This window comes from Methanothrix sp., assembly GCF_030055635.1.
Classification (GTDB): domain Archaea; phylum Halobacteriota; class Methanosarcinia; order Methanotrichales; family Methanotrichaceae; genus Methanothrix_B.
Window position 1 is genome coordinate 1 of record NZ_JASFYM010000018.1, and the last position, 44,584, is coordinate 44,584.

43 protein-coding genes are annotated in these 44,584 nt (G+C 54.7%); 24 read left to right on the forward strand and 19 right to left on the reverse strand.

The features are described 5' to 3' along the window. Positions 1–926: 926 nt before the first annotated feature. The 7 genes from QFX31_RS07675 (at position 927) to QFX31_RS07705 (ending at position 7,621) form a co-directional block, all read left to right on the forward strand. Positions 927–2,054, forward strand: coding sequence for an ABC transporter permease (locus tag QFX31_RS07675; RefSeq protein WP_348531559.1), 1,128 nt, complete (start codon positions 927–929; stop codon positions 2,052–2,054). After that, complete coding sequence (locus QFX31_RS07680; protein WP_348531522.1) at positions 2,051–3,220, forward strand: ABC transporter permease; 1,170 nt, start codon at positions 2,051–2,053, stop codon at positions 3,218–3,220. The genes QFX31_RS07675 and QFX31_RS07680 overlap by 4 nt, the downstream gene beginning before the upstream one ends. Positions 3,221–3,376: 156 nt before the next feature. Then, entirely contained in the window at positions 3,377–4,270 is an 894-nt protein-coding gene (gene pdxS / locus QFX31_RS07685) for a pyridoxal 5'-phosphate synthase lyase subunit PdxS (protein WP_348531523.1), read from the forward strand. A 43-nt stretch (positions 4,271–4,313) separates the two neighbouring features. Further along, positions 4,314–4,877 carry a pyridoxal 5'-phosphate synthase glutaminase subunit PdxT gene (gene pdxT / locus QFX31_RS07690; RefSeq protein WP_348531560.1) on the forward strand — a complete coding sequence of 188 codons (564 nt, stop codon included), beginning with the start codon at positions 4,314–4,316 and terminating at the stop codon, positions 4,875–4,877. A gap of 30 nt (positions 4,878–4,907) precedes the next feature. Beyond that, the gene (locus QFX31_RS07695) at positions 4,908–5,234 is read left to right on the forward strand and encodes a hypothetical protein (protein WP_348531524.1); all 327 of its coding nucleotides are present in this window, start codon (positions 4,908–4,910) and stop codon (positions 5,232–5,234) included. 307 nt (positions 5,235–5,541) lie between these two features. Then, the gene (gene amrS / locus QFX31_RS07700; RefSeq protein WP_348531561.1) at positions 5,542–6,543 is read left to right on the forward strand and encodes an AmmeMemoRadiSam system radical SAM enzyme; all 1,002 of its coding nucleotides are present in this window, start codon (positions 5,542–5,544) and stop codon (positions 6,541–6,543) included. A 217-nt stretch (positions 6,544–6,760) separates the two neighbouring features. Then, a complete protein-coding gene (locus QFX31_RS07705) occupies positions 6,761–7,621 on the forward strand; it encodes a universal stress protein (RefSeq protein ID WP_348531525.1) in 861 nt (286 codons plus the stop codon). Between the two features lie 25 nt (positions 7,622–7,646). Here the strand turns inward: QFX31_RS07705 and QFX31_RS07710 are convergent, their stop codons facing one another. Together QFX31_RS07710 and QFX31_RS07715 are read right to left on the reverse strand one after the other, a co-directional pair. After that, positions 7,647–8,768 carry a DUF2117 domain-containing protein gene (locus QFX31_RS07710; protein WP_348531526.1) on the reverse strand — a complete coding sequence of 374 codons (1,122 nt, stop codon included), beginning with the start codon at positions 8,766–8,768 and terminating at the stop codon, positions 7,647–7,649. Then, positions 8,743–9,018 carry a DUF2098 domain-containing protein gene (locus tag QFX31_RS07715; RefSeq protein ID WP_297759675.1) on the reverse strand — a complete coding sequence of 92 codons (276 nt, stop codon included), beginning with the start codon at positions 9,016–9,018 and terminating at the stop codon, positions 8,743–8,745. Before QFX31_RS07715 ends, QFX31_RS07710 begins: the two co-directional genes overlap by 26 nt. Before the next feature lie 287 nt (positions 9,019–9,305). Between QFX31_RS07715 and QFX31_RS07720 the strand changes: the two genes are divergently transcribed. From QFX31_RS07720 to glmU, 3 genes are all read left to right on the forward strand, one after another. Next, entirely contained in the window at positions 9,306–9,764 is a 459-nt protein-coding gene (locus QFX31_RS07720; protein WP_348531527.1) for a 4Fe-4S dicluster domain-containing protein, read from the forward strand. A gap of 1 nt (position 9,765) precedes the next feature. After that, a complete protein-coding gene (locus tag QFX31_RS07725) occupies positions 9,766–11,502 on the forward strand; it encodes an aldehyde ferredoxin oxidoreductase family protein (protein WP_348531528.1) in 1,737 nt (578 codons plus the stop codon). A 106-nt stretch (positions 11,503–11,608) separates the two neighbouring features. After that, complete coding sequence (gene glmU, locus QFX31_RS07730) at positions 11,609–12,838, forward strand: bifunctional sugar-1-phosphate nucleotidylyltransferase/acetyltransferase (protein ID WP_348531529.1); 1,230 nt, start codon at positions 11,609–11,611, stop codon at positions 12,836–12,838. A gap of 29 nt (positions 12,839–12,867) precedes the next feature. Here glmU and QFX31_RS07735 read toward each other — a convergent pair whose 3' ends face one another. Beyond that, positions 12,868–13,047, reverse strand: coding sequence for a hypothetical protein (locus tag QFX31_RS07735; protein WP_348531530.1), 180 nt, complete (start codon positions 13,045–13,047; stop codon positions 12,868–12,870). Positions 13,048–13,222: 175 nt separating this feature from the next. Between QFX31_RS07735 and QFX31_RS07740 the strand changes: the two genes are divergently transcribed. Next, positions 13,223–13,918, forward strand: a complete 696-nt coding sequence (locus tag QFX31_RS07740; RefSeq protein ID WP_348531531.1) for a hypothetical protein — start codon at positions 13,223–13,225, stop codon at positions 13,916–13,918. Positions 13,919–13,922: 4 nt separating this feature from the next. Here QFX31_RS07740 and QFX31_RS07745 read toward each other — a convergent pair whose 3' ends face one another. Beyond that, positions 13,923–14,345, reverse strand: a complete 423-nt coding sequence (locus QFX31_RS07745) for a hypothetical protein (protein ID WP_348531532.1) — start codon at positions 14,343–14,345, stop codon at positions 13,923–13,925. Positions 14,346–14,474: 129 nt separating this feature from the next. Here QFX31_RS07745 and QFX31_RS07750 point away from each other — a divergent pair, with 129 nt between their 5' ends. Next, positions 14,475–14,903, forward strand: coding sequence for a peptidylprolyl isomerase (locus QFX31_RS07750; protein ID WP_348531533.1), 429 nt, complete (start codon positions 14,475–14,477; stop codon positions 14,901–14,903). Positions 14,904–14,949: 46 nt separating this feature from the next. Next, complete coding sequence (locus QFX31_RS07755) at positions 14,950–17,061, forward strand: oligosaccharyl transferase, archaeosortase A system-associated (RefSeq protein ID WP_348531534.1); 2,112 nt, start codon at positions 14,950–14,952, stop codon at positions 17,059–17,061. 174 nt (positions 17,062–17,235) lie between these two features. On the opposite strand, the gene QFX31_RS07760 is transcribed toward QFX31_RS07755, so the two are convergent. From QFX31_RS07760 to csa3, 6 genes are all read right to left on the reverse strand, one after another. Beyond that, complete coding sequence (locus QFX31_RS07760; RefSeq protein ID WP_348531535.1) at positions 17,236–18,399, reverse strand: glycosyltransferase family 4 protein; 1,164 nt, start codon at positions 18,397–18,399, stop codon at positions 17,236–17,238. A 265-nt stretch (positions 18,400–18,664) separates the two neighbouring features. Further along, a complete protein-coding gene (locus tag QFX31_RS07765) occupies positions 18,665–19,531 on the reverse strand; it encodes a DUF4921 family protein (protein WP_348531536.1) in 867 nt (288 codons plus the stop codon). 83 nt (positions 19,532–19,614) lie between these two features. Then, positions 19,615–20,832: a glycosyltransferase family 4 protein gene (locus QFX31_RS07770; RefSeq protein ID WP_348531537.1), complete on the reverse strand. Its 1,218-nt coding sequence runs from the start codon at positions 20,830–20,832 to the stop codon at positions 19,615–19,617. After that, a complete protein-coding gene (locus QFX31_RS07775) occupies positions 20,832–22,616 on the reverse strand; it encodes a glycogen synthase (RefSeq protein ID WP_348531538.1) in 1,785 nt (594 codons plus the stop codon). The genes QFX31_RS07770 and QFX31_RS07775 overlap by 1 nt, the downstream gene beginning before the upstream one ends. A 7-nt stretch (positions 22,617–22,623) precedes the next feature. Continuing rightward, positions 22,624–23,370, reverse strand: coding sequence for an ATPase domain-containing protein (locus QFX31_RS07780; protein WP_348531539.1), 747 nt, complete (start codon positions 23,368–23,370; stop codon positions 22,624–22,626). A 544-nt stretch (positions 23,371–23,914) separates the two neighbouring features. Continuing rightward, a complete protein-coding gene (gene csa3 / locus QFX31_RS07785; RefSeq protein WP_348531540.1) occupies positions 23,915–24,544 on the reverse strand; it encodes a CRISPR-associated CARF protein Csa3 in 630 nt (209 codons plus the stop codon). A 135-nt stretch (positions 24,545–24,679) separates the two neighbouring features. On the opposite strand from csa3, the gene cas6 reads away from it, so the two are divergent. Continuing rightward, positions 24,680–25,540, forward strand: coding sequence for a CRISPR system precrRNA processing endoribonuclease RAMP protein Cas6 (gene cas6, locus QFX31_RS07790; RefSeq protein WP_348531541.1), 861 nt, complete (start codon positions 24,680–24,682; stop codon positions 25,538–25,540). Between the two features lie 178 nt (positions 25,541–25,718). Further along, positions 25,719–26,078, forward strand: a complete 360-nt coding sequence (locus tag QFX31_RS07795; RefSeq protein WP_348531542.1) for a DUF4064 domain-containing protein — start codon at positions 25,719–25,721, stop codon at positions 26,076–26,078. A gap of 266 nt (positions 26,079–26,344) precedes the next feature. Here QFX31_RS07795 and QFX31_RS07800 read toward each other — a convergent pair whose 3' ends face one another. Together QFX31_RS07800 and QFX31_RS07805 are read right to left on the reverse strand one after the other, a co-directional pair. Beyond that, a complete protein-coding gene (locus QFX31_RS07800; RefSeq protein WP_348531543.1) occupies positions 26,345–26,908 on the reverse strand; it encodes an imidazoleglycerol-phosphate dehydratase in 564 nt (187 codons plus the stop codon). An 84-nt stretch (positions 26,909–26,992) separates the two neighbouring features. After that, entirely contained in the window at positions 26,993–27,655 is a 663-nt protein-coding gene (locus QFX31_RS07805) for a flavodoxin family protein (RefSeq protein WP_348531544.1), read from the reverse strand. Positions 27,656–27,877: 222 nt separating this feature from the next. Here QFX31_RS07805 and QFX31_RS07810 point away from each other — a divergent pair, with 222 nt between their 5' ends. Then, positions 27,878–28,573, forward strand: coding sequence for a queuosine precursor transporter (locus tag QFX31_RS07810; RefSeq protein ID WP_348531545.1), 696 nt, complete (start codon positions 27,878–27,880; stop codon positions 28,571–28,573). Between the two features lie 28 nt (positions 28,574–28,601). Here the strand turns inward: QFX31_RS07810 and QFX31_RS07815 are convergent, their stop codons facing one another. Further along, positions 28,602–29,609 carry a class I SAM-dependent methyltransferase family protein gene (locus QFX31_RS07815; RefSeq protein WP_348531546.1) on the reverse strand — a complete coding sequence of 336 codons (1,008 nt, stop codon included), beginning with the start codon at positions 29,607–29,609 and terminating at the stop codon, positions 28,602–28,604. 331 nt (positions 29,610–29,940) lie between these two features. Between QFX31_RS07815 and nadC the strand changes: the two genes are divergently transcribed. The 3 genes from nadC to QFX31_RS07830 all read left to right on the forward strand — a co-directional run bounded on the left by nadC (position 29,941) and on the right by QFX31_RS07830 (position 33,088). Beyond that, positions 29,941–30,741 carry a carboxylating nicotinate-nucleotide diphosphorylase gene (gene nadC, locus QFX31_RS07820; protein WP_348531547.1) on the forward strand — a complete coding sequence of 267 codons (801 nt, stop codon included), beginning with the start codon at positions 29,941–29,943 and terminating at the stop codon, positions 30,739–30,741. 16 nt (positions 30,742–30,757) lie between these two features. Next, positions 30,758–31,906 (forward strand): CARDB domain-containing protein, encoded by a 1,149-nt coding sequence (locus tag QFX31_RS07825; protein WP_348531548.1) that lies wholly within the window; start codon positions 30,758–30,760, stop codon positions 31,904–31,906. Between the two features lie 78 nt (positions 31,907–31,984). After that, the gene (locus QFX31_RS07830) at positions 31,985–33,088 is read left to right on the forward strand and encodes a cell division protein FtsZ (protein ID WP_348531549.1); all 1,104 of its coding nucleotides are present in this window, start codon (positions 31,985–31,987) and stop codon (positions 33,086–33,088) included. Here the strand turns inward: QFX31_RS07830 and phrB are convergent. Next, a complete protein-coding gene (phrB, locus tag QFX31_RS07835) occupies positions 33,082–34,413 on the reverse strand; it encodes a deoxyribodipyrimidine photo-lyase (protein ID WP_348531550.1) in 1,332 nt (443 codons plus the stop codon). The genes QFX31_RS07830 and phrB overlap by 7 nt on opposite strands. 200 nt (positions 34,414–34,613) lie before the next feature. Between phrB and QFX31_RS07840 the strand changes: the two genes are divergently transcribed. Continuing rightward, the gene (locus QFX31_RS07840; protein WP_348531551.1) at positions 34,614–35,549 is read left to right on the forward strand and encodes a manganese-dependent inorganic pyrophosphatase; all 936 of its coding nucleotides are present in this window, start codon (positions 34,614–34,616) and stop codon (positions 35,547–35,549) included. Positions 35,550–35,807: 258 nt separating this feature from the next. On the opposite strand, the gene QFX31_RS07845 is transcribed toward QFX31_RS07840, so the two are convergent. From QFX31_RS07845 to QFX31_RS07855, 3 genes are all read right to left on the reverse strand, one after another. Continuing rightward, on the reverse strand, positions 35,808–36,194 hold the full coding sequence (locus tag QFX31_RS07845; RefSeq protein ID WP_348531552.1) for a hypothetical protein: 387 nt from the start codon (positions 36,192–36,194) through the stop codon (positions 35,808–35,810). Between the two features lie 120 nt (positions 36,195–36,314). Then, positions 36,315–36,566, reverse strand: a complete 252-nt coding sequence (locus QFX31_RS07850) for a hypothetical protein (RefSeq protein ID WP_348531553.1) — start codon at positions 36,564–36,566, stop codon at positions 36,315–36,317. Positions 36,567–36,934: 368 nt separating this feature from the next. Further along, positions 36,935–37,414 (reverse strand): RNA-binding protein, encoded by a 480-nt coding sequence (locus QFX31_RS07855; RefSeq protein WP_348531554.1) that lies wholly within the window; start codon positions 37,412–37,414, stop codon positions 36,935–36,937. Positions 37,415–37,507: 93 nt separating this feature from the next. On the opposite strand from QFX31_RS07855, the gene QFX31_RS07860 reads away from it, so the two are divergent. Genes QFX31_RS07860 through purF form a run of 3 tightly spaced genes read left to right on the forward strand, consistent with a single transcriptional unit; the run spans position 37,508 to position 39,380 of the window. Then, positions 37,508–37,723, forward strand: coding sequence for an LSm family protein (locus tag QFX31_RS07860; protein ID WP_297757207.1), 216 nt, complete (start codon positions 37,508–37,510; stop codon positions 37,721–37,723). A gap of 10 nt (positions 37,724–37,733) precedes the next feature. Beyond that, complete coding sequence (locus tag QFX31_RS07865) at positions 37,734–37,904, forward strand: 50S ribosomal protein L37e (protein ID WP_297757209.1); 171 nt, start codon at positions 37,734–37,736, stop codon at positions 37,902–37,904. Positions 37,905–37,907: 3 nt separating this feature from the next. Continuing rightward, on the forward strand, positions 37,908–39,380 hold the full coding sequence (purF, locus tag QFX31_RS07870; protein ID WP_348531555.1) for an amidophosphoribosyltransferase: 1,473 nt from the start codon (positions 37,908–37,910) through the stop codon (positions 39,378–39,380). Positions 39,381–39,680: 300 nt separating this feature from the next. Here purF and QFX31_RS07875 read toward each other — a convergent pair whose 3' ends face one another. Beyond that, positions 39,681–41,921, reverse strand: a complete 2,241-nt coding sequence (locus tag QFX31_RS07875; protein WP_348531556.1) for a DEAD/DEAH box helicase — start codon at positions 41,919–41,921, stop codon at positions 39,681–39,683. A 192-nt stretch (positions 41,922–42,113) separates the two neighbouring features. Between QFX31_RS07875 and QFX31_RS07880 the strand changes: the two genes are divergently transcribed. Beyond that, the gene (locus QFX31_RS07880) at positions 42,114–42,791 is read left to right on the forward strand and encodes a tetratricopeptide repeat protein (RefSeq protein ID WP_348531557.1); all 678 of its coding nucleotides are present in this window, start codon (positions 42,114–42,116) and stop codon (positions 42,789–42,791) included. 314 nt (positions 42,792–43,105) lie between these two features. On the opposite strand, the gene QFX31_RS07885 is transcribed toward QFX31_RS07880, so the two are convergent. Then, entirely contained in the window at positions 43,106–44,431 is a 1,326-nt protein-coding gene (locus tag QFX31_RS07885; protein WP_348531558.1) for an EVE domain-containing protein, read from the reverse strand. Between the last annotated feature and the right edge of the window lie 153 nt (positions 44,432–44,584).

Genomic DNA, 44,584 nt, shown 5'->3' on the forward strand with positions numbered 1-44,584 from the left:
ATTGATCGCGTGTCTGTCTCCATCTAAGCTGCTCCTCTCTCCAAACCTGTGAGCCGGCTAAAAATGTTTGTCGCAGGCCATGCAGAGAAAATTGTTCGGAAAATGAATGTTAATGCGAAATGCAGGCGATATCCTCAGACGAGATCTTTTTATGGGTCATGTACTCGTATCTTGTGCCTAAGACACTGAAGGATCGAGTCCACGAGTGCCCGAGATGCGGGCTTAGGATGGATCGAGATCATAATGCAGAGTGGCTACTGAAGGTAGCCACTGCTTCTACGTTAGTAGAAGCACGTTGAACATTCTCACCCTCGTACTGAGGGGCAGAGCCTGTGGAGAAGCGGCTACTGAAGTAGCCGCTGCTTCTACGTTAGTAGAAGCATACCGGATGACTGGATCTAGGAAACCTTCGACTTCGTCGAATGGCTTCGACGGCTCTCGATGCAATCGAGAGGCTTCGACAAAGTCGAAGCGAGTCGAAGCGCAGGAAGCTCCGGCCTTCGGGCCGGAGAGGAAGTCACTTAGCAACATGGAGGTCATGCAGACCGTTTGCCGGGTGGATTCATTTGCCCGACAGGGTCGCAGGACCAGCACATTCAGGGACAATTTATCAGATGAATTGGAGCGATCATGTAAACTCCCTCTCCCCAAGTTTAAAATACTTTGAGGTTACAGGGAGAAGCGTGCGGTCCTACTCTGTTCCCACCCTGGCTCGAGAGGCCCAGAAGTTCCATTCATCACATGGCGGCTTTTCCGGATATCTGAAGTGTTTCATCACATTGATTTTATTTATGAATAATGTGTGTTCTTGATAGCAATGATACAGGAGGAGGGAGGGACAGCCTCTGGAGCCAGCTGCTCCAGAGGCTGAAAAAGTTCATCAAGGGCGTGGTTATCTGCTGGAGACATTCATATCGTTCCGGTATATCAGAAGCCGGAGGCGTCAGACTGCTCTTTCTGTCCTTGCAATCGGGCTGGCGGTGGCTGTTAGCGTGACCTCTGTATCGCTCCAGGCTGGCTTTCAGGAGTATCTCCTCGACATAATCGTAAAGGACCTCGCGCATGTCAGCGTGAGCCCGAAGGAGGGGGAGGAGTACATCTACCTCTACAGAACGCTAATGGACAGGATATGGCAGCTCGAGGGTGTTACAGCAGTCTCTCCGCGCCTGAGCGCACCCGCATCACTCTCGCACAAGAACAACGTCGAGAACGTTATTCTGATCGGAGTGATACCATCGGAGATGGAAAGGATCTACCCGAGCATCTCAGAGCGGATGGTTTACGGAGATCTTGAGTCAATCCACCAGGAGAACAGGATGGTGATCTCGAAGAAGCTCGCCGAGAAGCTGGATGTTGAGCTGGATGACACTGTGGATGCGAGGTTTCCTGATGCGAACCCTCTGAACCTCATGATCACCGGCATATTCGATCCACCGCAGGGCTTTCCTGAGGAGATGACATTCGTCTCGCTCCGCACGGCCAGGAACTTCCTGGGTGAAGGGGATGTCGTAAACGGCATAGATATCAAGCTCCGGGACATCTACATGGCAGATCGGATCAGCAGGGAGCTGTCTGCAACAGGATACAAGGCAGAGAGCTGGCAGCAGCTTTACCCGGAGATCCTGAGGACCATTGCGATAGAGAACCTTGAGAACAACATCACCATGCTTCTCATAATGATCATCGCAGCCTTCGGGATAGCGAGTGTGATGTACATGCTTGTTCTCGAGAAGACATCTGAGATAGGGATGCTCATGGCAGAGGGGGCGACTGGCGCGATGATACGCAACATATTCCTCATCCAGAGCACTGTTCTTGGACTCATCGGCGGCGTCGCCGGCGCTGCTGGCGGCGTGGCTCTTTCTCTGTACCTCAAAGGCATGGAGTTCGAGGTCGAGGCTCCTGGCTGGGAGGAGTTCGTGCTTCCTGTGGTGATAGACCCCCGGAAGATCCTGATCATAGTGGTGGCAGCGGTCCTCCTGAGCCTGGCCGCTGGCGTGTATCCCGCGCACAAGGCATCGAAGCTCGATCCTGTGATCGCCCTGCGTGGATGAGCGAGATGTTTGAGCATATCATTGCATCACATCACATCGTCAGAAACCCCAGGATGGCTTTCTTCACTGTGCTCTCTGTAGCCCTGGCTGTGGCGATTATCGTCGTCATGATGGGCCTGATGGGCGGCTTCAGGGAGGAGATCATGAGCACGACCATCGAGAACAATCCCCATGTCGTGATCGAACCAAAGGAGGGGGAGACCGAGATACACCTCTACAGGACGCTCTCCGCCACAGTGTGGGCGTATCCAGGGGTGGAGGCTGTCTCCCCCAGGCTGAGGGGGAAGGCGGTCGTCGAGCACAGGGACAGGGCACGGGGCGTGGAGGTTGTGGGTGTCATCCCATCAGATGAGGATCCTCTCATGAGGGTTGAGAGGGACCTTATCGAGGGGAGCTTCAGGGATCTCGAGCTGAGCAGATACTCAGCTGTTATCGGAAGCAAGCTTGCCGAGGATATCAGGGCCTCGACCGGCGACAGGATAGAGCTGATCAGGCAGAACAGATCAATCCGACTCAAGGTCGCAGGCATCATAGAAACAGGCACAGCAAGCGACAAGACTCTTGTGTACATCCCGCTGAAGACCGCACAGGATATCCTCAGCGAGGGCGATGTCGTGTCAGAGGTCTCTGTGAGGCTCTCTGACCTCTACGATGCCCCGCATCTTTCGGAGGAGATCAACAGGAAAACCAGCTACAACGCCAGGAGCTGGGTTGATATCAACCGTGATATACTCAACCTCCTCGAGACGCAGTCGCGCTTTGTGGTAGTATTCTACATTCTAATATTCGCGATAGCGGGATTCGGCATAGCCAATACCATGATAATGATAATAACCCGCAGGACGAAGGAGATAGGCATTTTGATGGCGATGGGCGCGACCAGGTTCTCGATAATGAAGATATTCGTTCTTGAGAGCCTTATCCTCGCTCCACCATCCGCCCTCATCGGGTGTGTCCTGGCTTACATCGCAGCAAGACTCATCATGATGTATCCGGTGGAACTTCCGAGCGAGATATACATGGTATCAAGGATGACCGTGGTGATGAAGCCTGAGTTCTTCTTATGGGCTGTGATCTACTCCATGGTTGTCAACCTTGTGGCGGGACTCTATCCTGCCTACAGGGCATCCAGGCTCGATCCTGTCGAGGCCATAGCGGTCGAGTGATCGCGTCATGTGCTCCGCCCCGTATAGGGAGCAGGTCTCATCAGGCGTGTTCGGGATAGAGCATAACAGACACAATGAAGATGCGCGTTCGGTGCGCGGGGCAAAGTTTATTTACCGTAAATGCAGCTAGTTCACCGTTCGAGGTAAGAATTTATCATGGAGCTGGAGAATCTTCGATTCGGTACGGAGCTGCTGAAGCGCGGCTTCGCCAAGATGCAGAAGGGTGGAGTCATCATGGACGTCACCACCCCTGAGCAGGCCATGATCGCTGAGGAGGCCGGAGCTGTCGCTGTCATGGCACTCCACGCGGTTCCTGCTGACATCAGAAAGATGGGCGGCGTGGCCAGGATGGCTGATCCGAAGGTGATCGAGGAGATCATCGATGCGGTGACCATACCCGTCATGGCCAAGGTCAGGATCGGCCACTTCGTCGAGGCTCAGATCCTGGAGGCGATAGGGGTGGACATGATCGACGAGTCGGAGGTTCTCACCCCCGCGGACGAGTTCCATATCGACAAGACAAAATTCAAGGTTCCGTTCGTATGCGGCGCCAGGAACCTCGGCGAGGCCCTCAGGCGTATCAGGGAAGGTGCGGCCATGATACGGACCAAGGGGGAGGCGGGCACCGGTGACGTGAGTCAGGCCGTGAGACACATGAAGATGATCATGGGCGATATCCGGAAGCTCAAGGGCATGAACAGCGAGGAGCTGATGAGGTTCGCGCGCGAGATCGAGGCCGACCCGGAGCTTGTAGCTGAATGCGCCCGTCTCCAGCGGCTGCCTGTGGTCAACTTCGCTGCCGGTGGCATAGCAACACCAGCAGACGCGGCTCTTATGATGCAGCTCGGTGCCGATGGCGTCTTCGTCGGCTCCGGCATATTCAAGTCCGAGAACCCGGAGGCTATGGCTGCAGCGATAGTCGAGGCCGTCCATCACTACGACGAGCCGGAGGTTCTGGCCAGGGTCTCCAGAGGTCTTGGAAGGCCGATGAAAGGCATAGATGTCGGCACCCTTCAGGAAGGAGAGGCGCTCCAGGCGAGAGGATGGTGAGCCGGCTCTTCTCAGAGGTCTGAGCTTCCGCTTTGGAGGTAACGTGAGAAGGATTGGGGTCATAGCCCTCCAGGGAGACGTCTCGGAGCATATCAGCGCCGTAGAGGCGGCAGGCGGCCAGGCTGTTCCCGTACGGCGGGCGGGCGTCATACCCACATGCTCCGGCATAGTTATACCTGGAGGCGAGAGCACAACGATCAGCAGGCAGCTCGAGAGGACAGGTATAGCTGCTGAGATCAAGCAGGCTGCTGCGAATGATGTGCCTGTGCTCGCGACATGTGCTGGACTGGTGCTTGTTGCAAAGGAGATCGATGCAGGCGACGTCAGACCCCTCGGGCTGATCGATATCTCGGTGGGAAGAAACGCCTTCGGCCCGCAGCGCGAGTCGTTCGAGGCTGATATAGATGTCGCAGGATTTGACAGGCCCTACAGGGCGGTCTTCATCCGCGCGCCCGTTGTTCTGAGATGCGGAGATGGCGTGCAGGAGCTTGCACGCTTCGGCGGCCGCACCGTGGCGGTGAGGCAGAGGAAGATCATAGGTCTTGCGTTCCATCCTGAGCTCACCGGTGATCTCCGGTTCCACAGGATGTTCTTGGAGATGACCTGAGGTGGTTCTATCTTCGATGGCAGGTTCGCAGTGAAAAGCTACGATGAGATGCGCAGGGAGATGGAGGATCTCCTGAAGCGTTCCGAGCAGCTGAGAGCAGAGTCAGCATCTGCCATCGAGGAGTCGGACTCGCTCCGGAAGAGGTCTGTGGATATGCGGCAGCTCGACCCTGAGCAGGCGGAGGCCCTGTGGATAGAGTCCGAGGAGCTCAGGACAAAGGCCAGGGAGCTCATGCGCGAGTCGGTGGAGCTGCGCATAAAGGCAGCTGACATAAAGCACCGCTTAGATATACACGAGCAGATAGAGTCGATCCCGGATAGGGCGGAGAAGCTCTGGAGGAAGGCTGTGAGGGGTTAGCGTGTGAGACGCAGGGCAGCAGGTGGAGGTCTTTCGGTCAGGATTGCTCTTATCAGTCTGATTTTGCGCAGAGATACCGACCTCCCCACTATGCGCTCCTGAGGAACGAATGCGCGCTTCCAACGAACCAGATGCCTGTCCTACAAGTTGGCGAACAGGTAAGAGCGAGTCTGATTTCACCCGATTTTCGTGCTCTCTGATCGGCTTGGATCGAGAACTCATCACGCTGCAGAGCTAAGAGATCCAGGTCTTCAGCCCATCAGGAGAGTATATAATTTAAGAGGACGTCTCTGTTATCATGGCTGAACTGAAAGAGGCCATGTTTTACGATAGGCTTGAGGGTGGCGATGTAAGATGCAACCTCTGCAACCACAGCTGCAGGATTCATCCTGGTCGCAGGGGCATCTGCGGTGTCAGGGAGAACATCGACGGGACCCTCTACTCGCTAGTTTACGGCAAAATCGTCGCTGAGCATGTCGATCCTGTGGAGAAGAAGCCTCTGTTTCACTTCCAGCCGGGCAGCAGGAGCTACTCGATCGCCACGGTCGGCTGCAATTTCAGGTGCAGGCACTGCCAGAACGCTGATATCTCCCAGATGCCCGTGGACCGGGGCATGATCATCGGCAGTGAGAGGGCTCCTGAGGATATCGTCGCGGAGGCCCTGGAGTCTGGAGTTCAATCTATATCCTACACGTACACAGAGCCGACGATATTCTTCGAGTTCGCGCTCGATACAGCTGTCGAGGCGAAGAAGTTCGGCCTCAAGAACAACTTCGTCAGCAACGGCTACATGTCAGAGGAGGCTGCAAGGGCGATCGCGCCGTATCTGGACGCGATCAACATCGATCTGAAGGGCGACGACGAGTTCTACAGAAAGATATGCAGCGCGAGGGTTGATCCGGTGAAGAGAAACATAGAGCTCTTCCCGAAGCTCGGGGTGTGGACAGAGGTCACGACTCTTGTGATTCCCGGCTATAACGACTCCGATGAGCAGCTCAGGGAGATAGCGGAGTTCCTCGCAGGCGTGAGCGTAGATATTCCATGGCATGTCTCCGCCTTCCATCCAACATACAGGCTCAGAGATGCTCCGCCAACGAGCGCTGCAACAATCCGCAGAGCCATGGGCATAGGCAGAGAGGCAGGCATCCGGTACATCTACGCGGGGAACATCCCTGGCGAGGGGGAGAACACGCACTGCCACAGCTGCGGCGAGCTTCTTGTCGAGCGATTCGCATACCGCGTGACTCTCAACAGCATTGTTGATGGCAGATGCCCGAGGTGCAGGACGCAGATCCCGGGAGTCTGGTGAGCTGATGCAGGGCTCCGCGCCCGGCTACTCTCTATCAGTTCACACTGTGCCACGAGCTCACAGTCCTGCAGGTACTGGATGCGATCAGCTGTGATTCAGGCCGACTGATGATAATGAACAATCAATATCGATCTTCAGTGCCGGCAAAACTATTAAAGGTAAAGACGTGCATTAATTATTGTGCAGCTTTGCAGAAAGATGTGAAAGCCTGGTGAAAATGATGTTTGAGAAGATATTGATCCCCACGGACTTTTCTAAGCACGCGAGAAAGGTCGTAGAGTGCGCTGGTCAGATCCCGGGTGTGAAGGATGTTGTTCTCCTTCATGTCATCAGCAGGGACCCGCTTGCCAGGGTCTGGGACCCTGTTGCAGAGATCAGGGAGGCGGAGAAGAGGCTGGAGGGCGAGGCAGCCCCTCTTCAGGGAATGAACGTCAAGGTGAGGGCGGTCTCCGTCCTGGAGGGAGAGGTTGCGAGCGCGATACAGAAGGTGGCAGATGAGGAGAACGTCTCTCTGGTGGCGATGGGCGCGAGGGGCAAGAGCCTGATCGAGAGCGTGCTTCTGGGCAGCGTCTCCAGAAACGTTCTGCGCTACGGCAACACGCACCTCCTTCTGATGAGATACAGGATGATGGAGGGAAAGCCGGTCGGCATATACTGCGCGAGGCTGCTGCACAAGGTGCTTTATCCGACAGACTTCTCCCAGCCGGCCGAGGCGGCGCTATCGTTCCTGAAGAACATAAGCGGGATCGGCGAGCTGATGCTGATGCATGTGGTCTCCAGGGGCGAGACGCAGGAGGAGATCGATTCCGCTGTGAAATACGGAACGGATCGGCTGAATGAGATCGCGACGGAGCTCAGAAAGGGCGGTCTGAACGTGAGCACAAAGGTCGTGGTCGGCGAGGCCTGCGAGCAGATAAGATCTGTCGCCAATCAGGAGGATGTCTCACTGATCGCGATGAGCTCGCAGGGTGCAACCGCGATCAAGAAGGGCAGGATCGGGAGCACAGCGTACGGAGTGGCAAACACGGCAAGCAGGCCTGTTCTCATCCTGAGAAGCTCGAAGATCGCGATATACTGAGCTCTCAGATTTTAATCTTACATTTTTATCGTCTGCCATCGCAGCGGATGACGGAGACAATGCGATCTCCCGCAGCCTCTCTTACCATATTCAGAGCCTCCTCCAGGCTAGACGGCCTGCGCTTCTCAGATATCGCTTTTATGGCCTTCCCGACGATATCATCGTTCCCCTCCCTCACCCTGACGATCACGCTCCTCTCAGGCATGACAAGTCCATTGCATATGCCGTCGGGATCGCCGTCGACTATACCCAGAACTGGTATCCCGAGCCTTGAGAGGACATCTCCGGCGATGGCCGTTGTATCGTCGCCTATCGTTATCACAAATGATGCATCAGATGCGAGCTCAAATGCGTCCTCTGCGGTATGATCTATGATCGCGAACCTGCCGTTCCTGCCCGTTCTGAGAGAGCAAAGCCGTGGTTTCAGCATACCTGCGGTTCTACGCACAGACCCGCTTCGGAGTATCGCGGATCTCAGATCGACATATGGGAGCTTCTCCAGGCCATGCATTTTGAGCTTGATCCCCCTTGCGCCAACGATCCTCCCGTCCTGCGCCATGATCTCGACATGTGTATCCGTGGCAGTGCCGATGACCGTGCCGTTGACCGAGATCCTCTCCCCTGGCAGGACCCCCCACACCCTTCTCACCATCACATCGCCCTCCTGGCGCAGATCATCATATTGCATGAGGGCATCCAGGATCTCGAAACCGAAGTGTGATGCAAGACCTTCCGCAATGGCGTTGCTTCTCTCAGATGAATTCGCAAGAGCTGCGACGAAGCGGCCTCCGGAATCAACCTGAATGAGGGGATTCGTGGGCCTAGCTCGGGAGGCCACGATTGATCCAAAAACAAGCCCCGTCTCCCTGCTCTTCGCGTGATTCATTAGAACTGTGAGGTCGGAGTGCTGGAGGTCCTGCACGGACTGGCTTGGAGATCTTCGCCTGCTGATATCCACCCTTCCCTCAAGACCTGCGTCGATTATCGCAACCCTGCCCATGGTCCCGCCGAGGACCGCCACCACATCGCCATGCCCTTCAAGCCATTCCAGGGCCTGAAGAGCAAATCCAGTATCCACTACCTCTGGGCCGTGGATTACAACGCCTATCGAGAGCCTGCGCTCATCCGCCGCACTCGAGGTTCTCATCGTGGAGCCTGGCACGTTCCATCAGCTCTTTCTGCTCCTTCATCCTCTCCGCGAGATCCTCAAGAGACATGCCACTGAGCTCCTTGCGCTCAGGGACCTTCTCTATGGGCTCCAGGTAGGATGTCAGGTAGTAGAGCTCTGTGGAATCCAGAAGCGCCCAGGTCTCCCCGTCCTCCTCTTTTATGAGCTTGACGACCCCAACAGTCCCGGTACCGTTGTACCTGACCAGGGATCCTTCCTTTATCTCCATCACAATCACCATACGAGCCGTGAGGTGCACTGACACAGGTATTTTCGCGTCTCTCCGGTTTAAGCCTTGCGATTTTGCTGAAGCGCCCTCTGCGAGTCAGAACTTATGATGGCATCTGAAGATCTTTGAGATGTGTGCCATGCAGACAGCATGGCGCTCTGTATCTCGAGCTCAATGCGCAATTTGCAGCCTGGTCCTCTGTCTTTAAGAGATTGGTTGGTTATATATCTATTGAGGATCTTCTTAATATCTGCACAGCAGTGTGTAGCTTTGGAGAGGTATGAGAGATGGCAGGAGCTGTTGCTGGTAAACCCAACGTGGAGGTCGCGAAGAAGCCCAGGAAGCGGAGGAGGTTGAAGGTCGCCCATCCGGAGAGGTGCATCGGATGTCTGAGCTGCATGTTCGCATGCAGCAGGATAAACACGGGACACGCATCGCTTGAGCGCTCGGCGATAAGGATCAAGACGCAGGGAGGGATCGAGGGAGATCCCATAATAGTGGTCTGCCACGCGTGCGAGGACCCTGCATGTGTCAGAGCCTGCCCAAAAGGAGCTCTCTCGAGGAGAGAGGACGGGAGTGTTGTCTTTGATAAAGATCTATGCGACGGCTGCGGTAAATGCGTGGATGCATGCCTCATAGGAGCGATATCCCTTGACAGCGAGGGCAAGGCCGTGAAGTGCAAGCACTGCGGGGCATGTGTTGCATTCTGCCCGCATGATGTGCTTAAGCTGATCGAGGTGGATTAGCATGCTGAGAAGGGTTCTTTACATAGATCTCACCAGCGGCGAGAGCTGGGTCGAGGAGATGCACGACCTCTTCGAGGAGTGGCTCGGCGGTACGGGGGTCGCAACACAGCTTCTGCTCAGGGAGGCTCCTCCAGGCGTTGATCCCCTCTCGCCGGATGCGCCGATAATCTTCAGCATAGGGCCCCTCTCGACGATGTTTCCGGCGATGACAAAGACAGTGGCACAGTTCAAGTCCCCGCTGACAGGGGAGCTCGGGGAGTGCTACGCGGGCGGAAGGCTCGCGATGGCGATGAGGTTCGCGGGCCACGAGTCGATCGTGATAAAGGGCAGAGCTGAGCGCCCCTGCTACATATCCATCGAGAACGACAAGGTGAAGATGCGCGATGCCACATCGATATGGGGGATCGGCGCTGCCCGCGTTGGAATCATCCTGAGGGATGTCGAGAAGGGTGTGGGGAGGAGGAGCATCATCAGGATCGGGCCTGCCGGCGAGAGGATGGTCAGGTACGCCTCTGTGATCGTCGACACCTACAGGCACTTCGGCAGGCTCGGCCTGGGCGCGGTCTTCGGATCCAAGAACCTGAAGGCCATTGTTATATCCGGAACAGAGGACGTCTCGATTCCAGACTCGAAGCGGTATCGAGAGGTCTACAACCGGATTTACAGAATGGTTGTCCAGACAGATGCGATGGAGAAGTACCACGACCTCGGGACCCCCATAAACGTGAACGTGCTGAACCAGCTCAAGGGGCTGCCGACGCGCAACTTCCAGTCGACCTCGTTTGCAGAGGCAGAGAACATAAGCGGCGAGAGGCTCGCGGAGGAGTACCTCTTCAGAAGGGTCTCGTGTGCGCACTGCCCAATAGGATGCATACACATAGCGATGCTAAAGACCGCGTTCACCCAGCATCACGAGTTTGAAGTGAGAAGGATCAGCTACGATTACGAGCCCATATACTCTTTAGGCAGCAATCTGGGGGTGACGACCGCTGAGGGTGTGCTGGAGCTGATAGACACATGCGAGCGTCTGGGGCTGGATGCGATGAGCACGGGCGTGGTGCTCTCGTGGGCGACAGAGGCCTACGAGAAGGATCTGATCACACCCCAGGAGACGCTCGGCGTGCCGCTCCAGTGGAACAACGTGAAGGGCTACATAAAGGCGATGGAGAACATCGTGGCTGCGCCGAACGAGTTCTACGCTGCGCTTGCGAGGGGTGTTGAGTTCGCCGCTTCCAGATACGGCGGAATGGATTTCGCGATGGCCCTCGGGGGCAATGAGGTCTCCGGATACCACACAGGCCCTGCATCGATAGTCGGCCAGCTCGTGGGCGTGAGGCACTCGCATCTGGATAACGCCGGATACAGTATAGACCAGACAGCTGCCAAGAAGCAGCTCGATCCGAGCTCCATGGTCGATCAGATAATCAGAGAGGACGACTCCAGAAGCGTGTTCAACTCGCTCGTCGGATGCCTCTTCGCAAGAGGGGTTTACACAGATGAGAACATTATCGATGCACTGGGATCGATTGGAATAACAAAGAGCAGGGAGGAGCTGACAGAGCTCGGGAGAAGGATCTTCCTGGAAAAGTACAGGTTCAAGACCAGGGAGGGCTTCGATCTCTCGAAGGCGAGGATACCCAGGAGGTTCTTCGAGACCGTGAGCACGCTCGGGCGCATCGATCCAGAGACTGTGGAGAGGATGATAGCTCTCTACAAGGAGAGACGCGGATGGGCATAAAGGGATTACCCTGCCATCTGATGACCCCATCTAGGCGCAACAAAATGCATACGTCAGGAGAGGTAATGGATCCGTCAGGGGTACATCAATGCGCGGGAGAGGTGTCATGAACAGCATGCAGGCAATAGTACTGGCTGCAGGCGAGGGCTCCAGGATGAGGCCCCTCACCGCGAGCAGGCCGAAGGTCATGCTTCCAGTGGGTGGAGCCCCGCTGCTCGAGGAGCTCATACTGAGATGCAGAGATGCAGGGATAAACAGGTTTGTGTTCGTGGTGGGCTATCGCAGAGATGTGATAACATCTTACTTCAAGAACGGCAGCGATTTCGATGTTGAGATCAGCTATGCGGTGCAGGAGAAACAGCTGGGCACAGGCCATGCGCTTATGGCTGCTAGTGACCTCTCGGATGAGAGGTTCTTCGTCATAAACGGAGATGTGCTTCCAGACGTCGAGGCGCTCAGGCACATGATGTCGCTGGAGGATCTCAGCGTCGCCACACACAGGGTCGTGGAGGCGAGCCGGTATGGCGTGTTTCTGCTAAGAGATGGGCTGGTGCAGGGGGTCGTAGAGAAGAGCCCGTCGCCGCCATCTGACATGGCGAACGCCGGTATATACCTCCTCGACAGGGAGATCTTCGAGCTCATGGAGGAGGTCCCCGTCTCGATCAGGGGCGAGTACGAGCTCACAGATGGAATAAACGCTCTTGCAGCCGCGGGTAGAAAAATCTGGGCAGTCGAGCTGAGCGAGTGGGTTGAGGTCGGCGTTCCCTGGGACATACTCACAGCCTCGAACGCTGTGCTCTCGAGAAAGAGCCCGGTCATTGAGGGGGATGTGGAGAGCGGCGCCACGCTCAAGGGAAATGTCTCGATCGGCAGCGGCACCCTGGTGAGAAATGGCGCATACATCGAGGGCCCTGTGTGGATCGGCAGGAACTGCGATATAGGGCCGAACTGCTACATCCGCGCAGGATCTTGCATAGGGAACAGCGTGAGGGTGGGAAATGCGGTTGAGATCAAGAACTCTACCATCATGGACGGCACCAAGATAGGCCATCTGTCCTACGTGGGGGACAGCGTCATCGGGTACGGCTGCAACCTCGGCGCCGGCACCATCGTATCGAACCTCAGGCATGACAACAGAAACATCCGCTCCTATGTCAAGGGCGTGCTTGTGGATACAGGAAGGAGAAAGCTTGGCGTGATAATGGGGGATAACGTCAAGACTGGAGTGCATACATGCATCTACCCCGGAACCGTGATAGAGCCCGGCTACCTCTCGAGGCCAGGCGAGGCCCTCAGGGGATACGTGAAAGCCATGCAGAGCGTGTCCATGGGCTGAATCCCGTTGCGGTCGTGTACTAGGATCAATCAGACCGGCAGCCTCCAGCGCTGCGGTACCTGGGAGGGGTTCTGCTTGTCCGCATGGAGACAGAGGTCCTCCCTCGCCGCTTTCACCAGCTCCATTAGCATCCCGACGGCCATCAAATAATAGTCGATCGCTCCGTTCTCCCCGCTCCCGCAAGAGATGCGGGATGCGCTCACGGACAATCGCGCAACTCCATGGTCTTCTGGTACGGAAATGGTCATTGAATGCAGACCATTTCCGCACCAGGCAGAATACCCCCTTCCATTCAGGGGAAGGAAGTCACGGGCATATCCAGAAATGCTTTTAAATCCTCCCGCCATTCTCACTAAACCTGGGGAACCATGGGGTGAATCCTGAATGAGAATTGGTTTTGGTTTTGCGATCGCGCTGCTGGCGTTTGTAGCTGCAGCCAGCGGTGCTGAGGAGAACAAGTCATGGCTTGCGGATGATATGCTCGAGACGTACCATGAGGGTACCCTGAACTTCCTCGAGGATCCAACAGGTGCAGGCCTCTCAGTCTACGATAACTACGTATTCTACGTCAAGGGCTCCACGTACTTCAGATCGAAGTGGAAGACCCCACCGAACCTTCCGCCAGACAAGAGCTGGGCATGGGGCTCGGGAAATGTCGGTGGTTGGGCGTACACTCCGGAGGGGACGTTCATAAGGTTCGAGATGGTCTCGCCGCCCTCCTACGTATACATAGGCGGGACGCCGGTGCCATACACGACATATGTATCAGCGCCCCTCTACACTGAGAGCAACCATCTCTACATCCACGGCGCGGACAGCCTGACCAGATACGTGAAGGCTCCTGCCGGCTCGAGCGTGTGGCTTCTTGCATACACAAAGACAGCGGGCATGGCTGATGTGTACAAGATATCTCCTGATTCGACTGTCTCTGTGAACAGAGTCGTCATGCCAGCCGGATACAGCCATATGTCACTGAACATAACCGATCCCGGAAGGTATCTGATCAGCTTTGTGAAGGACAGCATACCCAGCGAGACGGTCGTCATAGACGCGATCCCCGCCGGGGTGACCCTGAGCTGATCGCCTATCTTTCCCTTTTTCTGTCCATTCTGTACATTATGTCCCTGGCATCCTCGTCCCTGCTCACCCACGCCTTCAGAGCTGCGGCGTCTCCCTTCTTGCTCTCCTTCGCGTAGCCCAGGAACTTCATCACAGAGTTGATGCCCTCTGTGCCGGCGCTTATTATGAACGCTGTGATCAGGGCATCGAGCAGATCAAAGTAAGATCCCTCCTGGATATCGCTGTAGATGCATAGCGGCGCCAGCACGCGGAGGCCTGTGCCGAAGGCTATCAGAAGACCCGCGATCAGCGATATTATCCCGAGGATCAGCTTCTTGTCCCTCTCCCCTATCAGCCTCACAACTATCGGATCCAGTATCTCAAGAAACTGCTGTATCGCGAAACCGGCCGCAAATATCGGCACAATCGTGGCAACCAGCTGATCCATTCCGAACCTCCAGCGTAGAGTTGTTTATAACTGAATAAGTATTTTACGGTCAATTATGTTTGAATCTGGAAGCAGCAGCAAGATATTATACATGCTGCGCATACAGGCGTGATGCCTGGAGATGAGTTTATGGGCGGAGCTAAGCTCGGGGACAGGGTCCGTGTGCATTACACTGCAAGGCTTGAGAGAGGTGTCGTTGTGGATACCTCCGAGGGCGAGGAGCCATTCGAGTTTGTGCTGGGAGATGGCAGGGTGCTGCCAGGGTTCGAGGAGGCGGTCATCGGAATGAGACCGGGGGAGGTGAAGACCGTCAGGATACCGCCGGAGAAGGGATACGGCCCGTACAGGCAGGATCTCGAGGTCGAGGTCGATAGGTCCAAACTTCCAATGGATCTCGAGCTTAATATAGGCGACACGCTGGAGATTGTCGAGGATGATGGAAGGGTGATCAAGGTGGAGATAATGGATATCATAGGAGAGAAGGTGGTGCTGAACGCCAACCATCCGCTTGCAGGCGTGGATCTGATATACGAGATCAGGCTGGTGGAGATACTGTGATATCGAACCTCGCAAAATAGATAGTTCAGCGTCGGGCGGTTCTGTCATGAGATCTCAGCGCAGGCTCTGGGCTGTTGTAATCATCATCTCAGCATTTCTTTTGAGGCTGTATGCCGGGAGGCTCGCTCTGTCAGATGGATCTGTGCTCTTCTACGGTCCGGATTCCTACTACCACATGCGCAGGATTATTTATACAGTGAACCACTTTCCTGCCACGCTCTGGTTCGATTCATACGTGGATTATCCAAAAGGGCTTGAGATAACCTGGCCGCCGCTCTTCGATATACTCGGGGCTGCTTTGGCATCGCTCGGTGGGGGCACACACAGCGCAGAGATTATAACGTCGCTGCTCCCGCCTCTTCTCGGCGCACTCACGGTCGGGGTCATCTACCTCGCTGCGAAGGAGATGTTTGATGCGCGGACCGGCCTGGCATCCGCCTTCTTTCTCGCAATATCCTCATACGCGGTGGCAGTGAACTCCTTTGGATACGTTGATCACCATGCTCTCGAGATGCTGCTGCTCTCACTCATCGTGCTAGCGCTTCTGAGATCCACCAGCGACATTAGGTGGTCTGCAGCTTCCGGAATCTTAATGGCGCTTCTGGCCTACACATGGATGGGCTCAGCCGCTTATATTCTCATAGTTCTGCTCTACACCATCGCCAGGATGTCCCTGGATCTCAGGGATGGCAGAGAGCCGCCGAAAGATCTCGTGATCGCGCCTGCGATAGCCTCGCTTCTCGTGCTCCCGCTCTGGAGCAGTCACTGGATGCTCCCATCGGCCATCGCCATATCCGCCCTTCTCGGCGCATCTCTTTTTGGATATGCGATCTACATTCTCTCGCAGAAACGCCTGCCGTGGTACTCGCTTCCGGGTATCATGATATCCGCTGGCTTGATCGTTCTACTTTTAGTATACACACTCAGAGACGGCATAACATCTGTGGTTTACACAACACTGGTGAGCAGGCTCCCCTACATCATGGGGGGAGAGATGGCTGGGCTCATAGAGGAGGCAAGCCCGCTCCTGACCATGGATCTCATGTCGGTCCTCGGGCTCAACATAATCGTAACAGTGGCAGTTCTGGCGCTGGTCGCGAGACGTCACATCTACGATCGGAAGAAGGTTCTACTGATCGTATGGACCTTAATCGCCCTGCTTCTCACATTCGGGCAGAAGAGGTTTCTCTACATCCTCGCGATGAACATGTCCATCCTCTTCGCTGTTCTCTTCTCAGAGCTCTGCACCCTCGCTGAGAAGAGGTCTCTGGAGAGGAGACAGATGATGGCCTTCACGCTTATCATTCTCGTTGTGATGTCAATTCCATCCTTCTGGAGGCTCAGCAGGATCTCCGATGATACGCCTGATATAGAGGGCGACTGGGTGGATGCGCTGAAGTGGCTTAAGGAGAACACTCCAGCGACCAGCTTCTTCGATGATCCCTCCGGAAGGCCGGAGTACGGCATAATGAGCAGCTGGAGCTATGGCAACTGGATACTCTACCTCGCAGAACGACCGGTGGTTGCGAACAACTTCCAGGCAGGAGTGGATGATTCCACGAGGTTCTTTCTGTCTGAGAGCGAGAGCGATGGGGAGAGAATACTGGAGAGAAGGAACGCGAGGTATGTAATAACATCATGGGAGATGCTGTATCTCACCCTTCCATCGACAGCACGATGGATCGGGGAGGACCCGGCGAGCTACATGAGATATACCGCCTCAGGAAAGTATCTCAGCATAGAGCTGACGGACCGTCTCAGGAGGACGATGCTCGCCCGCCTCCAGCTGTACGATGGACTGAACATGAGCCATCTGAGACTTGTGTACGAATCCAGAACATTCAAAGGAAACAACCCGAGCAGCGCGAGCGTGAAGATCTTCGAGCATGTCCCCGGAGCGGTTGTGACCGGCAGAAGCAGCGGGCCTGTTGTTGCGCTCCTCAACCTGACAACCAACCAGGGCCGGAGGTTCACGTACGCGATTGAAACCGCGCCTGTGAGCGGCGTTTACACGCTCCGCCTGCCGTACTCGACCGGAGACAACGGAGCCGTGAGAGCAGAAGGCGCCTATATCATCATGAACCCGGAGATCGCAAAAGAGCTGAGCATCGAGGAGAAGGACGTGCTCGGTGGCAGCACGATCCAGCTGGATCTCTGATCGAAACTTAGAGGCCCATGTGATCGAACCGTCGGAGTGGCGAACGTGGTAACTCCAATCAGGTACAGCTTACTCTACCTCTTTCTGCGGGGTTACCGATTCGCCAGATCACCATGATGAGCAAATGTAGAAATCTGCAAAACAGACCGGCCTGAAGATACCGCACCATGAACCTCAGCCCTGACCCAGCACATCCTCATAGACCCTCACGGTCATCTCTGCGATCTTGTCCCAGCTGAAGTCATGCTCGAGCCTCGCCCGGCCCATTGCAGACAGCCTCTTCATCTCCTCAGGGTTGCTGAGCAGACGCCTGATGCACCACGCAAGGGACTCAGGCTGTATGTAGGCGAGCAGCCCGTCCTCGAAGTTTTTTATTATCGTGACAGCCTCCGTGGCGACCACAGGCTTTCCGGCATCCCACGCCTCCAGGACCACCACGCCGAACGGCTCGTTCCTGCTAGGCAGGCATATTATGTCGCATGCGTTCATCAGATCCTCTTTTGTTGAGCTCGGAACGTATCCGAGAAACCTGCACGCGTGCTCGACGCCGAGCTCTCTCGCCAGACGCTCGCACTCCCACTTCATATCACCCTCGCCGACGAAAACAAACTTCGCGTCCCACCTCTCCCTGAGCACATCGGGTATCGCTCTGACCAGAAGATCCGGACCCTTCTGGTAGCACATCCTTCCGCAGAAGAGGATCACAGGTGCAAGCGGATGTATGCCGTACCTCTCCTTGACCCTGCCGGCATCTAGAACCCTTCTGAGCTTTCCGATCACTATCCCGTTGGGGATCACCTCGATCTTCTGCTCCGGTATGGAGTAGAGCATCATCAGCTCGTTCTTCATGCACTCTGTCGTCACTATCACCCTTGCAGACTCGTAGCCTCCGAGCCATTCGCGATGGGATATCTCTCGCGATACAGGATTCTGGGGATGGCTGTTCCCGTTCCTGCCCCACTCGGTGCTGTGGACTGTGAATATCAGCGGTATTGAATGGCTCTTTTTTATCCGCACGATCGCATTCACAGGATGCCAGTCGTGGCCGTGAATCAGATCGAACCTCCCGAAGATATTCTGCACGGACTCGAACCGATCGACCATCGCATCGCACATAGTGTCCATCTGATGAACTATATCCCCTGTGGGGTCGTGGTCCACACGCTGATAATGCACTTCATTGATCTTATCGTAGTAATCGAAATCGCCACGCCTTGTGAAGACATGCACCTCGTGGCCCATCCTGGCGAGAGCCTCGGACAGCTCAGAGACATGCGGGGCCACGCCGCCGACCTTCACCGAGTAAAGGCTCTCCCAGGAGAACATACCTATACGCATCAGCTCACCTTTAACATCCTAATTGGTTGGTGTGATTTAACTCTTTCACATCTCTCGAAATTCTGTTCTGATTCCGCCTGTCTTGCCAGATCTGTTTTGAGATCCTTCGACATGCATCGCCTGGTAATGCGAAATGATACTCGCACGACCAGCAATTCGCTCTTTGGAGCATGCCGCACTTCAGGCAGTCTTCAATTCATCAATTTTTTACAACTATCGAGGTCATGGATGGTGTTTGTGATATGCAGCACTCCGGAGATTCAAATCATGAGACCGACCTGAGCTCTGAGGCTGCCTGCTCAGGCGGAACCGGGTTTATGTAGATTCCCGTGTTCTTCTCGAAGCCCGCGATCCTGGTTATGGCAGGCTGAATCCTGATGTTCAAATGGTAGTTTGAGCCCATCTGAAAGAGCATGTAGTTGTACGGCGGATCGTTCAGAAGCGCAGAAAGCCGGCGGAGAGCCTCCTTCAGAGCTCTGCCAAGGCCTACAAGCATCGAATCGTTGAGCTCAAGAAGGTTGCTGATGTGCTTGAACGGCAGTATCCACATCTCATAGGGTGTCTGTGAGTAAAAGGGCGCTATGCAAACCCATTCTCCCTCTCTGAATATGAGCCTCTCAGAGCTCGACTCCCTCTCAGCGATCGTGCAGTAGGGACATGCAGGCATGGACGATATCGAGGATATCTCACGCATCACAAGCGGCGGGACCAGAGGAAGCGCTATCAGCTGTGTGTGCGTGTGGCTCAGGGACGCACCGGCCTCACGTCCCCAGTTCTTGAATATGGATACATATGATGATCCATGCTCGACGTGATACCGGTATCTGTCAGCGTAGACGCTGATCATTCTGATCGCTGTCTCATAATCAAAGGTGGCCGGGCTGCTCTCATGATCCGGCGATTCGATTATGACCTCGTGCCCTCCCCTCGCAGGCACAGCCACCCACTCCGGAGTTGGCGCAGCCGGGCTCTGAACAACAGCAGGGTACATGTTCGGAATGCATCTGGCCCACCATCCCCTGATCCGCGTCTCGCCGTCTGCAAACACGCCATCCTCCCTGTACACAGCCAGGGCTCTGGGCGTCATCTCCTCGTTCCCTGGGCAGAACGGGCACTCCTTCGATGCGCGCATCTCCCTCGCCCGGATGAAATCTGTGGGCCTCCTGGCCCGCTCCCTCGCTATGACGCAGTACTCCTCCAGAAAGTAGTGACGCCTCAGCTCCGGTATGCGATAACCTCCTCGTAGATACTCAATGTCCTCTCAGCTGCTTTACGCCAGGTGAACATCTCCAGGACCCTCTCCCTGGCGTTCCTCCCCCACTCCCTGAGTCGATCCGGATCTTCGAGAGCTAGATTGACGCCCCACGCGATATCATTCGGGTCGCGGGCGTTCACATGCACGCCTGTAGGCTTCTCAGTCTCCGGCTTCATGACTATCTCCCTGAGACCGCTGACGCCGCTGGCCCCGACGACACAGGCGCGTTCCATCGATGCGGCCTCGAGCGCAACTATCCCGAACGGCTCGTAGATGCTGGGGAATATGCAGAGGTCAGCGAGCGCGTAATGGTATGCCTTCTCCTGAGGGGAGAGGTAGCGATCAATTAGCAGAACACCGCCAAGCCGCTCAGCCTCAGATCTGAGATGATCCACAAGGGAGCCGCTTCCCACCAGGAGGAGCCTGACATCCGGATGGCTCCTGCGGATGAGAGGGAGAGCGCTGAGAAGCTGGGAAACGCCCTTTACAGGCTCGAGCCTCCCCAGGAATAACAGGACTTTATCGGATTCCTTCAGGCCGTAGCTTTCTCTCAGCATCTCAAGACGCTCTGGCTTCACCGCAGATGGATCGAAGAGCTTCGTATCCACGCCGTGATAGCACACTCTTATCTTATCCGCCGGCACCCCGAGCCCCTCGAGCTCCACCTTCATCGCCTCTGAGACTGTGAGCACCAGATCAGCCAGCCTGGCGCCTTTCTTCTCCAGCGATACAAGCTGCTGGTTGGGGTGCTCGGAGCGCCCGATCTCGGTGCAGTGGACGTGGTATATAAATGGAGTGCTCTGACGCAGCGCCATCCCTGCGGGCAGCGCGAGCCAGTCGTGTGCAACACAGAGATCAAAAGGACCCGAGTCCCTCAAACGGGCTGCAGCCAGCTGGTTGTAGCTCAGGAGATCGTTCAGGAAATCCAGGCCAGAGCCCCAGGAGAGGGTCTCCCTCGAATAGAATATCTCAAGCGCATCGCCCATCGGAAGCGGGATCTCCCTGAACGCCGTAACACCCTTCTTCGTCTCCTTTCTCTTCAGATCTGGCCTGCCCATGGTGAACACAGAGACCCTATGCCCCATCGAGGCGATCTCTCTGGATATCGAATCCACATAAACACCAAGACCGCCGTAGACCATTGGAGGGTACTCTGTGCTCAGGTATGCTATATTCATCACACCACCAGGTTTCTGTAATACTCCATGACAGGCTCCTTCCAGTCCATGTACTTCGCAAGCGCAAACGACTCCTCGCACAGGAGCCTGTACTCGATCTGATCTGCCACATGGCTCCAGGTGAAGTAATCGAGGGCTAGGGCGTAGTCGAGCACGGTCTCATTGTACGTCTGCTCTATGTTGTCGACCACAACAACCCCGCCCATGCCTGTTGTGAGTCTCTTTATCTTCTTCAGAGCATCGCTGAAGCCACAGGCTCTGCTGACTATGCTCGGCGTCCCCTCCCTTCCGGCCTCAAGTCCCGTGAGAAGGAAGGGCTCGTACTGTGATGGGAAGATGCCTGCAACGCAGCCTGCCATGATCTCGTCCGCCCTCATGTTCAGCCCGCCGTCCTCTGGCCCGACCCATTGCGGATACAGGATCGCGGATACTATGCGGTTTCCCGATACGAGCCTCCAAGGCTCCAGCCCCTTCTCCTGTATCATCTTGTAGAGCCTGTTCTCCTCCCATACGAGAATCTCAGGCGTCAGGTTTATCGGGAAGCCCTGCGGGAGCCTGTCCTTCTGCTTCGGGCCATGCGCCGCTATGAGGAAGCATGCCACCCTGATCTTCTCGGCAAACCTCTGCTTCATAGCTCTGTGTTTGAGCAGGTGATCCTGAAGGACCAGTGCATCCAGGAGCTGTGGATAGCCCTTGTTCTCTATCTCTATCCTAGATATTGTGAATACAGGAATTATGTTCTCAGGATCGATCTTCTCCCCGCCGTAGAGGTTGTAGAGTGTATCCGAGAGGAACTTCTGTATCCTGGCTCTGCAGCGGTTCTTCTTCTCCCAGTCTATGTGATCCTGCTCCACCTCTATCCCGTTTCTTATGACGATTCCCTTGAGATCGTGGAAGAGCATGGCCTCCTTCATCGTGGAGTCGCCGACGAAGGTCACGATATCCGCGTATCTCGCCAGGCCTTCCAGTGCAGCCATCGATACAGGGGTGTTCGGAGGCCAAATCTTCTCATTCCTGGCTATCATCTCCAAAGATCTGTGTCCCGCTGCCCTTCCCGGAACCGTGGCGTGGAGCGTCGCCATCGTGCGAACGGGCTGGCCGAGAGCCTTCAGACGCGCAAGCGCGTAGAAGACACCGAACTCATGGCAGTGGAGCGATATTCTTATCTTCGGAAGCACAGAGCGTGCGAACTCCGACACAGCCCTGTCAGCGTATTTCTCTGCAGGCTCCTCAGCCATCGACTTCAGCACACGCACAAGCTCTGATATCGCATAGGAGAGGCAGAGGTAGTGGTTGTACTCGGGAGCGTTGCTGAGACGCTCGTACTTCAGCGAGTCCAGCCCCACAAGCTTCCATGCCTCCTCCTTTATCGCGTTCGTGAGCGTCATCTCCCTGGCGTCCCTGCGAACTATGCAGCTGTCATAGTAATGCGTATCGAACAGTATGTAGCCGACCGGAACATCATGATACACCGCCTGTCCTGTTACTGATTTGATCCCGAGGGATTCGAGCCGCTCCAGGGCTGTTGTGATCTCGCCGCCCATGCTGAGCGGCTCGAGGCCGGATATGTCTGTAACACGCATCTTCCCCCTGTTCCAGTCTGCTCCCGCTGTGGGGAAGTAGGGGCCGGCGACCAGGATTCGTATGTCGTTCTCGATCTCGCCGCTGCTGATCAGCTTTGCGAGAGTCCTGGCCTCTGCATCTATCACATTCCATATGCCGCCCATCTTGTTCGAGACCGGTCCGGCCTCCTCTCCCGCGATCACTATCCATCTCTGTATCATGATCCCCTCACGGATAGGGTGACAGGCCCGAGACCGCCATCCCATCGTCCGAGATGTCCAGGACCCGTATGCTGTTGGATATCTTCGAGCCCCGCATCTTCATAACATAAATGGAGCGCACGAGGGCGTTTCCGATTCTGTCCCTCCTGAGCATTGTGCACGAATCAGCGCCGTACTCCAGTATCTGGTTCATGCCGAATGCGGTGCCTATCGTTATGACTGACGTGGCCTTTGTTGCTCTCAGGCTCGAGAAGAGATCATCTGCCAGCGACCTTATCTTGAACGGCGCCTGAACCGCGTAGAAGAAGGCCATCAGATCATCTATGAACACCCTCTGAGGGTTCTCCTCCCTCACCTTCCGCTCGACCAGCTTTCTGAAGTTGACGAGAAAATCCACTGGGTCGAGATCTATGCTCTTCTGAAGCCTGAGCACGGGATCTGTGACGTCGACTATGACAAGCTTTTTCTCCTCCTCCAGCTTCCACAGATCCCAGTTGAATGAGGAGTACATCTCCCTCTTGAGGGACTCAGCGCTCTCAGAGGGCGTTATTATCATCCCCTTGTCGCCCATCCTGATGCCCTCATATATGAACTGGGTGGCGAATACCGTCTTTCCCGTACCGGAGCCACCGGTGACCGTATTGACTGTCCCCCTGTTGAATCCGCCATTGACAAGCTCGTCGAAGCCTGGTATGCCGGACCTGACTTTTGTATATTTCTTGGCGCCAATCGCCTCAACATCACGCGTATCCACAGACACTCCTCCTGTACATCTTCAGAGTCTAGAGTACTTAGTTTTTCCGGTATGCGATAAAAATGATAGCAGTCTTTAGAGCTGTGAAGCTGGGGCATCACTGCGCCACTTTTCGGGTTAGATGTCGACGTATTCCTGGTTGAGAAGGTACGTGTTCGCATACCATACCCCATTCGGTCGTGCACTCACATCATTGAAAATCCACCGCACTCAGTCCAGCCGGATTCATGGGATATCTTGCCCATGGCTCTCGAATACAGCAGAATCATTCAGCTATTCGAGTACACAACCCCATTCTCTCCGTTTAGCATTTCCCCTTCCGGATCAGCAGCCTGCTGCGACATTCTCAGTTTGGTTCCTGCAGGGCAGTGCAGCTTAGGCATACTCCCTTGTAGAGAAGACCGATGATGAAGCACGATGATGAAGCTCATCGCATTGCACTCAAAATGAGAGACCCTGTAGTGAGCGATAGACCCAAGAGGGCTGCAGTAGATGAGCTGGAGCATCTCCTTCCGTAGCACCACGATACCATCGCATCGACCCATCACAGAAAGAGCCTGCCGGTGATTGTTATCCGGACCTCCTTCATCTTGCCCTTCTGTATCACATCCACCGCTTTGAGATCTGCAAGGGCTGCGACCTGTCTCGATACAGAGCTTTCAGATATGTTGAGTCGTTTTGCTATATCCATTATGCTCGTTGGCTGGTGTTCCTCCACATCCCTCAGAATCCTGAGAAACCTCTCATCAAGAGATGCCTTGATATTTGGAAGCTCGATCTCCTTGAGCGATCTGTCGATGTCGCTGAAGTTCGTCGCCTTGTAGATCCTGTCGCAGACGCAGAGGCAGGCGATTGTGAATGCCAGAAAGATCTCCCTCGGCCCGCCTGAGAGGTTCACTATGATCCTGCCCTCCGAGTTACGGAGAAGATCTCTGAGGGAGAGCACCATGCCCTCAAAATCACGGTGATCTACCCTGTGAATCTGAAGATCGATGGAGCTGTCGATCTGCAGAGATAGATCCCTGATCGCCTGAACCGCAAGCTCGCCGCGCTTGTCCCTTTCGTCCTCAGGACGCAACAGGACGATTTTGTCGCCTCCCTCTATGCCATACTTCACTATCAGGGAGATCAACTGGGAGGAATCGAAGCCTATGGGGGAGATGTATGTCTTCATCGAATCCAGCTGGAATTTTATGCATAAATGCTTTTTTGTTGCAATTTTTGGATTTTGATGAGTTACGTTTTCAAATTAAAGATACCAATGCAAATATCGACAAGTTTAAATCCTTGAACAGCTAATCCTCCATCAATGCCTCATAAGATAACACTGATAGCAAGACCTGTGGACTCATTTGAGGTGCCATCAAGCGAGGGATATCAGCTCTATTCAGCGCTACTCAACATAATAAGAGAATCAGAGGAAGATCTCGCAGCGTACGCGCACGACTTCCCTCCGAGCAGCCTATCGCTCAGCCCACTGCGAGGCGTCTTCATGCCTGGAGATCGCCCGAGGCACAAGAAGCTCGATCCAGCGCACAGCTACTGGATGAAGATCGGCATAGCTGATTCCAGGGAGGGCGAGCTATTCTCCTCCATAGCGAGACAGCTGGTTCTCCGTGAGAGGAGCATCATGCTGGAGAGGGGCGAGCTGCAGGTCGAGAGTGTCAGCACATCTGCTTCAAGCTTCGAGGAGCTTCTGTGCTCTTCTGATCATGAGGATCTGTGCATAGATATCAGGTTCATCTCGCCCACATGCATAAAGTACAGGAACAGCAGCATCTACGAGATGTTCCCGCACCGTGAGGCCGTCTTCTCATCCCTTCTGTCCAAATGGAACGCATCGTGTCCGGATGGCTTCAGGATGGATATTGAGAGGGATGAGATGGCCAGGTTCATCATCGAGCGGCCGGTATCATATGAGACGCACAGCGCATTGGTTAACACGGTATTCGATCAGAGGAAGGGCCATCACAGGCCGATCCTTAGGCCGGGGTTCACGGGCAGATGCGTCTACACATTCACCGATGATGCGCCCAGAGATGTGAGAAATGGAATAGTTGCTCTCTCGAGATTCGCTGAGTTCAGCGGCATTGGAAGCGCTGTTGCAAGGGGATGCGGAGCCGTCGAGGTGCGCATCTGCAGATCTGATGAAATCCACAGAGGCGGATAGATAGCTCTTTTGGAAAACCCGAACGGGATCGCATCACTCGACCGCCTGCAGGATATCGCTCTCTTTCGCCGAGCTGTGATCTGCGTTGGCGGTTTTTGAAGCACCTGCTGTTCAGGTTCTGCACCTTTTTAGAAAGCCCTGACCGGATAGATCAGGGCCTAAATGAGGTGGTGGATACATGAGCAGAAATGCTGAGCTTGCTTTGGGTATTGTGGGAGGGCTGTTCGGAATACTGACCGGAATAATCGTCATGTTCATAGGAGGTATCGGCGGCGCGGTCGGCGCAGAGGGCGCTGAGACCGTGACCGTGCTGGGATTCGGCGCCATACTCTTCGGCATAACGGGCATCGTGGGTGGCGCGCTAGTGACGCACAACCACAGAGCAGGAGGGGCGCTGATGCTTCTCAGCGGCATACTCGGCTTCGTGACAACATCCGCTTTCTGGATAATAGCGGGCCTCATACTGATCGCCGGTGGAATACTGGCGCTGAGATCTCATCCCACCTCGGACCAGAGCAGCATGAGGGCGGCCGGCTGAGTGCCGCCGCAGATCTTCTACTGTTCTCTGGAAGATTGCGGATCGATTCATCCGGGTGAATTGGAGGGTTGCCAGAGGATGGTGGGAAAGAGACTTCACCGATCCCGAGGACTCGGGCTCGATCCAGATCTCCGCCAGCACGGAGATGAGCCAAGTGCATTTGTTTCAGAGGACATCTCCAGCTGTACCGGCGATCAACTGCAATAGTTCATCCGCCGGCACTCTCATGCGACTCATCTGTGGGCGGTGGCTACTGACACGTTCTTTCAAATCACTCCCTTCGTGCTCAGAACCCCGGGCGATCCCGGCTCCACGGCGTTGCGGATCGCGAGCCCGAGCGCCTTGAATATGCTCTCCGCGATGTGGTGGTCGTTCTCCCCCTCGAACCTGAGGTGCAGCGTCAGCCTTCCGCGGTCGGTGATGCCCTTCAGCACCGCATTTATATCGAATGTGTTCAGGTCCCCGATCCTCTCCCCGTGAAATGATCCTTTCACCACCAGGTACGCCCTCCCGCCTAGATCCACGAACACCTCTGCAAGCGCATCATCCATCGGGATGGCTGCGAACCCGTATCTTCTTATCCCGCTCCTCTCGCCCAGAGCCTGGTCAAGAGATGCTCCAACAGCCGCTCCCAGGAGCGAATACCTGTAAAGGGTGTTTCCGCCAGCGGATGCTCTGATGTCGATCGACCCCAGCTTGGCCATCGAATGAAGCATGTGGTCCATGAATCCCGAGCATGTGGATGCGTTCGCGGCTCCGCTGCCATCCAGGTTCACCTCGGCGGTCGCAAACGCACCCATCTCGCTGATCTCAGATCTGCCTGTGCGCATGATAGCTCCTTTGGGTCTGGTATCTGTGCAATGTGACTTCCTCTCCGGCCTGAAGACCGGAATCTGCGCCCTGTTAAATCTCTATCACAGCCAGCCCTTGCTCTTCCAGTACTCGTACTCGTGCGTCCAGACGTCCCTGTTCATGCTCACGAGAGCTTTAAACCTGGATTTCATCTCATCGTGAACCCTATCCTGCTCAGGGTAGCGTCTCCCCTCTCTGATAGCACGCACCAGGTCCACTCCGAGATCGCGCGCCCTCTTCTCAGCATCCTCCATCGATCCCGGGATGGCCGGTGCCCCTCCTGCACCACCAACATAGGACGCCCCGAATCCCACGATTATCCTGCTCAGGTAATCCAGGACCTCATCGTATGCCTGGCCGCCGGCAGTGGCCACAGCGCATCCGTACTTGCCCAGGAGAAGCTGGCAGTGGACCGCGTCTGCCATCCTGTCTATGAGCGTCTTGAGCTGGGCTGTCACGCTCCTGAAGTAATTCGGGGAGCCTATGACAAAGCCATCGCATTCGAGGAGTTTCTTGTACACCTGATTGAAGTCATCCCTGTGCGTGCACTCGCCCTTTGCATAGCAGACTCCGCACGCGTTGCAGTACTCTATTCTCAGCCTGCACACATCCACCAGCTCGACCTCAGCTCCTTCTGATCTGGCGCCATCAAGCGCCGACCTGACGAGCCTCAGGGTCTGGCTCCTCTCCCCTCTGGGGCTGGAGTTTATGCCGAGTACCTTCATTCACATCACCCGGAGATACAGGCAGAACTCTGTATCGCAGACGAATGTAACCGACAGGCATATCAACTTTTGGCACGATCTGCAATAGCTGAGAGAACTGCGCACGCATTTCTGGCGCAGCTTACCGCATGGTGCAGAGGCCGTCTAGGAAATTCGCATCTCAGCTGATGCGGCTCAGAATTACCAAAACACGCTGCACACTCCAGCTCCGGATGGTGGGACATGTTCGCACTGCTGCTGCTCTGGATCGCGCTTGTGAGCTCATTCACGATCATGGGGTCGTGGTATGCCCGCAGGTTCGGTCGCTCTGACATGCTCATGGGCATCTATGTGGCGTTCGGCATCTTCTCGAACATAGCTGCAGCCAAGACCGCTGCTTTCGATCTCGTTGTGGGAACGTTCTACGCACCTGCTGTTGTGATAGTATTCAGCGTGACGTTTCTCCTCACGGATGTGGTGAACGAGAGGTTCGGTCTCCAGGAGACCAGAAGGATGATCGGCATAGCGTTTCTATCCCAGATAATGATCTCCCTCTTCTCATGGCTGGTGGTGGAGCTTCCACCAGCGCCGTTCTTTCACCAGCAGGATGCGATCGAGATGCTTCTGGGGCAGGTGCCCAGGATTGTCCTGGCCTCCTGGGTCGCCTTCATGGTGAGCGAGAACCTCGACGCAGTGGTTTTTGCATGGTTCAAGTCCAAGACGAGGGGTCGTCATCTCTGGGCGAGGAATGCGTTTAGCTCCATCCCGGCAATGCTGATCGACTCAACGCTCTTCATAACAATCGCATTCTACGGGGTAATGCCTGTGGTTCCCCTCATAATAGGAATCACGATAACCAAATGGCTAGTGGCCCTGATCGATGTACCATTCATGTACCTGAACAGATGGATTCTCTACAGAGGCCAGCCCACAAAATAATTCCTTACGTCCTCATGAAAAATCATTGTTACTGAACACTACCAGTTTTTTTCTTCACCACGAAATCGATGACGACGTTGTAGATCCTGGGTGCATAGCTTCTTACGATGCCTCTGTAAAGGTGAGCTGCCTCGCACCCGAGCTCCCTTGCTTTATCCTCTATGATCCTGACATCCCTGTACAGGTCATCCTCCGGGGCGAATGTGTAGTAGTGCACCACGCCCCCACTCTTCGCGGTGCGTATTGCCTCTTTGAGGAAGATCGACGCAGAGTGCGGCAGGTTCATCACGACATGATCTGCCTGACCCGCGAGGTCCTCCGTGAGAGCGGCAGCGTCACCCTCGCGTATCTCAACATCCAGACGGTTCATCCTCGCGTTCTCCCTGAGAAGCTTTACTGCGTAGGGATTCTTGTCGATCGCGATCACCCTGGCACCCCGCTTTGCAATGAGAAGCGAGAAGGGGCCCACTCCTGCGAACATATCCACCACAAGATCGCCGGGGCGGACCTGCTCTGCAACCCTGAGCCGCTCGGTGCTGAGCCTCGGCGAGAAGTATGCGCGCTCTAGATCGATCTTGTATCGGATGCCGTGCTCTCTGTGGACTGTGATGGTCTTCATCTCTCCTGCAACGTATCTGTACCTGCGGAGCCTGAACTCGCCCTCAACATCTGATATGGGAGTGAGAACAGTCCGGATTCCCCTGTGCACAGCCATGATCGCATCCGCGACCCTCTCAGGCTCATCGTCCTCGACCACTGCTATATCTCCGATGGTCTCGAAGCTCGCTTTTCTGCCCAGTATCTCCTGGACGGTGATCCTTCTCCGGTCCTCCTCGAACTCCATGCGGACGATCTCAGCATCTGCGATATCCCTCAGCGCATCAGGGTCGATGCTCTCAAGAACTGGAATGTATATGTGAGACCCGTCTGATCGGATGCGCTTTCTCCTGTCTAGGACGCCCCTCTCTATGAGAATCCTCCGTATCCGCTCCCCCATCGAGCGCGGCGCCTTCAGTCCAGGTGTGAGCTCAGACATCTTAACACGCTGCCCTTGGAGTTTCGTGACTTACCACTGGCTGAACTTGCAGTACTCAGATATTCGAGTTGCTTCAAAGACCTGTGTTAATGGGATCTCCTGAACATCTGAGCGTGAAGCCCTCGACGTCATTCGACATGGTCGAAGCCTCTCTACGTGGCCGGGAGTATTTGAAGCGCAGAAAGCTCCGGTATTCAGGCCGAAGAGTAAGTCACAGCTTTGCCAAAAGGCTAATATCTTCTCGAATAATAGACTTTTCCGCCCAGAAGATGAAGTGGAGATTCGGAGACCGGTAAAATTGAGAATCGGCAGGCTTGTTGCTATCGATTTATTGAGATTTCTTGAGGAAGACCTAGGCGAGTGGGACGACTCAACCGGCATGGTTCCAGATCTGGATGTGGATGCTGCGATAATCTCAAAGGAAGATTGCATACTCGCCGGCCTCGAGGAGGTTTCAGTGCTCTTCGAGTACCTTGATGTGAATGCGGATCCTCTCTTCGATGACGGGGAGTACGCGACCGCTGGAGCTGAGGTCATGGCTCTCCACGGCAGCGCCCGGAACATCCTGAGGGGGGAGAGGGTGGCTCTGAACATCCTGGGCAGGATGAGCGGCATAGCGACTCTGACAAGAGAGTGCGTGCTCCGGGCGCAGAAGGTGAGGGTGGCCTGCACGCGAAAGACCACGCCAGGATTCAGGTACTTCGAGAAGAAGGCTGTCCTGATTGGAGGAGGTGATACGCACAGGTTCAACCTCTCAGGAGCTCTCATGATAAAGGACAACCACATAGCGGTAATGGGCCTCGAGAATGCGATAAAGGAGGCGAGGAGGCACGCCAGCTTCACCAAGAAGATCGAGGTTGAGGTGGAGGATCTGGATACGATGGTGAGAGCTGCAGAGCTCGGAGCTGACATCATAATGTTTGACAACATGGATCCTGAGGATATAAAGAGGGGCGTTGCGATGCTCAATGAGATGGGTGTGAGATCGAGAGTAGTGCTCGAGGCATCAGGAGGAATTAACCCGGGCAACCTCGAGGCATATGCGTCAACAGGCGTGGATGTGATATCGATGGGGGCCCTCACACGCAGTGCAAGGTGGATAGACTTCAGCATGGAGGTCCGTAAGGGATGAAGAGCGGTGAGCGCATATGCGATACATCTTTCTGCTTCTCCTTCTCATAGCGCATACGTCTCTGGCGGCAGGGGCTAACGAGGACCAGAGCGTGAGCTTCCAGGAGTTCACCCTGAGCATCGGAGACCGCGTGGAGATCGGCGATTACAGGGCCGAGCTTGTCGATATACAGTCACTTAAGGATGGGCTTGTTGTTCTGCGTGTCACCCAGGGCAGCAAGTTCGAAGAGCAGAGGGTCGTGATAGAGGGCAGCCGGAACAGCTTCAACGGCGGCGCGGAGGAAGGGGGACTGACTCTCACAATAACAGACATATTCGATGAGGAATCGGCCAAGCTCAGGGTCGAGTACAGGGAGAGCCTGGGTACGCCGAGGAAGAGAGCTGCTGAAAAGCGGGAGCCGAGGGCAGCTCCGAATCTGGTCATAGAGAAGAGCTTCGATAAGAGCACCGTGAACTACGGGGAGGAGGTCAAGGTAACGGTAACGGTGAGAAACGTCGGGACCGAGGCTGCCAGGAGTGTGGAGGTTTACGATATACCGCCGCTGGCGGAGTTCGCATACATAGCAGGGTATCCGCCGAAGATAAAGAGCGAGCTCGGGCCGGGGGAGACCGATTCCGCGGTATATGTCATGCGCGCAGTGAAGGAGGGTCTCGTCAAGGTTCCCCAGATAGAGGTCAGGTACAAGGACGCAAAGGACAGGATCAAGACGAACACCACGGAGCCTTTTGAGCTAATAGTGGCGCCCCCAAAGAGGCCAAATCTAGTTGCGAGGATAAACGTCACGAATGTCACATCCGGAGAGACAGCTCCGATCGAGATAAGCATAGAGAACGCCGGCCAGGCGACCGCAACGATGGTGGAGGTCAGGTCTGAGGTGAAGCCGCCGGAGGGGCTTACATGCACCGGTCTGGATCAGCTGATCCCGGAGATACCCCCTGGAAGCGCGAAGAGCTACAGAGCGGAGATGAGGGGGGAGAGAAGCGGCAACTACACCATCGCCCTGACCGTGAGCTACCGCAGCGGTGAGACCATGTCGCTCACCAGGACCTCTGCAAGCGTGAGTGTCCTCGAACGAGAGTATAAATATCTGTATTACCTACTCGTTCTACCATTGATGATAGTGGGGTTATGGGTGTACAAAAGATACAAGGAATATAAATACTAACAGTTATAGTAATCATATGAATGGTGCTGCTGGAATGAAAATAAGTGCATTTAAAAGCCCAGGAACGGGTTCGAGATCATGTTGAACGTACTCATGTTGGGTGTCGGCCAGTGCGGCAACCGGATACTGGATGCTGTGAACAGGCAGGCCTTCGGTGGCTCCAGGCTGGCGAAGTACTACTCCAAGCAGAGGTTTCCGAGCCGGGTTGAGACGATAGCCATCAACACCGCCATAAACGATCTCAAGGAGCTCAAGTTCACCGCCGCAAAGGACAGGCTCCATGTGCCAAACCTGCATGGTGTTGGCGCGAACAGGAACAAGGGCAAGCAGGGCTTCTGGGAGAACCAGGAGATGATCCTGGAGGAGATCGAGAAGCGGGGCGATTTTGATCTGATATTCGTGATGACCTCGGTCTCCGGTGGCACAGGATCGTCATTCTCCCCCCTCATGATTCACGAGCTCAAGAAGAGGTACAAGAACGCCACGATAGTGCCGATCGCTGTTCTTCCCTTCCGGGAGGAGGGCACTATTTACCTGCAGAACGCAGCCTTCTGCCTTAGAGAGATGATAGAGGTCGAGGCAGACGGCATGATACTCGTGGACAACCAGTACCTCAAGAGGTTCAGCGGCGATATCGCATCCGCTTACGATAAGATCAACACAATGGTGGCCCAGAGGCTTCTCTTCCTGATAGAAGCTCTGGACAGCGAGATGCTGTCAGTCACAGACCTCGGCGACTTCAAGACCGTGATGAGCGGTGGCCTGCGGATGGGCACACTCGGATACTACCAGGCGGACAAGAAGAGCCCATCGGTGAGGGCGGCGATAAAGAACAGCCTGCGCGAGGTCGGTCTTCTCTATCCTGCCAACGTCGACGCTGGAGAGGCTGGCAGGGCCATGATAGTGATACAGGGCTCCAGAGAGTATCTGGATGTTGATGAGATAACAAAAGAGATCGAGTCGCTGACAGAGACCATAGGCCATGTCTTCAAGGGCATAGTGATAAAGAAGGGCGAGCCGAGGGTGCTCTCTGTTCTCTCACTTGAGAGGGCGCCCGGCCTGGTGGAGCTGTACGAAAAGGCGAAGTGGGCCATTCAGGAGGAGCGCGAGCGGAAGGACAGGGCGAGAAGCGAGCTGTACGAGGCGTTCGAGCAGATAAACGATCTCGAGGAGATCTACTGATCTGCCATCCGGGAGATGCGATTTATATACTCCCGGGCATCAAACTTTCTTCTCATCCCCTCATAGCTCATGTATCTTATCTTCCCGAATACAGGCCTCTCCTTGAACGGCCTGTCATGGAGACCCCCAATGCTCCATCCGCAGCCGGCATAGCCGTTCGGGTCGCGGCCGTCGAGCTCGTATCTGTCGTTGAGGCGTATCGCAGTAATGAGCGCATCCTCTGGAGACTCCGACCACTCCAGAATCTTCTTCGCCCAGTACATTCTGAGGTACCCGTGCATCTTCCCTTTTATAAGCATCTCAAGCTGGGCTGCGTTCCAGAGATCATCATGCGTCTTCGCGCCCTCCAGCTCATCATAAGAGTATATGTAATCTCGCCTGTCGTTTCTGTGGTCCTCTAGAGTCCTGCGCGCCCATTCAGGCATTCCCTCCATGGAGTCGTAATGCTCGTTGTGGTAACAGAAGTTGTCCGAGAGCTCCCTGCGCACGATCAGCTCATCGAGAAACTCCGTGTAATCCCCCAGGGCCATGATGTTCAGGGCAACCCTCTGAGCTGACAGCTGGCCGAGGTGGAGATACGGGGAGAGGCCGGACTGGGCATCTCTTGCCGGATCGTTGCGATGCGATGCGTACCACTCCAGGCCCTCTGTGATGAAGCGCTCAAGCTGCTCGGCTGCGGCCCGCTCGCCGGAGCGGATCCTGCAGCCCGAAGCCTTCTGGGTGCCCGGATCGGGCCATCTGTTCTCCACGCTCTCCCTCCAGGGCCTCAGTGGTGGACTGGGACCCGGGAACTCCTCCATGAACTCTGAGAGATGCTTTTTTAGCTTCAACCTGAACGTGTGTGCGGACCACTCCTGCTTCTGCGACGCAATCCAGCACGGGACTATGTTGTGCGCGTCCACCTCGTGGAACGGTATTTCTACGCGATCTGCAACCATCGACTTCCAGGTTCGCGAGATCCTGAGCGGGCTGAAGTCAGCAACCAGCATCCCTGCTCCGGAATCGTCGATGAGATCCGGCATCACATCTCCAGGATCTCCGTATGCGAGCATGAACGCGATACCAAGGCTCGAAAGACGCTGCTCAAGCTCTCTCAATCCATCAAGCATGAATCTGTAGGAGCGATCTCCTGTTCCTGCCTCCAGAAACCTCGGCGTCAGGCAGAAGACGACAGCCAGGGACTCGTTCAGCTTTCTGGCGATCTCAAGAGCGTACAGCAGAGCCCAGTTGTCGTTGACGCGCTGGTCGCGGCTCATCCAGTAGATCACAGGCCCGCGAGCCTCGCCGCTGCGAATCGCTCTGATCCTCCCAGGATTTACGTGCATGGCCGATAACTGTTAAATATTATGATTCGTTACTGATTATTTTGTCTTACGGTTGCTTGTAAGACGACTGCTGGGAGGGAAGAGATCGCGCACTCATTGAGCTGATGCATCTCCGTTTACGATGCGTCTCGGGCGGTGATATGTCATGTGAATCTCTCCGCCATGGCAGTCCAGCTATCAAAAGCCCCGAGGTGTTGGGTTTGGCAGATAATATCTATGTGGTCGGGCATAAGAGTCCGGATACAGATTCCGTGACCTCCGCGATAACATACGCGAATCTGAAGAACCAGCTTGGAATGAAGGATGTCGTCCCCGCAGCCGCAGGGGAGATCAACAACGAGACAAAGTATGTGCTTGAGCACTTCAAGATAGCTCCGCCTGTTGTGCTGAAGGACGCGACCGATAAGAAGGTGATCCTGGTCGATCACAACGAGGTGGGCCAGGCTGTGGACAACATCATGAAGGCTGACATACAGGAGATCATCGATCACCACAAGATAGGGGACATACAGACCGGCAAGCCGATATTCTTCCACAACGAGCCTGTGGGCGCGACCGGAACGATCATCGCCAGCATGTACGAGCTGAACGGGGTCAAGATATCAAAGGAGATGGCAGGCCTCATGATGGCCGCGATTCTGAGCGATACGGTTCTCTTCAAGTCACCGACATGCACCGACAAGGACAAGGCGACAGTGGAGAAGCTCTCTAAGATCTGTGGAGAGGATCCGCAGAAGTTCGGCATGGAGATGCTCAAGGCGAAGAGCGATATAAAGTCGAAGACAGCGAAGGACATAGTCTTCGGCGACTTCAAGAAGTTCGACTTCAGCGGTGTCAAGGCTGGCGTCGGCCAGATCGAGGTCATGGATCTCGCGGATCTCGCCCCGAAGCGGGAGGAGATCCTTGCGGAGATGAGAAAGACCCTGGAGTCTGAGAAGCTCGATATGGTTGTTCTGATGCTCACAGACGTCATCAAGGAGGCATCAGATCTCCTCTTCGTCGGCACAGATGCCGCAAAAGCGGGATTCGAGAAGGCGTTCGGCGGAAAGGTCGTCAACAACTCCATCTACAAGGAGAAGGTGCTCTCGAGAAAGAAGCAGGTCATCCCGCCGCTCGAGTCAGCATTCAAGAAGTGAGAGCCCCTTTTATCTTTTTACTTTCAGGATGTGTGCCTGTCTCATCGGGCGTCGCATCATCGGGCTTTGTGAGATCACCATTGAGGCATGTTCCAGTTGTTCCATCCAGCTGGGCGTCTTTCAGCGCTACGGCCTAGCCCTGTGATCCAGGACACGAAGACCCGCATCCCAATGAAGGCCAGACCTGATCGAGATCTCCAACGAGTCAGGCCCTCAGCGATCTGAGCCTGCGGACGCTGCTGAGATCTGCAAAATCCCTCACAGATCCCCTCTGGTCCTGCTGAGCTTCTCCATGAGCTTTCTTATCGATCCCGGGACCCTGGAGTCTGTCTTGCCGATCTCAGCAGCGGTGTTTATGGTCGCCTTCACAGCTCTGCCCATGCCCCTCATCATGGTCAGCGCGATCTCAGGATCTATGCCATACTGCTCTATGTACTGCCCTCTGGTCAGCCGCATACCTCCACCGGTGATGTATATCGGGTCTCCTATGACAGGGGTGATCTTTCCTGCAGGCAGCCTCCACTGAAAATCATCCGGCTCCGAGCACTCGAGCCAGTCCTCATTATCATTGACGCCCTGCTCAAGCTGCTGTGTATCGAGAAGGTTTACAGAACCGCAGTGATGACATATGAGCTTCTTTATCATTATCAAATCACCTACACTATATTATTTCTGTATTGAAAGCATGTATATATAACTTATGTTTTATATCTATAGTATTTCTCTCCACTATCCTGTATCCAATATATACTTTTTTTCCTCACATCACTTATTCCCATCACTCCTCCGGCTGCTCAGGATTATGTGCTCGCGCATGTACTTTATCGCCTTCTCAGGATCCACTCCGAACAGCTCTATGAACTCCTCCCTCTTATGGAGGTTGTTCAGCATATCGATATAATACACATTTCCATCTGAAAGCTCCTTCTTCGCTGTAGGTGCTCTCCACTCCCTTCCGGCAGGCGGGAGGCACTCCACCCAGCCCTTCCCGAGATCGACCTTCTTCGTCCTCTTCACATCGATCTCAGCACCACAGCAACCGCAGATATATCTTTTCCCGAACATATCTAACACCTATTTTTTATATTGCTGATACTGGCTTATAGACTTTTTGGATGAAGTTTATCTATTATAATTATGTTATTTTGTTTCTGAGGTGCAGAGCTGAACAGCCGCTCTGGCTGTTTGATGCAAGGTGGTGTGGCAATCAGGCACTGACAGCGCGACCTGGAAGGCGATCATATGATAACCTGCCTGTAGCGACACTGGTCATGCTACACGCGCCTGAAAAATGAACATGTGCTTCCAGCAGCCTGCCTCAATGACATCCAAGCTGCTGAACACATAAGAGCGATTGCAGCTTTTGGTACTACAGCCCCTGCATCTCAGCAGATGCTCTTCCATATTTTGTCGCCGACGTGATGGATCGACTCAACAGCCTTCCCCTCACCCTTCATATCCGGACCGGCCCGGAGCGCCCTCCCCACAGCAAGCGGCTTCCTGTGCCGCTCTTCCACGACAACGACGAGATCTCCGGCTTCGATCTCGGGATCTGCATGCACTATCCCAGGGCCCATCACATCAGCGCCGTTTGCTATGAATCTCACAGCACCCGAATCCACCACCACTGTTCTTCCCTTTGGGGACAGCTCGATTGCTCCCAGGACTGTGAAGAACGGCTCTCCGTTTATTATCATCAAAAGAGGTTTACCGTTAACGATTATGATCTCGAAACCCTCGTCGGTCTCGGCGAGCTCCATCGAGGCTCTTCTCAGAAGATCGGGATCCTCGATCTGATCCCCGATTGCGCTCAGTATTCTTTTGACCTCGCTGCCCTTCAGGTGGTGCCTGGATTTGATCCTCATGGTCACCACTTTTTCCCGACAAATTTAAATATGCAACGAGACAGTCACGTGCAGATAAGCATTTTGCTGGTACATCAGCGTGGAGAGGAGTTGATGGCTCAGAGGCCGCTTGATATTTTGAATGAATCGCTAAATTCGCCCGTGATAGTGAAGCTCAAGGATGGAAGGGCGTTTCGCGGAGAGCTCCAGGGCTATGACATACACATGAACCTTGTCCTGGAGAACACAGAGGAGATCGCGGAGGGCACAGCACGCAAGATCGGCGCTGTGATAGTTCGTGGGGACAATGTCGTCTACATATCGCCATGAGGTGGACTAGATGAGCAAAGGCACGCCCTCTATGGGCAAATGTCACAAAAGGACGCATGTAAGGTGCAGGAGATGCGGCAAGCTCTCATACAACTTCAACAGAAAGACATGCGTCGCGTGCGGTTTCGGCAGATCGAAGAGGCTCAGAAGTTACAAGTGGATGCGTAAGGCTGGATACTGAGATATGCGAGATGCATGCGGGGTCGTCGGGATCTCGTTGGGGGACACGAACAAAAGCGTGGCTAAGAGGATCTACTATGCCCTGCATGCATTGCAGCACCGCGGCCAGGAGGCTGCCGGCATCTGCGTGCATGATGGAAAATCCATCCACTCCTACCGTGGGCTGGGGCTGGTCACAGAAGTCTTCACCACTGCCCAGATCGAACTTCTTCGGGGGCCCGTTGGGATCGGTCATGTCCGCTATCCCACATCAGGCGCGCACACGCTGGAGAACAGCCAGCCGATACTTGTTAAATACAGGGACACGACCATCGCAATAGCACACAACGGCAACCTTGTGAACTCAGGGGAGCTGAGATCTGAGCTCGAGGGCGCTGGTGATATCTTTTCCACAACATCAGACACAGAGGTAATAGCCCATCTTCTTGTGAAGGAGATTCAGCGATACGATCTCGCGGATGCAATGAGAGCTGTCATGCGCAGGCTCGTCGGCTCCTATTCTCTGGCGATCATGTGCAACGACACCGTTATCGGACTCAGGGATCCGCTCGGGATAAAGCCGCTCTGCATCGGGGCGCTTGATGATGGATTCATGGTGGCATCTGAGAGCGTTGCCATAGACGCGCTGAACGGCAGGCTCATTAGAGACGTCGCGCCCGGAGAGATGGTCGTTCTGAAAGATGGCGGGATGAAGTGCATAAGGCTCGTGAACTCTCCAAAACCTGCGCACTGCATATTCGAGTACATCTACTTCGCGAGGCCCGACAGCATCATGGATACGAAGCTCATCTACGATGTCAGGGTGAACATAGGCTGTATTCTCGCGGATGAGCATCCGGCAGATGCGGATATCGTCTCCCCGATTCCCGACTCCGGGATCACCATGGCTGTGGGATACCACCAGCGCTCCGGTATACGGTACAAGGAGTGCCTCATGAAGAACCGCTACGTGGGGAGGACGTTCATCATGCCGGATCAATCCATGAGGGAGGCAGCGGTGCGCATGAAGATGAACACCATCAGGCCGAACATCGAGGGGCAGCGCATCGTTCTTGTGGACGACAGCATAGTCAGAGGCACCACGAGCCGCAGGATCGTGAAGATGGTGAAGGATGCTGGAGCGCGGAAGGTCCACGTGAGAATAGGAAGCCCGCCGATAATAGCGCCCTGCTATCTCGGAATCGATATGGCGACAAGGGATGAGCTCATAGCAGCGCACAAGACCGTGGCAGGAGTCGAGACCGTCATAGATGCTGACTCTCTGGGATATGTGAGCCTGGAAGGGCTGATAAAGGCTATCGGCCTCCCGGAGGACCACTTCTGCACCGGCTGCCTAACGGGGATATACCCTTTAGAAATACCCGGTGAGAAGTGTGTGATCTCACAGAGGCGGCTGACCGACTTTCCACCCAGAGATGAAGAACAGGATGATGCGGAGGAGGGGGATGACGAAGCTGAGGCGAATGAGGAGGCATGATCCGGGTATTCGCCTGCGTGCTTTTGGAGCGCCCTCGCAGAAAAACGCTCATGACACAACGCCACCCATGTGGGTGAAAATGGTCCAAGGGCTATTTTAATACCAATAATCAGACGTGAGTGTTTTCCAGCCCTGAAGCGGTCTCAGAGCTGCAATCCATTAAGTGGTCCCATACCGCCTCTGCGAGCACAAATGCGATCTACGAGCCTGTGGCCGTTTTGAGAATGTTACATGATTCTGGACCGAGTATGGCAGCTCCAGATAGGACAGCATGCCGCATAATTGAGTCTCACTGCATCTCTAACCCCTGTACTCGCCTCCCACGATCTCCCTGATCCTGGCAGCCGTCTTCGGGCCGACTTTCTCCACGGCCATCAGCTCCTCCTCGGTGGCTGTCATGATCCTCTCCACAGATCCGAAGTGGCGCAGGAGACTGCGCGCCACCGACGGCCCGACGCCGGGAAGCGCTGATACGAGATACTCCTGCTGCTCCTTCAGCGTTCTGGATGTCTTCCTGCCGTGCGGCTTCACATCCCTGTAGCCGGCCTCATGCTCCCTTCTCGCCATCAGCGAGATCAGAGCTGCGCTCTCCTCAATGCTCGCAGTCGGCACGATCGGTACTCCGAAATCCACCGCTATTGTGGCAAGAATTCCCCTGACAGCATTCGGATGAACCTGCCTTGCATAGAGATTCTGGCCCTCTATGATCAGCAGCGGTCGGTCGTATGTCCTTGCAAGATCTCCTATCTGCCGGAAGAGATCACGCTCAGGATCCACGATCGAATCGATGAGATCGTCCGCTGTTTTGCGCTCTATTCCGAGCCGCTCGGATAGTACGTAATCTCCGACCTCAAGAGACCTCAGAACTGTTCTCAGCCCGGACCTCTCGAGCAGCCTGGCCATATCCCGCTCGCGTGGATCGACGATCACGAGGGGCACATCCTCATCAGGCTCGCAGATCTCGGTGATGCAGATCTGCCTCGATGATTTCGCTACTGAGGATGCAGCGGAGTCAACAGGCAGGGGCTCTGCCATGCCCTGCAGCTGCCTCCTCATGGTCTTCTCCTTCCGGTCGCTTATCCAGTAGTATGCCTCGTCCCTTGTCCCCTTCGCGATCAGCACAACGACCCTGCCGGCCCTCGCGCGCCCTGTCCTGCCCTTCCGCTGTATGCTTCTTATCTCAGATGGCACCGGCTCGTAGAACATGACCATATCCGTGGACGGTATGTCTATGCCCTCCTCTCCGACAGAGGTCGCTATGAGAACATTGTACTCTCCTGCTCTGAACTTCTCCAGTATCTCAGACTGCCTTTTCTGGCTCAGGCCCTCATCGTTCTCCCTGCTCGTCTGGCCGACGAAACGAACGGGTCTCACAGCATCCGAGGCGTTTGACTGAAGGAACCTGAGAAGCGCTGTCGCTGTGTCGCGGTAGTTTGTGAACACGATTATCCTCGACTCCGGAGCTTCCTCGAGCTGATCCTCTATGATCTCGAGTGCCCTGCTGAGCTTCGGGTGCTCCAGATCCATATCCTCCAGCATTGAGAGGACATGCTGTATCCTGGGATCCTCCATGAGCCTGCGCGAAGCCTTCGATCCGCCCCTCGATCTCGCCTCCTGCCCAAGCCGCTCCAGGTACTGCCTCAGAGCGCTCACGCCCTGGGTCTCAGCGAGCTCGACCGCGTGCTTGAGCTTGAGGATCTCAGCGAGCAGGGAGATTCCCCTGAAGATGTTCTGGTTCGGACCACGTGCGAGCTCGCTGCTGAACCGCTTCTGCAGGTCGAGCAGCTCGCCCTTCGATGTCCTGGGATCTATCCTGCACATCCCCAGGCTGTTGATCTCCTCCATCCTCTCGCTCACCAGGCCGTCTATAACACCCCGTATCTTCTGGAGCTGCTCCGGCACCTCCACCTTTATCCACTCTATCTCCCTGTGATGGACGAATGGGGCGACATCGGGATCGCTCTCGCTCTTCGTCTCGATGCTCTCTATTCCCAGGTTGGAGCAGATCTCGGCTACCCTCTCCGCCTCGCTCCCAGGGCTAGCTGTCATTCCCAGGACAAGCGGATCCCTGGCCTCTCTCCTGTAGCGGTCTGCTATGTAGACGTAGGCGTAGTTTCCCGTAGCCCTGTGTGCCTCATCGAATATAACAAGCGACACATCCCTGAGGTCCATCCTGCCTGATAGGAGATCGTTCTCCACAACCTGAGGGGTCGAGACCACGATCCTGGTGCTCCTCCATATCTCAGCCCTGCTCTCAGGATCAGTCTCTCCTGTCACAGATGCGACGTAATCCGGAGCGGTGAGAACCCTCCGGAGAAACGCTGCATGCTGCTCCACAAGTGGACGCGTTGGCGCCAGGAAGAGCACCCTGCCCCTCTCGAGGCGGGCGAGCAGGACCATCAGCGCAACGATCGTCTTCCCCAGACCGGTCGGCATAACAACCAGAGTCGATCTGCGCAGCGCCCTGGCGGCCAGATCTATCTGAAAGAGCCGCTTCTCCACGGTCTCTGGCTTGAGGAGCGGATGGACCAGGTAGGACATAAGCCCTCAGTGGGCATGTGACGATATCTTTTTTTTGGAGCATTCCCTGAGGATCTCCTGAATGGATAGAAAAGCAGCAGGGCGCAAAACCCGGTCTTAATGCCTTGGAGAGTAGATCACAGCAGCTCGCCTGCGACACTCGAATCGCGCTGACCGGAATCTATATTTGATCTCCGCTGCATGGAGCGCAGCATGAGAAAACTGACAGTGTTGCTCATGCTTGTCATTCTCCTTGATGCATCTGCGGCTCAGAACACACCCCAGGAGCTTGTTGATAACGCAAAGGCGCTTTTTGCTGCGAGGGATTACAATCAGGCCCTGAACCTCACAGAGACTGCACTAAGAATGAACGGCGGCCTCGAGCAGGCTTGGCTTCTCCGGGGGAAGATACTGCTCACAAGAGGTATGCTGAGAGAGGCATACCAGAGCTTTGACAGGGCCACTCAGCTCGACGTCTCTGATGCAGAGGCATGGAACTTCAAGGGTATCGTGCTGGTAGCAATGAAGAGGTACAACGATTCGCTTCAGTGCTTTGACGCCGCAATCCAGGCAGATCCCATGAACTACGAGGCCTGGAGCAACAAGGGCAACACGCTTATCAGCATGGGAAGGCTCGATGATGCCATCTCAGCATTCGATAGATCTATAATCGTAAATCAGACCTACGCCGGCGCCTGGATAGGCAAAGGTATTGCCCTCTACTACCAGGAGAGGTACCACGAGGCCCTGGCGATGTATGAGAGGGCTCTCCAGCTGGATCCTGGCAACCCAACCGCCCTGCGCAACAAGGGTCTTGCACTGAAAAAGCTCGGCATGAATAAAGAGGCTGAGGAGGCATTCAGAGCCGCGGAGCTGAACCAGAGGAGATGATATGACGTGAACATCAGCGACTGATATTGTTGTATCTGCAACGAGTCGCCAACTGCTCCGGCCTGAAGACCGGAGTTTGCGCCCTGTTTATTCTCTATCACCAGCTCGATCTCTCAGCGCCTACGACTGCTCGAGATTCCCATGCTCGCCGAGAGCCGGCCTCGCGTATGAGGCGCGTTCCTGATCAAGTGTTAGGTCATGGCGCATCTTCATCCTTTCGGCACGCCTATAACGTCGCAGGAATGGTCTCGTGAGATCACTGCCGCTGGCCGCATTCTCATCATCGGGAGGAGTCTGTGAATTTTTAGATGACTTCACGTTTTAAGATTTAATATCAGCGATTTCATCTTATCGATGTTTTTATCGTCCATATCAAAGGTAATGTAGTCTAATAAAACCTCTTTATTTTTTTCAAGCTTGTAGATCCAAAAACCTTCTGGTGCTGCAACTACAAAACCGCCCATGCCAAGCAGTAATGCATAGGTTTTAGCTTGGGCCACGGCCCTGTTGAGCTCCTTTTCATTAGCGATTCTAATTTTATTTTCAATTATAGTAATGTCAGTGTTATCGTTATCTTTCACAAGATAGTCTATGTGGCATGTATGTGGTTGACTGGTCATGAAATCATACGAAACCTGTCTTTGATGTTTGAATCCCCAACGTTTCAGCAACGGCTCGATGATCTTATCTTCAAATTCTTTTTCATCCTCAAACTCGACGATATTATTAATTTGAGGTGCACATGAAGTTATCTCTGGCTTTAGATTAAATTTCTCTTTGATATCTTTATCAATTAGATCCAATAACCGGTTATACGCAAAATATGGTATCTGCGCGGTTGAAACCCCCTGAGACTGGACTCTCACAAAGCTCCACTGTTTTAGGATCGCATCATGCTTCATTTCTCCCATCGTAATGTCTCTTATTGGGGTAATTTTCTTCAGTGGAACCCAAAAGCCCTCCCACCCTCCATATGGATCAAACCAGGGATCCTCTTGGACACGATATATATCGGTAATCGCTTTGCGTGGTGCCTGTCTGTACATGAAGACAAGATCCCCTTCTTTCATTTCCTTTCGCCCAGACCAGACCGTATCTGGCTCTGCATCCAAGGCTTCAAAGTACGGCTCGCTGGTTGCCATGATCCAATATCGGTTGTAGTAATTCGTTGTTAGAAATGTCCTCCCCAGCCCATGGTACAGAAAATAGTGCACCCTTTGCTGAACTGTCTTTGGGTCCTCATCAGGCCAGTTCTTATCTGCGAAGATATGCAGCACTTCATTTAGTTTAATATAATTATCAAAGCTGTGTTTTCCCTTTCCAATCTTCGAGAACGGTAGGTTAAATTCGTCAACAATATCGGCAAAGAACTTCAGACCTGAAAAGATCTCGTCCTCCAACATGGATACTCGATAGAAGAAATATTTCTCAGGAAATACATAATTTAGCACTAAAGAGATACGGGAAACATCATTTTCGAATACCTTTCTTAAGTATAATATCAGATCCCTTTCTTTGGTTTTTGCGGACTTCCTGACTAATTTTTGTATCGAACTAAAGAAATCACTTGGCAATTCTAAAGGCCGCATGTTGTTCAATGCAAAAAGCAATTCTTCTATGCTATAACCCACATTCCGCATTAACGCTCCAGTCCGTAGTATTTTTCGCATTCTGGTCCGAACAGTTTGATGATCTTTATGGTATTCTCGTTGAGGTTAGCGATTTTCTGGTGTTTCTCGCCGCAGAGCCATATGTTGACTTCAGTGACTCCGAGGAACATGAACGCGATCCAT

Coding starts and splice junctions, on each gene's coding strand:
- QFX31_RS07680 (WP_348531522.1), top strand. CDS start 2,051: ATGAGCGAGATGTTTGAGCATATCATTGCATCACATCACATCGTCAGA.
- pdxS (WP_348531523.1), top strand. CDS start 3,377: ATGGAGCTGGAGAATCTTCGATTCGGTACGGAGCTGCTGAAGCGCGGC.
- QFX31_RS07705 (WP_348531525.1), top strand. CDS start 6,761: ATGATGTTTGAGAAGATATTGATCCCCACGGACTTTTCTAAGCACGCG.
- QFX31_RS07710 (WP_348531526.1), bottom strand. CDS start 8,768: ATGAGAACCTCGAGTGCGGCGGATGAGCGCAGGCTCTCGATAGGCGTT.
- QFX31_RS07715 (WP_297759675.1), bottom strand. CDS start 9,018: ATGGAGATAAAGGAAGGATCCCTGGTCAGGTACAACGGTACCGGGACT.
- QFX31_RS07720 (WP_348531527.1), top strand. CDS start 9,306: ATGGCAGGAGCTGTTGCTGGTAAACCCAACGTGGAGGTCGCGAAGAAG.
- QFX31_RS07725 (WP_348531528.1), top strand. CDS start 9,766: ATGCTGAGAAGGGTTCTTTACATAGATCTCACCAGCGGCGAGAGCTGG.
- glmU (WP_348531529.1), top strand. CDS start 11,609: ATGAACAGCATGCAGGCAATAGTACTGGCTGCAGGCGAGGGCTCCAGG.
- QFX31_RS07740 (WP_348531531.1), top strand. CDS start 13,223: ATGAGAATTGGTTTTGGTTTTGCGATCGCGCTGCTGGCGTTTGTAGCT.
- QFX31_RS07745 (WP_348531532.1), bottom strand. CDS start 14,345: ATGGATCAGCTGGTTGCCACGATTGTGCCGATATTTGCGGCCGGTTTC.
- QFX31_RS07750 (WP_348531533.1), top strand. CDS start 14,475: ATGGGCGGAGCTAAGCTCGGGGACAGGGTCCGTGTGCATTACACTGCA.
- QFX31_RS07755 (WP_348531534.1), top strand. CDS start 14,950: ATGAGATCTCAGCGCAGGCTCTGGGCTGTTGTAATCATCATCTCAGCA.
- QFX31_RS07760 (WP_348531535.1), bottom strand. CDS start 18,399: ATGCGTATAGGTATGTTCTCCTGGGAGAGCCTTTACTCGGTGAAGGTC.
- QFX31_RS07765 (WP_348531536.1), bottom strand. CDS start 19,531: ATGCGCGCATCGAAGGAGTGCCCGTTCTGCCCAGGGAACGAGGAGATG.
- QFX31_RS07770 (WP_348531537.1), bottom strand. CDS start 20,832: ATGAATATAGCATACCTGAGCACAGAGTACCCTCCAATGGTCTACGGC.
- QFX31_RS07775 (WP_348531538.1), bottom strand. CDS start 22,616: ATGATACAGAGATGGATAGTGATCGCGGGAGAGGAGGCCGGACCGGTC.
- csa3 (WP_348531540.1), bottom strand. CDS start 24,544: ATGAAGACATACATCTCCCCCATAGGCTTCGATTCCTCCCAGTTGATC.
- cas6 (WP_348531541.1), top strand. CDS start 24,680: ATGCCTCATAAGATAACACTGATAGCAAGACCTGTGGACTCATTTGAG.
- QFX31_RS07795 (WP_348531542.1), top strand. CDS start 25,719: ATGAGCAGAAATGCTGAGCTTGCTTTGGGTATTGTGGGAGGGCTGTTC.
- QFX31_RS07800 (WP_348531543.1), bottom strand. CDS start 26,908: ATGCGCACAGGCAGATCTGAGATCAGCGAGATGGGTGCGTTTGCGACC.
- QFX31_RS07805 (WP_348531544.1), bottom strand. CDS start 27,655: ATGAAGGTACTCGGCATAAACTCCAGCCCCAGAGGGGAGAGGAGCCAG.
- QFX31_RS07810 (WP_348531545.1), top strand. CDS start 27,878: ATGTTCGCACTGCTGCTGCTCTGGATCGCGCTTGTGAGCTCATTCACG.
- QFX31_RS07815 (WP_348531546.1), bottom strand. CDS start 29,609: ATGTCTGAGCTCACACCTGGACTGAAGGCGCCGCGCTCGATGGGGGAG.
- QFX31_RS07825 (WP_348531548.1), top strand. CDS start 30,758: ATGCGATACATCTTTCTGCTTCTCCTTCTCATAGCGCATACGTCTCTG.
- QFX31_RS07830 (WP_348531549.1), top strand. CDS start 31,985: ATGTTGAACGTACTCATGTTGGGTGTCGGCCAGTGCGGCAACCGGATA.
- phrB (WP_348531550.1), bottom strand. CDS start 34,413: ATGCACGTAAATCCTGGGAGGATCAGAGCGATTCGCAGCGGCGAGGCT.
- QFX31_RS07845 (WP_348531552.1), bottom strand. CDS start 36,194: ATGATAAAGAAGCTCATATGTCATCACTGCGGTTCTGTAAACCTTCTC.
- QFX31_RS07855 (WP_348531554.1), bottom strand. CDS start 37,414: ATGAGGATCAAATCCAGGCACCACCTGAAGGGCAGCGAGGTCAAAAGA.
- QFX31_RS07860 (WP_297757207.1), top strand. CDS start 37,508: ATGGCTCAGAGGCCGCTTGATATTTTGAATGAATCGCTAAATTCGCCC.
- QFX31_RS07865 (WP_297757209.1), top strand. CDS start 37,734: ATGAGCAAAGGCACGCCCTCTATGGGCAAATGTCACAAAAGGACGCAT.
- purF (WP_348531555.1), top strand. CDS start 37,908: ATGCGAGATGCATGCGGGGTCGTCGGGATCTCGTTGGGGGACACGAAC.
- QFX31_RS07875 (WP_348531556.1), bottom strand. CDS start 41,921: ATGTCCTACCTGGTCCATCCGCTCCTCAAGCCAGAGACCGTGGAGAAG.
- QFX31_RS07880 (WP_348531557.1), top strand. CDS start 42,114: ATGAGAAAACTGACAGTGTTGCTCATGCTTGTCATTCTCCTTGATGCA.
- QFX31_RS07885 (WP_348531558.1), bottom strand. CDS start 44,431: ATGCGGAATGTGGGTTATAGCATAGAAGAATTGCTTTTTGCATTGAAC.